59 protein-coding genes and 4 pseudogenes (2 of these 63 running past the window's edge) are annotated in these 56,180 nt (G+C 58.0%); 23 read left to right on the top strand and 40 right to left on the bottom strand.

Annotated elements, in window-relative coordinates:
- Both queA and tgt read left to right on the top strand, forming a co-directional pair.
- A protein-coding gene (gene queA / locus A0U92_RS15220) for a tRNA preQ1(34) S-adenosylmethionine ribosyltransferase-isomerase QueA (protein WP_187668788.1) crosses the window boundary here: on the top strand, positions 1-243 show its 3' end. Its footprint begins 816 nt before the window's first position; only the last 243 of its 1,059 coding nucleotides appear in the window; the start codon falls outside the window, past its left edge; the stop codon is at positions 241-243.
- A 205-nt stretch (positions 244-448) separates the two neighbouring features.
- A complete protein-coding gene (tgt, locus tag A0U92_RS15225) occupies positions 449-1,612 on the top strand; it encodes a tRNA guanosine(34) transglycosylase Tgt (protein WP_077813873.1) in 1,164 nt (387 codons plus the stop codon).
- A gap of 110 nt (positions 1,613-1,722) precedes the next feature.
- Here the strand turns inward: tgt and A0U92_RS15230 are convergent, their stop codons facing one another.
- The 12 genes from A0U92_RS15230 to A0U92_RS15285 form a co-directional block, all read right to left on the bottom strand.
- Positions 1,723-3,264, bottom strand: a complete 1,542-nt coding sequence (locus A0U92_RS15230; RefSeq protein WP_077813874.1) for a PepSY-associated TM helix domain-containing protein — start codon at positions 3,262-3,264, stop codon at positions 1,723-1,725.
- Complete coding sequence (locus A0U92_RS15235) at positions 3,261-3,548, bottom strand: hypothetical protein (protein ID WP_149026492.1); 288 nt, start codon at positions 3,546-3,548, stop codon at positions 3,261-3,263. The genes A0U92_RS15230 and A0U92_RS15235 overlap by 4 nt, the downstream gene beginning before the upstream one ends.
- Complete coding sequence (locus tag A0U92_RS18050; RefSeq protein WP_077813876.1) at positions 3,545-3,829, bottom strand: hypothetical protein; 285 nt, start codon at positions 3,827-3,829, stop codon at positions 3,545-3,547. The genes A0U92_RS15235 and A0U92_RS18050 overlap by 4 nt, the downstream gene beginning before the upstream one ends.
- Positions 3,826-6,093, bottom strand: a complete 2,268-nt coding sequence (locus A0U92_RS15245; protein ID WP_077813877.1) for a TonB-dependent siderophore receptor — start codon at positions 6,091-6,093, stop codon at positions 3,826-3,828. Before A0U92_RS15245 ends, A0U92_RS18050 begins: the two co-directional genes overlap by 4 nt.
- Before the next feature lie 394 nt (positions 6,094-6,487).
- Entirely contained in the window at positions 6,488-7,030 is a 543-nt protein-coding gene (locus tag A0U92_RS15250; protein WP_077814501.1) for a Dabb family protein, read from the bottom strand.
- A gap of 96 nt (positions 7,031-7,126) precedes the next feature.
- Complete coding sequence (locus A0U92_RS17880) at positions 7,127-7,282, bottom strand: hypothetical protein (RefSeq protein WP_187668789.1); 156 nt, start codon at positions 7,280-7,282, stop codon at positions 7,127-7,129.
- Positions 7,283-7,339: 57 nt separating this feature from the next.
- Positions 7,340-7,954 (bottom strand): nitroreductase family protein, encoded by a 615-nt coding sequence (locus tag A0U92_RS15260; RefSeq protein ID WP_077813879.1) that lies wholly within the window; start codon positions 7,952-7,954, stop codon positions 7,340-7,342.
- Positions 7,955-7,983: 29 nt separating this feature from the next.
- Positions 7,984-8,814, bottom strand: coding sequence for a phosphoenolpyruvate hydrolase family protein (locus A0U92_RS15265; RefSeq protein ID WP_077813880.1), 831 nt, complete (start codon positions 8,812-8,814; stop codon positions 7,984-7,986).
- A complete protein-coding gene (locus tag A0U92_RS15270) occupies positions 8,801-10,021 on the bottom strand; it encodes a Tm-1-like ATP-binding domain-containing protein (RefSeq protein WP_077813881.1) in 1,221 nt (406 codons plus the stop codon). The genes A0U92_RS15265 and A0U92_RS15270 overlap by 14 nt, the downstream gene beginning before the upstream one ends.
- Before the next feature lie 17 nt (positions 10,022-10,038).
- Positions 10,039-10,356 carry a putative quinol monooxygenase gene (locus A0U92_RS15275; protein ID WP_077813882.1) on the bottom strand — a complete coding sequence of 106 codons (318 nt, stop codon included), beginning with the start codon at positions 10,354-10,356 and terminating at the stop codon, positions 10,039-10,041.
- Positions 10,357-10,592: 236 nt separating this feature from the next.
- The gene (locus tag A0U92_RS15280; RefSeq protein ID WP_077813883.1) at positions 10,593-11,153 is read right to left on the bottom strand and encodes a GlcG/HbpS family heme-binding protein; all 561 of its coding nucleotides are present in this window, start codon (positions 11,151-11,153) and stop codon (positions 10,593-10,595) included.
- 60 nt (positions 11,154-11,213) lie between these two features.
- Positions 11,214-12,593 (bottom strand): aminotransferase-like domain-containing protein, encoded by a 1,380-nt coding sequence (locus A0U92_RS15285; RefSeq protein ID WP_077813884.1) that lies wholly within the window; start codon positions 12,591-12,593, stop codon positions 11,214-11,216.
- A gap of 263 nt (positions 12,594-12,856) precedes the next feature.
- Between A0U92_RS15285 and A0U92_RS15290 the strand changes: the two are divergent.
- Positions 12,857-13,201 (top strand): annotated as a pseudogene (locus tag A0U92_RS15290) (IS5/IS1182 family transposase); the annotation flags it as partial.
- Positions 13,202-13,524: 323 nt separating this feature from the next.
- Here A0U92_RS15290 and A0U92_RS15300 read toward each other — a convergent pair.
- From A0U92_RS15300 to A0U92_RS15330, 7 genes are all read right to left on the bottom strand, one after another.
- The gene (locus A0U92_RS15300; RefSeq protein WP_077813886.1) at positions 13,525-14,388 is read right to left on the bottom strand and encodes a fumarylacetoacetate hydrolase family protein; all 864 of its coding nucleotides are present in this window, start codon (positions 14,386-14,388) and stop codon (positions 13,525-13,527) included.
- Between the two features lie 29 nt (positions 14,389-14,417).
- Positions 14,418-15,179, bottom strand: a complete 762-nt coding sequence (locus tag A0U92_RS15305) for a hypothetical protein (protein ID WP_077813887.1) — start codon at positions 15,177-15,179, stop codon at positions 14,418-14,420.
- The gene (locus tag A0U92_RS15310) at positions 15,176-16,558 is read right to left on the bottom strand and encodes a cytochrome c (protein ID WP_077813888.1); all 1,383 of its coding nucleotides are present in this window, start codon (positions 16,556-16,558) and stop codon (positions 15,176-15,178) included. The genes A0U92_RS15305 and A0U92_RS15310 overlap by 4 nt, the downstream gene beginning before the upstream one ends.
- Positions 16,555-18,333 (bottom strand): GMC family oxidoreductase, encoded by a 1,779-nt coding sequence (locus tag A0U92_RS15315; RefSeq protein ID WP_077813889.1) that lies wholly within the window; start codon positions 18,331-18,333, stop codon positions 16,555-16,557. Before A0U92_RS15315 ends, A0U92_RS15310 begins: the two co-directional genes overlap by 4 nt.
- On the bottom strand, positions 18,330-18,950 hold the full coding sequence (locus A0U92_RS15320; RefSeq protein WP_187668790.1) for a gluconate 2-dehydrogenase subunit 3 family protein: 621 nt from the start codon (positions 18,948-18,950) through the stop codon (positions 18,330-18,332). The genes A0U92_RS15315 and A0U92_RS15320 overlap by 4 nt, the downstream gene beginning before the upstream one ends.
- A 91-nt stretch (positions 18,951-19,041) precedes the next feature.
- A complete protein-coding gene (locus A0U92_RS15325) occupies positions 19,042-20,184 on the bottom strand; it encodes a toxic anion resistance protein (protein WP_187668791.1) in 1,143 nt (380 codons plus the stop codon).
- A gap of 7 nt (positions 20,185-20,191) precedes the next feature.
- Positions 20,192-21,037 carry an enoyl-CoA hydratase/isomerase family protein gene (locus A0U92_RS15330; RefSeq protein WP_222927830.1) on the bottom strand — a complete coding sequence of 282 codons (846 nt, stop codon included), beginning with the start codon at positions 21,035-21,037 and terminating at the stop codon, positions 20,192-20,194.
- A 677-nt stretch (positions 21,038-21,714) separates the two neighbouring features.
- On the opposite strand from A0U92_RS15330, the gene poxB reads away from it, so the two are divergent.
- The 3 genes and pseudogenes from poxB to A0U92_RS18675 all read left to right on the top strand — a co-directional run.
- Positions 21,715-23,439, top strand: a complete 1,725-nt coding sequence (gene poxB / locus A0U92_RS15335) for a ubiquinone-dependent pyruvate dehydrogenase (protein WP_077814502.1) — start codon at positions 21,715-21,717, stop codon at positions 23,437-23,439.
- Between the two features lie 181 nt (positions 23,440-23,620).
- Positions 23,621-23,875, top strand: a complete 255-nt coding sequence (locus A0U92_RS15340; protein WP_077813893.1) for a hypothetical protein — start codon at positions 23,621-23,623, stop codon at positions 23,873-23,875.
- A gap of 138 nt (positions 23,876-24,013) precedes the next feature.
- A pseudogene (locus A0U92_RS18675) lies at positions 24,014-24,210 on the top strand (helix-turn-helix domain-containing protein); the annotation flags it as partial.
- A 65-nt stretch (positions 24,211-24,275) separates the two neighbouring features.
- On the opposite strand, the pseudogene A0U92_RS15345 reads toward A0U92_RS18675, so the two are convergent.
- A pseudogene (locus tag A0U92_RS15345) lies at positions 24,276-24,469 on the bottom strand (type IV secretory system conjugative DNA transfer family protein); the annotation flags it as partial.
- A gap of 163 nt (positions 24,470-24,632) precedes the next feature.
- On the opposite strand from A0U92_RS15345, the gene A0U92_RS15350 reads away from it, so the two are divergent.
- The 4 genes from A0U92_RS15350 to A0U92_RS17885 all read left to right on the top strand — a co-directional run bounded on the left by A0U92_RS15350 (position 24,633) and on the right by A0U92_RS17885 (position 26,829).
- Positions 24,633-24,902 carry a type II toxin-antitoxin system CcdA family antitoxin gene (locus tag A0U92_RS15350; protein WP_077814503.1) on the top strand — a complete coding sequence of 90 codons (270 nt, stop codon included), beginning with the start codon at positions 24,633-24,635 and terminating at the stop codon, positions 24,900-24,902.
- 4 nt (positions 24,903-24,906) lie between these two features.
- Positions 24,907-25,218, top strand: a complete 312-nt coding sequence (locus A0U92_RS15355; RefSeq protein WP_077813894.1) for a CcdB family protein — start codon at positions 24,907-24,909, stop codon at positions 25,216-25,218.
- 190 nt (positions 25,219-25,408) lie between these two features.
- Positions 25,409-26,659, top strand: a complete 1,251-nt coding sequence (locus A0U92_RS15360; protein ID WP_077813895.1) for an AAA family ATPase — start codon at positions 25,409-25,411, stop codon at positions 26,657-26,659.
- Positions 26,656-26,829, top strand: a complete 174-nt coding sequence (locus A0U92_RS17885; RefSeq protein WP_187668792.1) for a hypothetical protein — start codon at positions 26,656-26,658, stop codon at positions 26,827-26,829. Before A0U92_RS15360 ends, A0U92_RS17885 begins: the two co-directional genes overlap by 4 nt.
- A gap of 211 nt (positions 26,830-27,040) precedes the next feature.
- Here the strand turns inward: A0U92_RS17885 and A0U92_RS18540 are convergent, their stop codons facing one another.
- The 6 genes from A0U92_RS18540 to A0U92_RS15385 form a co-directional block, all read right to left on the bottom strand.
- Positions 27,041-27,295 (bottom strand): DUF3363 domain-containing protein, encoded by a 255-nt coding sequence (locus A0U92_RS18540; RefSeq protein WP_236748382.1) that lies wholly within the window; start codon positions 27,293-27,295, stop codon positions 27,041-27,043.
- Positions 27,208-27,417, bottom strand: coding sequence for a hypothetical protein (locus A0U92_RS18680; protein ID WP_236748181.1), 210 nt, complete (start codon positions 27,415-27,417; stop codon positions 27,208-27,210). The genes A0U92_RS18540 and A0U92_RS18680 overlap by 88 nt, the downstream gene beginning before the upstream one ends.
- 219 nt (positions 27,418-27,636) lie before the next feature.
- Positions 27,637-28,863, bottom strand: a complete 1,227-nt coding sequence (locus A0U92_RS15370) for an MFS transporter (protein WP_077813896.1) — start codon at positions 28,861-28,863, stop codon at positions 27,637-27,639.
- Complete coding sequence (locus A0U92_RS15375) at positions 28,860-29,189, bottom strand: hypothetical protein (RefSeq protein ID WP_077813897.1); 330 nt, start codon at positions 29,187-29,189, stop codon at positions 28,860-28,862. The genes A0U92_RS15370 and A0U92_RS15375 overlap by 4 nt, the downstream gene beginning before the upstream one ends.
- 1 nt (position 29,190) lies before the next feature.
- Positions 29,191-29,823, bottom strand: a complete 633-nt coding sequence (locus A0U92_RS15380; RefSeq protein WP_236748182.1) for an isochorismatase family protein — start codon at positions 29,821-29,823, stop codon at positions 29,191-29,193.
- Positions 29,820-30,272 carry a MarR family winged helix-turn-helix transcriptional regulator gene (locus A0U92_RS15385; RefSeq protein ID WP_077814505.1) on the bottom strand — a complete coding sequence of 151 codons (453 nt, stop codon included), beginning with the start codon at positions 30,270-30,272 and terminating at the stop codon, positions 29,820-29,822. The genes A0U92_RS15380 and A0U92_RS15385 overlap by 4 nt, the downstream gene beginning before the upstream one ends.
- Before the next feature lie 475 nt (positions 30,273-30,747).
- Here A0U92_RS15385 and A0U92_RS15390 point away from each other — a divergent pair, with 475 nt between their 5' ends.
- A complete protein-coding gene (locus tag A0U92_RS15390; RefSeq protein ID WP_236748183.1) occupies positions 30,748-31,104 on the top strand; it encodes an SDR family oxidoreductase in 357 nt (118 codons plus the stop codon).
- 266 nt (positions 31,105-31,370) lie between these two features.
- The gene (yghU, locus tag A0U92_RS15395) at positions 31,371-32,246 is read left to right on the top strand and encodes a glutathione-dependent disulfide-bond oxidoreductase (RefSeq protein WP_077813898.1); all 876 of its coding nucleotides are present in this window, start codon (positions 31,371-31,373) and stop codon (positions 32,244-32,246) included.
- Positions 32,247-32,316: 70 nt separating this feature from the next.
- Here yghU and A0U92_RS15400 read toward each other — a convergent pair whose 3' ends face one another.
- The 4 genes from A0U92_RS15400 to msrB are packed head-to-tail and all read right to left on the bottom strand — an operon-like array spanning position 32,317 to position 34,702.
- Complete coding sequence (locus tag A0U92_RS15400) at positions 32,317-32,958, bottom strand: NrsF family protein (protein ID WP_077813899.1); 642 nt, start codon at positions 32,956-32,958, stop codon at positions 32,317-32,319.
- The gene (locus A0U92_RS15405) at positions 32,948-33,478 is read right to left on the bottom strand and encodes a sigma-70 family RNA polymerase sigma factor (RefSeq protein ID WP_077813900.1); all 531 of its coding nucleotides are present in this window, start codon (positions 33,476-33,478) and stop codon (positions 32,948-32,950) included. The genes A0U92_RS15400 and A0U92_RS15405 overlap by 11 nt, the downstream gene beginning before the upstream one ends.
- Positions 33,479-33,507: 29 nt before the next feature.
- On the bottom strand, positions 33,508-34,215 hold the full coding sequence (gene msrA, locus A0U92_RS15410; protein ID WP_077813901.1) for a peptide-methionine (S)-S-oxide reductase MsrA: 708 nt from the start codon (positions 34,213-34,215) through the stop codon (positions 33,508-33,510).
- A gap of 13 nt (positions 34,216-34,228) precedes the next feature.
- Positions 34,229-34,702, bottom strand: a complete 474-nt coding sequence (gene msrB, locus A0U92_RS15415) for a peptide-methionine (R)-S-oxide reductase MsrB (RefSeq protein ID WP_077813902.1) — start codon at positions 34,700-34,702, stop codon at positions 34,229-34,231.
- A gap of 178 nt (positions 34,703-34,880) precedes the next feature.
- Here msrB and A0U92_RS15420 point away from each other — a divergent pair, with 178 nt between their 5' ends.
- The 3 genes from A0U92_RS15420 (at position 34,881) to A0U92_RS15430 (ending at position 36,691) form a co-directional block, all read left to right on the top strand.
- A complete protein-coding gene (locus tag A0U92_RS15420) occupies positions 34,881-35,519 on the top strand; it encodes a cytochrome b/b6 domain-containing protein (protein WP_077813903.1) in 639 nt (212 codons plus the stop codon).
- Positions 35,516-36,265: a molybdopterin-dependent oxidoreductase gene (locus A0U92_RS15425; RefSeq protein WP_077813904.1), complete on the top strand. Its 750-nt coding sequence runs from the start codon at positions 35,516-35,518 to the stop codon at positions 36,263-36,265. Before A0U92_RS15420 ends, A0U92_RS15425 begins: the two co-directional genes overlap by 4 nt.
- A gap of 105 nt (positions 36,266-36,370) precedes the next feature.
- Complete coding sequence (locus A0U92_RS15430; RefSeq protein WP_077814506.1) at positions 36,371-36,691, top strand: pentapeptide MXKDX repeat protein; 321 nt, start codon at positions 36,371-36,373, stop codon at positions 36,689-36,691.
- A 13-nt stretch (positions 36,692-36,704) separates the two neighbouring features.
- Here A0U92_RS15430 and A0U92_RS15435 read toward each other — a convergent pair.
- Positions 36,705-37,456 (bottom strand): IS5 family transposase gene (locus tag A0U92_RS15435; protein WP_149026388.1). Its coding sequence is split into 2 segments (ribosomal slippage): positions 36,705-37,126 and positions 37,126-37,456, totalling 753 coding nucleotides; the frame shifts between segments, so codons are not numbered across the junction.
- A 404-nt stretch (positions 37,457-37,860) separates the two neighbouring features.
- Here A0U92_RS15435 and A0U92_RS15440 point away from each other — a divergent pair.
- Positions 37,861-38,616, top strand: a pseudogene (locus tag A0U92_RS15440) (IS5 family transposase).
- Positions 38,617-38,666: 50 nt separating this feature from the next.
- Here A0U92_RS15440 and A0U92_RS15445 read toward each other — a convergent pair.
- From A0U92_RS15445 to A0U92_RS15475, 7 genes are all read right to left on the bottom strand, one after another.
- Entirely contained in the window at positions 38,667-39,503 is an 837-nt protein-coding gene (locus tag A0U92_RS15445; RefSeq protein ID WP_077813905.1) for a phytanoyl-CoA dioxygenase family protein, read from the bottom strand.
- 219 nt (positions 39,504-39,722) lie between these two features.
- On the bottom strand, positions 39,723-40,991 hold the full coding sequence (locus A0U92_RS15450; RefSeq protein WP_077813906.1) for a M20 family metallo-hydrolase: 1,269 nt from the start codon (positions 40,989-40,991) through the stop codon (positions 39,723-39,725).
- 82 nt (positions 40,992-41,073) lie between these two features.
- Entirely contained in the window at positions 41,074-41,865 is a 792-nt protein-coding gene (locus A0U92_RS15455; protein WP_187668793.1) for a transporter substrate-binding domain-containing protein, read from the bottom strand.
- Positions 41,866-41,897: 32 nt separating this feature from the next.
- Positions 41,898-42,815 (bottom strand): polysaccharide deacetylase family protein, encoded by a 918-nt coding sequence (locus A0U92_RS15460; protein ID WP_149026493.1) that lies wholly within the window; start codon positions 42,813-42,815, stop codon positions 41,898-41,900.
- 41 nt (positions 42,816-42,856) lie between these two features.
- Entirely contained in the window at positions 42,857-43,621 is a 765-nt protein-coding gene (locus tag A0U92_RS15465) for a class II aldolase/adducin family protein (RefSeq protein WP_149026560.1), read from the bottom strand.
- A gap of 39 nt (positions 43,622-43,660) precedes the next feature.
- Positions 43,661-45,262 (bottom strand): zinc-binding metallopeptidase family protein, encoded by a 1,602-nt coding sequence (locus A0U92_RS15470; RefSeq protein ID WP_077813909.1) that lies wholly within the window; start codon positions 45,260-45,262, stop codon positions 43,661-43,663.
- 13 nt (positions 45,263-45,275) lie between these two features.
- Positions 45,276-46,280, bottom strand: a complete 1,005-nt coding sequence (locus tag A0U92_RS15475; protein WP_077814508.1) for a dimethylarginine dimethylaminohydrolase family protein — start codon at positions 46,278-46,280, stop codon at positions 45,276-45,278.
- Positions 46,281-47,032: 752 nt separating this feature from the next.
- Here A0U92_RS15475 and A0U92_RS15480 point away from each other — a divergent pair.
- The 7 genes from A0U92_RS15480 to A0U92_RS15510 are packed head-to-tail and all read left to right on the top strand — an operon-like array spanning position 47,033 to position 54,159.
- Complete coding sequence (locus A0U92_RS15480; protein WP_077813910.1) at positions 47,033-49,264, top strand: TonB-dependent receptor; 2,232 nt, start codon at positions 47,033-47,035, stop codon at positions 49,262-49,264.
- A 13-nt stretch (positions 49,265-49,277) separates the two neighbouring features.
- Positions 49,278-50,099 carry a transporter substrate-binding domain-containing protein gene (locus A0U92_RS15485; RefSeq protein WP_077813911.1) on the top strand — a complete coding sequence of 274 codons (822 nt, stop codon included), beginning with the start codon at positions 49,278-49,280 and terminating at the stop codon, positions 50,097-50,099.
- A gap of 16 nt (positions 50,100-50,115) precedes the next feature.
- Positions 50,116-50,946, top strand: a complete 831-nt coding sequence (locus A0U92_RS15490) for an amino acid ABC transporter permease (RefSeq protein WP_077813912.1) — start codon at positions 50,116-50,118, stop codon at positions 50,944-50,946.
- On the top strand, positions 50,943-51,758 hold the full coding sequence (locus A0U92_RS15495; protein WP_077813913.1) for an amino acid ABC transporter ATP-binding protein: 816 nt from the start codon (positions 50,943-50,945) through the stop codon (positions 51,756-51,758). The genes A0U92_RS15490 and A0U92_RS15495 overlap by 4 nt, the downstream gene beginning before the upstream one ends.
- 21 nt (positions 51,759-51,779) lie before the next feature.
- Positions 51,780-52,673, top strand: a complete 894-nt coding sequence (locus A0U92_RS15500) for a polysaccharide deacetylase family protein (protein ID WP_077813914.1) — start codon at positions 51,780-51,782, stop codon at positions 52,671-52,673.
- Positions 52,660-53,484 carry a transporter substrate-binding domain-containing protein gene (locus A0U92_RS15505; RefSeq protein ID WP_077813915.1) on the top strand — a complete coding sequence of 275 codons (825 nt, stop codon included), beginning with the start codon at positions 52,660-52,662 and terminating at the stop codon, positions 53,482-53,484. Before A0U92_RS15500 ends, A0U92_RS15505 begins: the two co-directional genes overlap by 14 nt.
- Before the next feature lie 42 nt (positions 53,485-53,526).
- Positions 53,527-54,159, top strand: coding sequence for a TetR/AcrR family transcriptional regulator (locus tag A0U92_RS15510; protein WP_077813916.1), 633 nt, complete (start codon positions 53,527-53,529; stop codon positions 54,157-54,159).
- Between the two features lie 767 nt (positions 54,160-54,926).
- Here A0U92_RS15510 and A0U92_RS15525 read toward each other — a convergent pair.
- Both A0U92_RS15525 and A0U92_RS15530 read right to left on the bottom strand, forming a co-directional pair.
- Complete coding sequence (locus A0U92_RS15525; protein WP_077813918.1) at positions 54,927-55,595, bottom strand: hypothetical protein; 669 nt, start codon at positions 55,593-55,595, stop codon at positions 54,927-54,929.
- A 358-nt stretch (positions 55,596-55,953) separates the two neighbouring features.
- Positions 55,954-56,180 carry the 3' end of a hemolysin-type calcium-binding protein gene (locus A0U92_RS15530; RefSeq protein ID WP_149026495.1) on the bottom strand. Its footprint extends 901 nt past the window's final position, so the window shows 227 of its 1,128 coding nt (coding positions 902-1,128); the start codon falls outside the window, past its right edge — the gene reads right to left on this strand; the stop codon is at positions 55,954-55,956.

Here is a 56,180-nt window from a genome sequence, read left to right on the forward strand (position 1 = left end):
GATGGTCGCGTGATGCCCTTCGACGGCGACACGTCGATCTTCATCCATCCCGGCTTCAAGTTCCGTGCCGTGGATATGCTGATGACCAACTTCCATCTGCCGCGCTCGACACTCTTCATGCTGGTCTGCGCCTTTGCAGGCACGGAGCGGATGAAAGCAGCGTATGAACATGCAGTCCGCGACGGCTACCGCTTTTATTCCTATGGTGACGCCTGCCTGCTGCGTCGGGCGGAAACTCCATGATATTGCAGACGGTTTCCAAAGGCACAGCCTTTGGCGGGTCAAGGGCAGCAGCGCCCGTGACAACTTATAGGGGCTTTGCCCCTCACCCCACCAAAGGCGCGCCTTTGGAAACCACTTCTAACAGATCGAGGTGCAGGAAGCCGCGCTTCCTGCCGGGGCATGGGGCAGCGTCCCATAACTCTTCCACAGCAAAGGGCCTTCCTTCATGAGCAGCACTTTCCGCTGGATCTGCGAGTCCACAGACGGCCAGGCCCGCGCCGGCACGCTGCACACGGCGCACGGCCCGGTCCAGACGCCGACCTTCATGCCCGTCGGTACGGCTGGCACGGTGAAGGCCATGACCATGGACGCCGTACGTTCGACAGGAGCCGGGATCGTGCTGGGCAACACCTATCACCTGATGCTGCGTCCCGGTGCGGAGCGGGTGAAGCGGCTCGGTGGCCTGCACAAGTTCATGGACTGGTCCGGCCCGATCCTGACGGACTCTGGCGGATTTCAGGTCATGTCACTTGGGGCTCTGCGTAAACTGGATCAGGACGGCGTGACGTTCCAGTCGCATATCGACGGCTCGAAACATCGCCTCGACCCGCAGCGTTCGACCGACATCCAGCACGCTCTGGATGCGACCATCACCATGTGCTTCGACGAGTGCCCGGCCCTTCCCGCCGCACCCGAAGCCATCGCGGCCTCCATGCGGATGTCGATGCGCTGGGCCGCCCGTTCCCGCGAGGCGTTCATCCAGCGTGAAGGCTACGGTCAGTTCGGTATCGTGCAGGGCGGTACCGAGCCGGAGCTGCGCGCCGAGAGTGTGAAGGCGCTGACGGATATCGGTTTCGAAGGCTACGCCATCGGCGGTCTCGCGGTGGGCGAGGGGCAGGAGCTGATGTTCTCCACGCTCGACGTGACGACGCCGCTCATGCCCAATGACAAACCGCGCTATCTGATGGGCGTCGGCACACCGGACGACCTGCTCGGCAGTGTGATGCGTGGCGTGGATATGTTCGACTGCGTGATGCCGACCCGCGCCGGGAGGACGGCCCGCGCCTATACCGAGCGTGGCCACATCAACCTGCGCAACGCCCGGTTCGCGCTCGACGCACGCCCACTGTCACCGCACTGCGACTGTCTGGCCTGCACGCGCCACTCCCGCGCCTATCTGCATCATCTGTTCCGTGCTGACGAAATTCTCGGACCGATGCTGCTGACGTGGCATAACCTTGCCTATTACCAGCGACTGATGCGCGGCATCCGTGCAGCCATTGTCGATGGCACGCTTGAGGCCCATGCGGCGCATCTCCGCGCTGAATGGCAGGCAGGCGACTGGAGCGAGGATGAAGTGCCGCAGCCGCTCATTCCGCCGGTTGCGTGAAGTAACAGCACGATCAGAAATTCGATATTGCCTTTTTCAGGAAAGCGATTTCCTCTGAAGCTTTTTGAAAAAAGCTTCACCAAAAGTTTTTGTAATTTTACGGGGTTGCTTCAGTGGGTCAGCCCTGAATATCCCCTTTTCTTCGCCACCATGAAGAAAAGGAGAGCCAGAGTGAGAGCTAAAGCCGCAACGATGAATGAGGTGTCATCGTCAGGGCTCCCGCCTCGCGTCAGTGCAGCTACGGCCAGGATAATGTGACTGAGAGCCGTAATACAGAAAAGAGCCCGTGCTTTGGTCTGTACAGGCAGAATAAAAGCCAGCACTGTGCAGAGCAGGAAGGTCGCGTAATAGATCAGGGCGACCGGCATGTACGTCATCGGATTTGGGACGGCGGCGGCAAAAGTAATGATGGCGGCGATACCGGTCATGCAACCAGTCGTGCATCCGATGGTCAGAGAGGAGAGAACACGCGAGCCACGTGTCGCGGTGACAAGGCCGGTAGCGCGTTCACGTCGCTGTCGCGCCATGATCCAGAGCTGATTGCCGGTATAAAACAGAAAAGCTCCTCCAAATCCGAGCACAAGATAGGCCCAGCGAACCGGGTACCCGCCATAGCTGCCAAAATGCAGACTGAAGAAAGAGGTGATCGTCGCAAATCCGCCTGACTGGTGGCCCGGCAGATAGTCAGTCGAAAGAATATGACCGGTTACCGGGTCCATGACTGCAAACCCGGCATTGGGACCGCGCATCACAAAACGCGGGTCATGCCCGGCGACACGAAGAGTGAGCGTTCCGCCACCGGGGCCAGGTCGGGTAGTATAATTCAGCGTATCCGGTTCAAAGCCCGGCGCCTGTCGGGCAAGGGACGCGACGAGAGCGGCTGGCGTCAGGAGTGGGGCAGTCTCTCGTGCGGGTGACGCATGCTGTCGGGCATGGGCCGGATGAGCATCGTTATGAAAAAGTATGTTCTGCACGGCGTAAATCGGCTCATGAAATGCAAACAGCACGGATGTGATCGCCATGACGACATGAAAGGGCAGTGAGAAAAAACCGAAGACATTATGCAGATCTAGCCATGCCCGACGTTTGCCACCCTCAAGCCGGACAGCAAAGAGAGTGCGTTTCAGGGCGGGAAGAAAGGCGATCACACCAGACACCAGCGCAATGGCGTAGGCCAGAGCGACCACGCCCATGAAAGGCATCGCCACATCTTCCGGTAAAGGCAGCCCCACACGCTGGTGCAGGACGTCAATGAAATGTGCCGTTTCCGAAGGGGGCTGCTTTTCCGTAATCAGTCCACCCTCTGGATCGAGAGCCGCAGCGACAAGAAGGATTGGTCCATGCTCACGGCTTTTCGGATTCTGAGGCCAGACAAGACGGGCGGGCTGGGTCTTATCCGGTGTCAGCACGATGGTGTAATTCTGGCGGGCGTCCGGAAAGGCGGTAAAGGCTTTTTCCATCAGTTCGGGCGTGCGGTCGAGAGACACCGGTGCCGGCAAATGACTTTCCGGTGTCAGCCAGTTTTGCAAGGTCTGTTCAAACATGCTGACTGAGCCGGCATAGAATGCAATAAAAAGAAAAAGAGCCGCCAGTATGCCGACCCAGGTGTGAACTTCGCGATAGACAGCGACAATATCTTCACGAAGTTTCATCGGATCACGTTCTTCAGAATGAGAAAAAGCAGCCAGACAAGAGCGCAACAGCCACCCAGCCCTATCCACGCCTTACGTCCGGAGGAAAACAGGAAACAGGTACAGACAGACACGATCCATACGAAGACAGCCATCCACAGCAGGGCCTGTGCTGAAAGCGTCATGGGACTGCCTGTGGTGTGACAGAGCAGGCCAGCCACACCCATGCCTCCCAATGCCATACCGGCTCCCGGAATAATCCCGGCGGAGAGTTTTCCTCTCCATGCGCTGTTATCGAGTATCATCTTTGCGTACCTCGTGGTTTCACGAGAGCGATGCTGACCGGCAGCAAGCAAAGCCATAACATCAGCAGAACCACAGTCACGAACAGAGCCGTTGTCAGGCTCATGATGTGTGAAAAACAGCCTGCCATGCACAGGGTGAGGCCGATCCCCCCTCCCACACCTGCGCTTCCCGACAGGCTCCGTGTCAAAAGTCTCTGCTGGCCGGATGTACAGTAGAACATGATACTTGCGAGCAGGCCGGCCACGCTTCCGATCGCAAGGAAAAAATCAGGCTGTATCACCAGCGATATTCCAGACGCATCGTCAGGCTTCTGCCCTGACCGTAATAGCAGGCGGATACGGCGGTGCAGGTCGCCACGAACCGCTTGTTGGCGATGTTGCGGACGTTCGTCGAGAAAGACAAACCATCATACCGAGGATGGGCCTGTCCGAAATCATAACGCAGAAACACGTCAAAGACGGTATAACCGGGAATGGACAGTGTATTGTTGGTATCGCCGTAGCTGTGTCCTGTGTAACGCACTCCGCCGCCAACGCCCGCGCCCCGGAACGTGCCGCGACGAATACGCTGATCGACAAACAGGGAGGCCATCCATTTGGGAGCCTGTGGCAGATAGTTGCCGATCTGGTAAGCCGTGTTCGACTTCGTGACTCTGGGGTCGCTGCGGGTGCCTGTGAAAATAACCGACATATCCCACGGGAGATTGGCGCGACCTTCCAGTTCCAGGCCTCTGACACGCCCTTCACCGGTCTGCACGTAACAGGTGGCTGGGCCACACATCTCGCCGTTGGGTGCGGGGGTGTTCATGTTCTTCTGTTTGATCTGATAAGCGCCGAAAGTGACGTAAATACTTTTCTTGTACTGATAACGTAGACCAGCCTCATACTGATCGCCTGTGGTCGGCTTGAATGGCTTGTCATCCAGTGAGGTCGCAGGGTCCAGCACCTGAGGCTGGAAAGACGTGGCATAGCTGAAATAGGGAGCCAGCCCGAAATCGAGCAGATAGACGGCGCCGGCACGCCAGGTGAATTTGTTGGAAGATGTGACATAGCGTTGACGTGTCAGGATGTTGAGTGTGTCATCTGTCGCCCAGTCCTGCCGTCCGCCGACCGTGACGCGCAGGCGTTCGAACTTCATCTGATCCTGAAAATAGACGCCGTTCTGGTAGGATTTTGTGGCGTTGTAGACCTGCGGAGTGAGGCCGCCTGAATAGCCTCCCACTCCACGGGCTGATGGATCAAAGATATCCAGCATCGGCAGCACGAGCGCGGACTTGACCAGATCACGGGAGCTTTCCCAGCTTGTGTAGAAATAGTCAGTTCCGACAAGAAGTGTGTGCTGTACCGGCCCTGTTTTTACATGCCCTTCAATCTGCGTGTCCATCGCCACACCCTGAGAGCGGCCTCGTCCTTCCACGGCACGACGATTGACGGTTTCACCCGCGACACATCCCCGCACCGATCCGGGGCAGGCTGTAAGTGTGTCACCACTCAGAACTGTCGCACGGTACAGATTATCGAGGTAGGTGTAACGGGTGTTGTTCCGGACCGTCAGGAAGCGATTGAATCTGTGCTCCAGAAACGATCCTGCCAGCGCCTGCGTGCGATCGAATTTGTCCCAGTCGGGTTCACCGATATTGGCGTCATTGGCGATATGCCGGCCCTTCGACAACACCAGCGTGCCTGTCTTGGGGAGGAACTGAAAGGTGGAACCACCTGCATCGCGTTGATACTGCGCGAGAAGAGTCCATGACGAGCCGGGAGCGTATTTCCAGGTCAGACTGGGAGAGACGTAATAGCGTCCGTTCATGACGCTGTTGACCTGCGTGCCGCCGTACCGTGCGAGGGCGACCACGCGTCCCAGAACGGTTCCCTGCTTGTTGAGTTTACCCGAAACATCACCGGCCGCCTGTCCCTGCCAGTTGGCGAGATCCGTATAACCTGCTGTCTGGGTAAAGAACTCTCCATGACTGGTTTCGGTAGGCTTCTTGGTGGTCAGGTTGACAATGCCGCCGGGTGCTGTCTGCCCATACAGGGCACCAGAGGGGCCCTTGAGGACTTCGATCTGCTGAAGGGCGAACGGATCGAAGGAGGTGCGTGTCCATTGGCCACCTGCAGGCAGGCGCAGACCATCGACAAAGTTGTTGTTGGAGGAAAATCCCCCCGCACCGAATCCTCGGACAGAAACCTCGTCAACACGGCTGTCGATACCGCTGGGTTCGGCCTGCACGCCAGCGGTATAGGCCAGGGCGTCTGCAACGGTCGGGGAAGCTCGCAGTTCGATTTCTTCGCGACTGACAATGGAGATTGTCTGAGGCGATTCAATAATTGGCGTGCGGGTTTTTGTACTGGCGGCGGCATGCGACAGACCCGTGGCGGTCACGACAATGACTTCATGGCCCGATGGCGCTTTGCTGACTTTTCCGCCCGTGGATTTTTTGTCGTCCACGGCTGCGTCAGATTGGGCTGCCCAGGCTGTCGATCCGAGAGACGCCATAATGACGACGGGCACGGCGCTGCGTGTCAGATATCGCGATTGCCGCATGAAACTCTTTCCGCATTCACATTTTAGAGAAAACGCCTTCTAAGCAAATGCGAATCATTGTCAATATTAATATGCGACAGACATCATATGACACACAGCGAACGGGGAGTAGTATTCTGCTAAATTCGCAGGGAATACTTTTGATATAGGGTTTCTATATCAATCTATATCAATAAGAGTCGCAGCTTTATGGTGATGAGTTTCTTTTATCTGTCTTGGATCTGCCGTGAGAAAACAGGCAGATGAGGGACTGAGAAGTTCCTGACGCTGTGACGCCTTGTGCACTCCTTTGGTCCACAAACAGGCGGGAGAATGAGGCGTTACAGCAGCTCATTTCTCTGGTCTTCTTAAGGCATGATCCGGCCTGATGTCGTTTGAGAGTCTGGGTAACCTGTTATGGCCTGCTCACAGCGCTGACAGGGAAGTCGAAGACTACGACTTTTTCGAGATAAGGCCCGGCAAATATCTTGAAGGCCTCATGTGCGGCGTCGAAATAGCGCGCATCCGTGACAATGGGACGACCGACATAGAAATTCCGGTCACCTCCAGATTTGAAAGTCACCAGATAGCCTTCCTGCAGGCCAAGATCATTGTTTTCACCGCTGTTCTGTGCGCCGGCCTCAATGGACACCACGACAGGCTTGCCGTCCGGGCGACGGGACAGGCTGGCAAGGGCGAGAAACCGTTTTGTCACTTCACCGCGCAAGGCTGGCGTCACTTCGGGGCGAAAGCGGAACATTACCATGTGACGGAGTGTGCCCGGCTGGAAATCCGCCGCCGTAAAGCGGGCGGCGCCAACCTTTGCGAGAACCGACTGGGCGCTGAGAGCCGCTTCATCAAGGAGAGGTGTCGGAGCTGCTTGCGCAACGCCCGGCACTGAGCCCCAGAAAGAGGCTGCGATGAGGGAAAAGATGAGGGAACGTGAAAATATCAACATGATGGGAAAGACTACAGCATCCTGGCAGCAGAAGGAATTATCTTGTCGAAACTGAAGAAGTTTTGAAGAAGACATGCGCGCCATCCTTTTCATACGTCATGATCGCGGCCAGAACGCCATAGCTGCCCCTGACACTTTGGCCCGCATGGGGAAACCGCCCGCCTCCGCATGGGCGCGGGAAGCGCGCATGGGAGAACGGCCGCCCAGAGGCCGGGAACGGAAGAACGCCAGTGTCCCAGCATCTTGTTCCATTCCGGAATGTGATTCTGGACGGCGACGTCGCGCCATGGTCCTGATGGTCGCCCCTCGTCACTCCCCGAATCTGTCTGTCACAATGATCTCTGACGACGGCAGAATCCCGCCAGTGGGGTACGGGGCCTCGGCAGGCTTGCCGATGGCCACGAACATGACGATCTCATGGTCCTCGGGCAGACGGATCAGCTTTCCGACCGCGTCGAAATCGAACCCGTCCATCGGGCAGGTGCCATAGCCCATGCTTTCTGCCAGAAGCATGATCGCCCCGGCCGCCATGCCGCAGGAACGCATGCCCTCGTCGCGCTGAACCTGCTCGCGTCCGCGATAATACTGGTCGATTGCCCCGACCATGATGTCGCGGGTGGCGGGTGCGGCGTTCGCCCAGTACCGTTCGGGAGATTTTTCCCACGCCTTGATATCGGCGCACAGGATCAGCAGGACGGAGGCATCCGTCACCTGCGGCTGGTCCCAGGCGACCTTGCGGATCTCGCGGCGCAGGTCGGGGTCCGTGACGGCGACGAAACGCCAGTTCTGGATATTGAACGCCGTGGGCATCCTGCGGGCAAGCCCGAGGATGGTCTCCAGATCCTGCGCCGACATGGGATGTCTGGCATCGAATTGCTTCGTCGCGCGGCGTTTGAGAATGGCGCTGGCAACATCGAGTGTCATGGATGTCTCCTTATCTTGTGGTTCCGAGATCAGCGGGTCATGGCCTTGAAGGTCCGGGTCTGCTCGACCAGCGCCGTTTCGGCCGGCAGACGCTCCATGCTGGAAGCTCCGTAGAAGCCATGACAGCCCGGGCAGGCGTCCAGAACCTGCTGCGCATCGGCGGGCATCGCAATCGGTCCGCCGTGGCACAGCAGGATGACATCGTCACGCACACTGCGCGCAGCCTCGGAAATCTCGTTGATGAGCGCGATGGAATCCTCGAGCGTGAACGCTGTCCCGGCGCCTATGCTCCCGCCTGTGGTCAGGCCCATATGTGCAACGAGAATATCGGCTCCGGCACGGGCCATGTCCTTCGCCTGCTCGGTGTCGAAGACATAGGGCGTCGTCAGCAGGTCTTTCTTCCGCGCACGGGCGACCACATCGACCTCGAGACTGTAGCTCATGCCGGTTTCTTCGAGATTCTTGCGGAAATTGCCGTCAATCAGCCCCACGGTTGGAAAATTCTGGATGCCGGAAAACCCGACCCGGCGGATGTCGTCGAGGAACACGTCGAAATCCACGAAAGGATCGGTGCCGTTGACGCCTGCCAGCACGGGCGTGTTCGGGACGACCGGCAGAACCTCGCGCGCCATCTCCATGACGATCTGGTTCGCGTTGCCATAGGCCAGAACACCGGCAAGCGAACCACGCCCTGCCATGCGATAGCGTCCGGAATTGTAGATCACGATCAGGTCGATCCCACCCGCCGCCTCGCACTTGGCGGACAGACCGGTCCCGGCCCCGCCCCCTACGATCGGCTTGCGCTCGGCGATCAGGCCACGCAGGCGGGCAAGGATGGTGTCGCGTTCAATGCGGGGCATCGGTAGAAGTCTCCTTGAAAAGACGCGTGAATTCGTCCGCCATCGCACGGGCGAAGGCAGGATCGTTGAGGGCGAGCGGCAGACTGACGAACCGACGCCGCGCGGTCTGCCGCAAGGTCGCGAGAAGCGACGCGCGGAAGGCCTCATCGGCTTCGGGATCGTGAAAAGCCTCGCCGGGCCGGTCGAGCAGCGAAAAGCCGCCCTCCGGGTAGAAGAAGCGAACCAGGCCTTCGCACTGGTTGAGCCGCTCGCCGATCAGTTGCCCCATGCGACGGCATTCGTCCGCCGTCGTGCGCATGAGGGTGATGAACGGGTTGTGCCGCACGAAAACCCGGCCGCGATAACGTTCGGGAACCGTCTCCATCGCGCCGAAATTGACCATATCCAGCGCGCCGCAACTCCCCACATAGGGGACGCCGGTCCGCGCGACCGCCCCGAGGCGGGTCTCATCGCAGGCAAAGATCCCGCCCGCGACGAAATCGCAGAACTCCGTGGTCGTGACGTCCAGAACGCCCTGAATCATTCCCTGCTCGATGAGATGTTCCATCGAGCGTCCGCCGGTGCCTGTCGCATGGAAGACCAGACATTCGAAGTCGCTGTCCAGTTCCTGCACGGCCGCGGTCACACAGGGTGTCGTGACGCCGAACATGGTGACGCCAACGGCCGGACGCGCATCGCACACCTTCGGTCGCGGAGTCCGGGTCATGCCTGCCATGGCGTTCGCCGCATTGGAGAGAATCACCCTGGAAACCCGGTTCAACCCTTGCAGATCCACGACCGAATAAAGCATGGCGATATCAGACCCGCCGACGTAAGGCGCGACATTGCCCGACGCGACGGTGGAAACCACAATTTTCGGCACGCCGGTCGGCAGGGCCTGCAGGGCAGGCGCCACGATGGCCGTGCCACCGGAACCACCGATGGCCACGACGCCAGCCAGATCGGCGCAACCCGGCAGAAAGCCACGCAGGGCTTCTGCCATAGCCGCGATCGCACGCCCCCGTTCGCCGCAGAACACAGCCTCCGCGCCGCCGGGATGACAGGCGGCCACCACCCGCGCGGCGATATCGGCGCGGCGGGGCTCGTCCGTCGTGCTGACGTCCACGATCCGGCTTTCGACGCCGCACGCGGCAAGGATCGAGGACAGATAGCGCAGTTCGTCGGATTTCGTATCGACGGTGCCGATCAGATAGACGTATGACGTCATGATCCGCGCTCCGGCCGTCAGGCCAGCCGATCGTCGTCTTCGAGCAGGGTCACGGCCAGCGTACCGTCCGCGCCCGCTTCCAGCGCGGATTTCAGAGCGAGAAAATGCGGCTGTTCCTCATGCTGACGAATGGCGTCCACGCTGCGCCATTGCTCGACAAACACGAAATGCAATGGATCGTCGCGATCACGACGACACGTATAGGACAGATTGGTCGCTTCCTTCCGCGAGGCCGTCACGCAGGCCGCCACCACGGGCAGAACCTCCGCGACGCGGTCGGGCAGGAGACGGAAGGACGCAACCACGGTCACCGGGGATATGGCTTTTGCAGACATCAATCGGCTCCGAACAAGGGCAATGCCGGATTCCTAACCATCCGGAACACTTTCCGTATATCTCTATTGTGTCACGCGACACTTTTTCTCTGTCCCGGCTTCTCTGTCCCGGCCCTGTGACGACAGATCCCGGGGCAAGCGATCCCGGGGCGCCTACGGCTGATCGAAAAGAGAAAGCGTGCAGATCGCGAATACACACACTGTCCGATGCGGGGACGGACGGATCTTCCGTCGCCTTAGTGAAGTAAACCCTTCAAGCCCGCGATCGCATCCACGGCGCAAGCTTCGTCCTTGTCGCCGCCCGGCGCTCCTGAAACACCGAGGCCGCCGATGACGCCACCATCATGCGCGCGCAGGGTGACGCCCCCCGCGATGAAGATGATTTCCGGTTCGGTGGCGAGAACGCCGCCATCCAGCGGGCCAGTGACTTTCGCCTTGATCAGTTCGCTGGTGGTATTTTTGTTGAACGTTTTTCCGTAGGAAAAGGCAGTGTAAGCTTTGCGATAGGACACCGATAGCGTCTGGAGCGCCGCATCATCGCCCTTGACGACAGCCTGCTGATGCCCGGAAGGGTCCACAACGGAAGCCGTCACCGAATAGCCGCGCTGTTCGCAGATGCTTACAGCTTCCGACGCGAGCTTTTCCGCAGTCCTCCAGTTGAGTTTGCGAACGGTTACAAGTGTTCCCGCATCAGGCTCCGGACTCGCGCTGTCTGCCGCGCCGGACGAAAGGGCGACGGCAAGCAGAATGGCAAGGCCACCGGCGCGTGTTGCAGGTTTTGAAAGGTTCCTCATCATTCCTGTCCTTCGCTTGAGGAGAGAACAAACATGTGGCTCCGCCATCTTTCATGGCAATTTTCAGTAGAGCGGCAGCGTTTCGCACGGAGCCTTCTCCTCAACCAGCATCCGCGCCTGACGGACACGCGCCAGCGCCTCAGGCAGCGCGCGATACGTGACATTGCCCAGCGCCAGACGAACGCCGGTGCGCCGAACGACCTCACCACTTTGAAAGGCGCGGGCCGACGGAAGGGACACCCCAAGAGTGCGCGCGCACTCCACAAGCTGCGCCGCCCGGTCGGTCGACATCGGCAGCCACGCATGGAACGCCGGGTCGGATGCCGCCGACGCCGGCACGCCCAGGTGAGTTGTGACGAGATCCTGCCGGCGGATTGCTTCGGCACGGAGGGATCGGCGCACGCTGTCCGCCGTGCCATCCTGCATCCATAACGCCATCATCGCGTAAGAGAGCGGCGCGATCATCAGTGACGAGGTCAGGAGCGCGGACAAAGCAGCCTCCATATGACACTGTGGGGGCACCAGCGCGCCGACCCGCAGCCCCGGGCTCAGAATCTTCGACAGGCTGCTGACGAGAAATGTGCGCTCGGGCGCCAGTTCCATGAGCGAGGGCTGTTCGCCCTCGACTCCGGCGACATAGACCGCATCCTCGACGATCAGGGCCTCGTACCCGCGGCACACCGACACGATGTCTCGTCGGCGCGACCGCCCCATTGTCGCGGTGGTCGGATTCTGCATCGTAGGCGTCAGATAGACGACCGGTCGTCCGCCCCGGTGCCGATGCAGAACCTCTTCGAGACTGGCTGGCTCCATCCCCTCCTCATCCATGCGCACGCTATGAACCGGCAGCCCGACCTGCCGCATGGCCCCCAGCATCCCCGGATAGGTCTGCTCCTCGGTCGCGGCATAGGCCACATGAGGCCGCACCACCGTCAACGCCACATTCAGCGCCTGCTGGGCGCCCGCCGTCAGCAGCAGGCGCTCCGGCGCGACGCTGATGCCCAGGGTCTCGAGCCAGTGCGCCATGATCCGGCGGTGCTCGGGATGGCCGGCGACCGGCGGATAGACGTTGAACAATGTGGCATCGACCTGTCTCGCCAGCCTGCCGAGCGTGCGGCTCAGCGCCCTGTCGCTGAACATCGGCGGCGGCATGTTGGTCGCGAGATCGAACCGCGCGCCAGAAACTTCCGGCTTACCCGCGACGAACATACCGCGCCCATGGCTGCTGCGCACGAGCCCCCGGCGTTCGAGCATGGCGTAAGCGCGCGTGACGGAGCCCACGCCGACACCGAGCCGCCAGGCCAGATCCCGGTGGGCGGGCAGGCGTTCGTCGACGTCGAGACGGCCCGACAGGATGTCACGGCCCAGCGCCTCTGCCAGACGCTCCGCCGAGCTTCCGGTTCCGTCTGCGAGCCGCGGTGCCCAGGTCGACTGACGGCGCATGAACTCTCCTTTCGCCATTACAGGCTCGAACACATGAGCTTAACGCCTTGTGACGCCGCCCCGGTCCACAATAGTGTCGCGTGACACTCTTGGGTTTCTATCGAAACGTGTCTTTCCCTTACCCTGACTATGTTGCGATTTTCGCTATTTTCCATTGATGCAGAGAATTGGTTTCATTCCATATCGGGACTCCAAGCCTTCTCCAAAAAGACTCTTAGCCGCCGAACCCAACCGGAGGCCCGATCTATGCCTGATCCCAAGACGAAGGTTTGCTTGATAAAGCCAGGACGGCCTCAACGGTTTGAGCGGACATAGCCTACCGCTCAAAAGCCAATGAAGACTTCATGAATACGCAGGGCTTTGTCTCGAAGGTCCACAGAAAAAAGCCACATCTCAAGCCTGTGCCCCGGCATATCCAGAAATCCAACGCCGGGAAGTCCGTTATCCGGTCGCGTGTTGCGCACGTCTTTGCTGATCAGACGTCACAGACCGGGCTCGTGGTTCGAACAGTCGGCATCGCTCGAACCATTATGAAGATCGACCGGGCCAATAGCGTCTATACCCTGCGCCGCTTCCTTTTTCTCGAGAGGATTAACGCCGCCGCGTAGCAATCCAGTGGATGATAGACCCCGGTCTGCGAAGGACGCAGATCGAAAGCCACCATGGCGACTATCAATCAGCACGCCCAAAAACCGAAATCAGCACACAAGAACTTCAATTAACGGTTCTTCGGTCCCTCCAGATGGAGTGCTGGGCCAGCGGCGGACGGCACGGCATTTCGACCGCCAGATCACGGCAGTTCACGTCCGCATTGCCATCCGCATTATCGCGCTCGGAATCCTCCTCACTCACGCCGTCCAAATAAATAATGGATTTCAAAGGGAGTATCACGTCCACATATCACATTCCGCAACAGAGCCATCGAGACGGGTCAATCCTCTACGATAGTGTTGGCAAGCGTTCCAATTGACTCGATCTCCACCTCAAAACGGTCGCCGGGAGACATATAGACTTTAGGATTTCGGCCGAGACCGACCCCTCCCGGAGTTCCCGTGATGAAGATGTCGCCCGCTTCGAGCGTCATAATTGCACTGACAAGTTCGATCAATTTTGCGACGTCGAAAATCAGCATGCCAGTGTTTGAACTCTGCATGACCTCCCCGTTCAGACGCCCGGTAATGGCCAGTCCGCTCGCCCCGGGAGGAAGATCCTCAGGTGTTACCATCCAGGGACCGCAAGCACCCGTTGAGTCGAAATTCTTGCCGACTGTCCATTGCGGCGTACGGAACTGAAAATCGCGTAAGGTCGCATCATTGAAAATCGAATAGCCCGCAACATGGTCAAGCGCGTTGGCATGCGCGATCCGCCGGCCCCGTCGCCCGATCACGAATGCCAGTTCCGACTCGAAATCGAGTTGTGTCGACTCCCTCGGACGCAGGATCGGCGCCTCGTGTCCGGTGAGACTGGTCGAGAACCGCGCAAAAAGCTCCGGGTAGTCCGGCGCCCTGAGGTTTGTTTCCCGGACATGATCCGCATAGTTCAGGCCAACACAGACAATTTTCGAAGGTCGCAGGATCGGTGGCAGAAACACAATATTTCCGAGATCGATCGTACGACCGCCGCGCAGTATCCGCTGGACTTCGTGAAGATCCGCCTCTGCCCTGAGAAGATCGTCGAGGAAGCCAGGGAAATGCTGATCCTCGGTGGTGAACCCACGGAATCCCGCCCCGGCATCCGCCGGATCGTTCACGGCTATTCCCCGAATACCGTTTTGTATAAAATGCAGAAAACGCATGGTCGCCTCCCGGGCTTTGCTTTCCGAGGTCAGTCTACCGGAGATTTCGGTACTGATCGCTCGGTGAGATGATTCAGCCTTAACGTCAGCGCCGCCTCACTGGCGTTACGCCGCGCGTGCACACGGTTCTCCGCCTCGGCTCCAATATCGGCGAGAGCGCGCTCCAGACCTACAATCAATACAGAACGCGATACATCATCGTCGTGCGTACCAATATGCTCGGAGTAAGCTGACACGACGTCAGGAATCTGTTTCCGGATAAATGCAACCCATTCGAGAACCGGAAGATCAAGCGGCGCCTGCTTGTGCGCACGCAAAAGCGCTGAACAATGTTTCCGCGCGCGCGCAATCGTTTCAGGAGAAACGCCATGATCCTGCGCTGTACGCCACGCATTCCTCAACGCGGCATTTTCGTCGTCACGGATGAATTGTTCCACCGGAGTTGTCCCGGCCGCCTGAATGTCCCCGCCGGAATAGCGCTGTAAGAACAGGAAACAACGCCAGATGACGAACGACGGCATGAACAATGGAAACGGGGCGAACGGATGGCCAGCAGCCCAGCCCACCATCGCGACTGCCACAGACCACATCAGCCAGCCTCGAAGGCAGGGGCGCCATTCTGTCTTCCAGCCGCCAGTCTTCCAGCCGCCAGACAGTTCCCACGCCTGTCGTCCGGCACCGTACAGGATACGGAAGACCGGACCTACTGCGCGGGCCGCAATCCAGACCCCGCCCAGCATCGGCAACACCAGCATCATCACGAGGATCGCGCACACCCCGATGCTCGTCACGGAACCGCTCGCGGATCAACGAGAGGAGGCGTTTCCGGTAGATGAGGCATTTTGGCGATATCTCGCCGGGCACGCGCAACATCTTTCGCGTCGATTGGCGCAGCCCGATTGCCCCAGGCGGAGCGAATGAAGCTGACAACGTCCGCCACTTGCCTGTCATCGAGACGCCAAGCAAAAGGCGGCATCGTGAATTTTGCCGGTGTTGAACCCGTTCGGGGGGTGGTGGATCCTTTGAGGACCACCGAGATCAGGGAGAGCGCATTGCTCGATTCCACGGCAGAATTGCCGGCAAGAAGGGGGAACACGCCCGCATAGCCTTTGCCGTCGGGGCGGTGACATGCAGCGCAATTGTCCAGATATACGAGAGCTCCACGCTCGACCGCATTACCTGCCGCCAGGGCGTTAGCAGTCGCGGGATCGTATTGGAACGATGCGCCCACGGGCGTCCCGATTGTCTTGAGGTATTTTCCAACCGCCAGAAGATCATCGTCCGTCATGTGTTGCGTACTATGCTCGATCACGTCCGTCATTGATCCAAAAGCCGTAGAATGGTGGTTAACTCCGGTTTTTAGAAATATCGCGATGTCTTCCGCGCTCCACTCCTCGAGCGTGCCCGGCCCCTCGCTGCGCAGACTTGGGGCATACCAGGCCTCCACTTTCGCCCCCGACAGATAAAGCGGCCCATCAGCATGCGTGCTGGCCTTGAGCTGGAGCCCTACGCCGCGTGGTGTATGACATTCTCCACAATGTCCGGGACCATCGACGAAATACGCCCCACGGGCGATCGTCGCGTCCCCATAGCCTGTCGCATCGAACGGTTCGGCAGATGGTCCGAATGCCCAACGCCATAACGTCAATGGAAAACGCATGGAAAGGGGCCACATGATGTCGGATTTCCGGTTCGGAACGGCGGCCGGCTGCACGCCGAAGCGGAAATAAGCCCACAAAGCCCTGATATCTTCTGCCGGCATGCTGGCATAGGAGGTATAAGGCATCGCCGGATACACACTATAGGCGGGCTTCATCCCGTGTCCCCGGGCGATTCCCGTGCGCATCACGCGGTCGAAATCCCGAAGGGTCCATTCGCCAATTCCGTATTCAGGATCTGGCGTGATGTTGGGAGTGTAAAGGGTTCCGATAGGAAGAGCCATCGGCAGGCCGCCTGCAAATGGCGGCTTTCCGGGAACGGAGTGGCAGGCGCTGCAATCGGCAAGATGCGCTATATAGGCTCCTCTGGAAATCAGGGAGGCATCCGCGCCGGGTTCGGCGAGGCTGTGACGACCGGACCATGAATCGGAGATCTGCGTCACGCCAAGCACCGCCGCCAGGCCACCAACGCCAGCAACGGCGAACCAGTCAGCAAGACGTAACCAACTCATGCGTCGACAAGGCGTGAAGGTGACGCCAAGTAATTGTCACGTAATCTGGCTGCCGAGAAATAGGTCAGCGCGCCGATGAGGCCAGTCGGATTGTAGCCGAGGTTCTGAGGAAAAGATGAACTTCCATAAACAAAAACATTCGGTACGTCCCAGCATTGGGAATATCTGTTCACAACGCTGTTCGTCGGATCGCTTCCCATAATGGCTCCCCCCGTGAGGTGTGTCGTCTGATATTTGCGGGTGTCATAAGTCGTTCCGGCCTTGATTGACGAAACGCCATAGCTTTCGGGGTTCATGGCCCTTGCAATTTCATCAAGCTTGTCGGCGCAGAAGGCCGCCATGCGATACTCATTCTCGTGCCAGTCGAACGTCATGCGAAGAAGTGGCTGCCCAAATGCGTCCTTGTATGTGGGGTCGAGATCGAGATAACGATCTCGATATCCCATGACCGAGCCGATCGCCGTTGCCGTGGTTGTGTGACGATAACTGCGTCTAACCGCTTCCTTCCATTTTTCTCCCCACCGCGGCGTACCTGGTGGGAGAGGCATCTGTTTGATGGGGCGACCACCGGTCGCCCCACCGAAAATTGCTGACCCTCCGACAAAACCATGCTCGGCATGATCAAAATGGTCGGAATTGAAATCATCAATCACAATCTGACCAGCACCGCCCGCACCGATGAACGGGTTGATGTGAACGTCTTCGTTGAACGTCATCGTTGCCCCGCTACAGATCTGATAGGCAAAATTCTTGCCTACAGTCCCTCGCCCCGTCGTGGGATCATAGGGGACGCCAATGCCGGACAGCAGAAGCAACCGGACGTTGTGCAACTGAAATGCACATAGCATCACAAGTTCGGCTGGCTGCACGCACTCCTGTCCGTCCTTGTCGATATAGACCACGCCCGTAGCCCGCTGCCCGTCACTGTCCAGCAGGACACGCGTCACCATACTGTCTGTGCGAACCTCCAGATTGCTCCGTCCCGTTAGGACCGGAAGAATTGTCGTCTGCGGAGACGCTTTGGAGTAGAGAAAACAGCCAAAAAGGTCACAGAAACCGCATAGATTGCACGGGCCGAGGCGCACGCCGTACGGATTGGTATAAGGGACAGGAGTATTCGCATTCGGCATCGGGAACGGATGATATCCAAGTCCTTTCGCCGCCTCCGCGACGCGTCGTGCTCCCTCGATGGCGGGCATGGCGGGTGTCGGATAAGCGTTCGAGCGTATTCCCTCGAACGGGTTGCCCCCGGCATGAAGGGTACCCCGCAAATTTCCTGCGCTGCCTGAAGCAGCGCAAACCTTTTCAAAATGGTCGAAATAAGGTTCGAGTTCGGCGTAGGAAACGGGATAGTCCTGAATGGTCATGTCGTCAGGAATAAACGAGCGTCCGTAGCGACCGCTATAATGCGACCGAATCTGCATATCGACCGGGTCCGCCCGGAACAACTGGCCGTTCCAGTGAACGCCTGCGCCACCGACACCATTTCCAAGGATGAACGAGCCGTATTGCCTGTAAGGTACGGCGACATGGTCCATCCTGTGACGGATGGTAACGGTTTCAGTCGCGAGACGCTGCCAGAGATCCCCCCGGACACCATGACGCAGTTCATCGATGATGCGCGGATATTCGAAATCCGGCGACGTATCGCGTGCGGGGCCGCGCTCGAGAGCAACGACGTTGAGGCCAGCATCCGACAGAGTTTTCGCCATGATGGCCCCAGTCCAGCCGTAACCAACGATGACTGCATCAACAGGTTTGAGACGGCGCGTCATGCGGAACGTCCCTCCAGAGAGACGGGGTCATAGGGGTAAGGCGTTCCGGGTCGATCAATCCAGTCCGTAAAATCTGCACGCGCTCCTGGAAATCCGATCATCTTCCACGCCGCCATGTCACGATTTCCACCGTACATGGGATCCGAAAAATACCCTTCGTGAACATTTTGCAGCAACATGTCGAAAAAGGCTGATGTCGACCACTCCGCTACAGCAGGATCATCGCTTTCGAATTGACAGAGAATGGCATCCTGAGCGGGACCGTCGAGTTTCGCAAAAATCCGCCCGGACTGCTTTACCGCCACCTTGTCCACGCCGGCGAGGCCGAGGCGATAGAACTGCCGGGGTGAGTAAGCTTGCTGATAGCCGAAATTCGCTTCGGCCTCGGGGTGAAACGGACCCTCCATATAATACCAGGCCCCGTATCCATAAGGCAGTTCCATCTGCCGATCGAGAAACTCGGGCACGCCTGCCTCAGTCGCACTGGGGCCATGCTCATCCGCCGGAATCAACCGGTCTACGATCGCGCACAGGGTTTCCCACTCTTCAGCAGAAAAGAAAGTGGGGTCAAACGCCGCAGAAGTGGAACTCCTGATCTTGCTATGGAATTTAGACAAGATATTTTCTCCAACGCCATTCCGGTTTACATATTCTGGAAGTAAAACTATCGATATAGTACAACTTATTATTCATAACCATAATACTATATTATGTTTCATTGATATGCTGACGCGCACGCGCAATCTCTACATCAAGTGCGTCGATAGCGTTTTTCATCGTTTCCAGAGCAACGGCTTTCGATTTGTTGACGTCATCCAGAACCTCATAGACATTCAGGAAAGCTCTTCGTATCGTCTCGACAGGGATCGTCGTGCTGGCGGCCTGACGGTGTATTTCCGCAGACTGGGCACGCAACGTTGTACCGGTCCACTCGATGACATTCGTTGTCGCCGTATTGAATGCTCCGACCTGCCGCGCGACCCGCCCCTGACTGGACAGCGCGTGAGCAACTGTTGTCGCTGTGCGCAAAGCCGCAACCGTGGTGGTCGAGGCGCGGTCGACACCTTTCGCCAATTCGATATTCCCCTTGCGGATAATATCGAGAGCGAAATAACCCTGAGCCGTTACCGCCATCTGGGTCAGTAAGTCCTGTCGGCGCTGACGCGCGTAAAACAGCGCCGTCTCCCGAATAGTCCTGCCCTTTTCGGCACTGCCACCATCAAGGCCGGCAAGACGCCGTTCAAGCCGTTCGTCGAGAGCCTGTGTGATATGAATGAGTTTTTCGAGCTGTTCCATCGTCGCCCACAAAGTATGTCGCTCGGCGTCGATGACGGCGTTGTCCCGCAAAATTTCTTCCTTACCGCTCGCCAGACGCTTCAGTATCGAGGAAATATGGACTTCCGCAGAACGCCAGCCCGATACGTAGCGTCCCAATCCGGAACTAAACGGCACCCTGCGCAAAAGCCTCTTCAGAACAAAAAATTTTCCCGCACTCGCCGGGTCGAGATCCTCAACCGCACGACGCAAGGCGGCCAGTTGCTCGCCTATCGCGTTCTCACCATCAATCGAACGCGCGGATCGTCCCAGCAATCGATTGGAATGTCCGGCCGCCTCGGCAATCTCCCTCTGACCGATTCCGGAAATGCGCTCGGCTTCGGCGACATAATCGGGCGCACGCGGGTCAATCTCGAAAATTCGCTCGACAACATGATCCGCCTTGGCGTCAAGCCGTGTCCTGTCCGCCTCGTCGAGGCGAAAGAATTGTGCCCGTCCCCCCGCCGACAATGCTGCATGACGATCTTCGTCGCGCTCTGGAACTGACATTGGCGAAGTGAAAGCGCTATCCATCATCACGCCCTCAATCCGGTTTCGCGAGGGTAGCGCTGGCCAGCCGCGCGCTAATATCCATTTCCCCCTCTTTGGTCTCCCATCCATCGGCGAGAGCGTTCCGGACACGCGCCTGCGTCACTTCACTGCGCACACACAGATCAGACTGATATGCCTCGGTCAGCAACCCTTCGGACAATGAGTGGAACGCTCCCTGATCGACAGCAGTCTTGACATGGGCGATCGCGTGAATCGGAAACGTCGCGATCCTTCGGGCCAGATTGTCCACGAACGGCCCAAGCTCATCAGGCGGAAACGCACGGTTGACGAGGCCATATCGCTCAGCCAGTTCGGCTGAAAAATCGTCACATCCCGTCAGAATTTCCAGTGCACGCCCACGCCCCAGCAGACGCGGCAAACGTTGCGTCGAACCGCCACCCGGCACCAGCCCAATCGCCACTTCCGGATGGGCGAAAATGGCCCTTCCCAAGGCCGCAAAACACATATCGGTCGCCATCGAGATCTCGTTGCCACCACCACGCGCACGCCCTTCGACCTTTGAGATCGTTACTTTCGGCATATTCCGAAAACGTTCTCCAATCACCTGAGTGAGTCGAAAATTTCTAGTGCCCGACACCTTGCCGGTTCCGGACTCTGCGACACGGCGCAAACCGGAATGGGCGATAAAGAAGTCGGGATTCGCGCTTTGCAGAATAACGACGCGCACAGCATCGTCAGCCTCCAGTTGCCGACCCAGACTGTCAAACTCTCTCGACATCTTTTCATCAAGCAAATTGATCGGTGGATAATCCATTGTCACCCGGGCAATGCCATCATCCAGTTCCACCCGGAAACATTCATAATCAGCGTAGCTCATGGGCTGTCCTCTGCATGACGGAAACAGTTTATTCGTCATATTTCGGTTTCTCGTCAGTATTTTTCGATTTTCCGCAGTTCCGACATATAATCCGGTCGCGCAAAAAATCAGACGATAAGGACTGTTATCCGAAATATTTCTGACAGAAATTTATAGACATACTCAGATGGCGATAAGAGCATTTTTGGAAATTGCCTTTCATCTTCAAGCACAAGCTTTCCGCAAGGTGCTTAACCGCCGGACTGGATGTTTCCAGCTGTTTTCATGTTTCATCTCTGCGCCATATGGAGAACCTTCCGATCTGAAGAAGCAATTTCCAAAAAGCTCCAAGATCTATTGGCATACGTACGCATGAAGTGACGCCCAACAAGAGCAAGAGACTAGCGGAAACAAATGTTACGTCGTACTGAAAATTCCTGTTGCTTGTGGAGAATATATCCACTCAACGCCTTCGCTCCTCGTTGGTTCTTGCTATCACATTATTGTTATTTTTTATGGTCGGGCGTATCTTAATCTGCTTAGGAAAATTATAGATTTATCCAGATTCACATTCACCGCACTGCGGTCTCCGCCCTGCAATACCCTTTCACCTGACGCGTTACAGGCATTACGGCCCGCCGAATGTGAACGTCATCAGAATTTGGATCGCGCGTCTCAAGTCGCCAGAAGGAGTCATCATGACTACAGTTGCTGACCAGATCGTCGATACCCTGAAGAATGCCGGTGTCCGCCGCATCTGGGGAATCGTGGGCGATAGTCTGAACGGACTTACTGACTCCATCCGTCGAAAGGGCGGCATCGACTGGCTTCATGTCCGTCATGAAGAGGTGGCCGCCTTTGCAGCAACGGGTGAAGCACAGGCGACGGGCACGCTGTCCGTCTGTGCGGGAAGCTGCGGGCCAGGAAATCTTCATCTCATAAACGGACTTTTCGACGCGCACCGGTCACATGTCCCGGTGGTGGCCATTGCGGCCCAGATTCCGACGGCTGAATTGGGATCAAGTTATTTTCAGGAAACCCGGCCCGAGGAGCTCTTTCGTGACTGCTCAAGCTATTGCGAACTGGTGTCCAGCCCAAGTCAGATGCCACGTGTACTGGAAATCGCCATCCGGAGGTCTGTCGCGGAGCGGTGTGTCTCGGTGATCGTCATTCCAGGCGATATCGCATTGCAGGAAATACCTTCGTTCTCCCCGCCAACGACACAATCTCTCCTGCCACAGATCCCGACGATCGTGCCCGCTGCCGAAGCTGTCGAAAAACTAGCCGATCTTCTCAACGCCTCAAAGCGCGTCACGCTGCTTTGCGGCGGAGGCGTTGCAGGCGCGCATGACGAAGTTATCGCGTTCGCTGAACTTCTTAAGGCTCCTATCGTGCATGCCCTCCGCGGCAAAGAACATATCGAGTGGGATAACCCATACGATGTCGGCATGACCGGCATGATCGGTTATTCGTCGGGTTACTACGCTATGGGTGCATGCGATGCGCTGCTGCTGCTGGGCACAGATTTTCCATATCGACAGTTCTACCCGACAGGCGTGCGTATTGCGCAGATCGATATTCGGCCACAGGTGCTTGGACGCCGGACACCGATAGAACTTGGGGTGATCGGGGATGCAAAGGAAACGGTAAAAGCATTAATGCCAAAAATAGCGGGTAACCGCGACAATGCGCATCTCAATGCATCGCGCAAACATTATGTCACCGCACGTACGAATCTCGACAATCTCGCAACCGGCAAGCCTGGTGGGCGCCTCCACCCGCAACAGGTCGTCAAGGTGATCAGCGACCTCGCAAGTGAAGACGCAGCCTTCACGGCTGATGTGGGATTGCCCACGGTCTGGAGCGCCCGTTATCTGCAGGTCAACGGGAAACGTTCTCTCACGGGGTCATTCTGGCATGGGTCCATGGCCAATGCGATGCCGCAGGCCATGGGAATACAGGCCGCCTATCCCAAACGTCAGGTTATCTCCCTGTCTGGAGACGGTGGTTTCACGATGCTGATGGGGGATCTGCTTTCCCTGAAGCAACTCAACCTTCCGGTGAAAGTCATCATTTTCAATAACGGTATTCTTGGCTTTGTTGAACTGGAGCAAAAAGCGACCGGCTTTGTGGATTTCGGAACATCCCTCGAAAATCCGGATTTCGCGGCTATGGCGGAAGCGGTAGGCATCAAGGGAATTCGTATCGACGACCCGGGGGAACTGGAGAAGGGCCTGGCGGAAGCGCTGTCACATGATGGACCGACCGTCGTTGACGTCGCTGTCGAGCGTATGGAGCTTGCGATGCCGCCCAAGATTACCGCGGCCATGGCAAAAGGGTTTACCCTTTATATGGTCAAGGCCGTTCTGAACGGACGCGGTGATGAACTGGTCGAACTGGCGCAGGCCAATCTTCTCCGATGATCTGACATGTACTGCGTGAGACGATAGAGGGGGCGACGCCCTGCGGGGCGCTTTGCTGCCGAGTTCGGTATCATATCGACCACTGGCGTCACGGGGCTGAACCAGATGATTGCACTGCGGTATGCAGAACAGAAAGCGCTGCTCAAGCCCGCGTGGAAACTGTTTCAGGAAATTATCGGGCATGCGGCCTCCTGAGCCACATATCGATGATATCAAGAAGCGGATCGTCGCCGAGCATCGGGCAAACGGTGTCAGCCGTCAGTTGGCTGGCATTCCCGGTATCGGCAATGGTTGCGAGAGACAGATCACCCTTGACCAGTATCGCCCCGTCAGAGCCACGCTCGCCCAGACGCTGACATCCTCAAGCGCCATAATTTCAAAATTATCCGACCTGCGGCTAAACTATTCCGAAGAGAACTCTCTGCCCGCCGCATGAAACCCGTCAAGCCAAAACACAATATCATCGGGATGATGCACGTTCATTTTCTGATATCTCCTTTTCCTATGCCTTTCTCGACGACGCAGCGAATTATGACGGAGACCGGGTGATGATATATCGAACAAGGGACGTATCATGGGTGACGACCGGCAGATCGTTCGGGACTGGGTTTTGCGCTTTAACGCGCAAGGACCTGCCGGTCTGATTGATCGTCATGGTGAGGGGCTGCCCGCCGCATCACGCCTTCCGTCATGGAGGCTCTGGCGCAGCGGATTGAAGAAGGCCCCGTTCCTTCTGCGCATGGTGTGGTATACTGGCGATTGCGTGATCTGTGCTCGTCGATCATCAGAGCCCGTGCACTTTCCTGACGAGACACCATGAGATGGCCCAGCCAGGGCACGGCGGCCACCACCGGATCGCGGTAGAGACCGAGAAACGACATGGCAGTGGACAGTACACCTGAGCGTTCATTGTCCGATTTGTTCAGCAGTTCCCGTGCCGCCGACGCCATGACGGGATGCGCCCCCTTCCCTCCAGATAGTTCGTGCGCATCATGGTGGACAGGGTTGCTTCGATCGACCGCTTCGAATCCCCTCGTCATGGGAGACAGCAAAGCACCAGCGTTTTTCAGGACGCAAGCATGATCCGGCATCCATCGTACCGGAGCGGGCTGGAGCGAAAAATACTTGCGCGTTACGGTCTGGCGTCGGCATCCTCATTGCATGCGCACGATATGCGCATAAAGAGTCGGATCATGCCCAGTCGAACCAGTCTCGGCGTTTCCTATGACCGGAACGCGCCTCGCCGCCCGGTCAACCTGTCGCTCAACACCGATCTGCTGGCGCAGGTCCGGGAAGTGACGCCCAATCTTTCGGCGACGGTCGAGACCCTGCTGGGCGACTATCTGCACTCCGTGCGACAGCAGTGCGAGGAGGAACAGCGCAGGCTCGATGGCGTAATCGACGCGGTGAACGATCTGCACGCGCGGCACGGCTTCCTGAGCGACGAATTCTCGACGCTCTGATCCGATGCCGCAATTCGCGATCTACCGGAACCCCGGCCGTAACCGGGGCATTCCTTTCGTCGTCCAGATCCAGAGCAATCGCTTGGAGCGCAGCGTGGGCCGCGTCGTCATGCCGCTCGTCAGACGATCGGGCAGCGCGCTACCGGACCATCCACTGACGCCGCATCTGCATGTCGAGGAAGAGGACGTCTTCGCCAACCCGCTTGATCTGGCGACTGTCCCCGCCACGCGGCTTGGAGCAGCCTTCGGCATCCTCGGCAAACACGATCAGGGCAAGATCATCAGGGCTCTGGGCGAACTGGTCAGCAAGGCGTAAAAGGCGTGGACCTTCCGTTGTCGTCGTCATTTTCAGCACGCGAACCGCTTCACCCGCAAACTAATCGCTGACATACTCCGCTAGCCGTTTGTAGAAATACAACGATATCACTGCCACCTTATTCAAAATTTTCTGAGATAGAATCGAAAAGAATCATGCCTCTCCGATCCGGAACAGACAAGTTAACGCCATGACCGCCAACCTGATTCGTGTTTCGGCTGCTGTTATCCTTATCCTCATCGCTCTATCGTGGATCTCGTCGATCTTTCAGAGCTTTGCCTGGATTATCGGCCCCGCCTTGCTTGCTTTTGCGGCCTATCGCCTGTGGCAGGTGATGGAGAACGGGCCACCAGAAGCGACCCGCTACACAGAACGTGCTATGACTTTCGGTCGGAACAAGGCGAAGGAAATGGTTGACCGTTATCGGCAGGAAAGCGAGGCGCGTTTCGAACGGGAGAGATTGCTTCGCGAACAAAATGCTCAGGCATTCAAGTCGTCGCCACCGGATGATCAGCCGCCAATCGATCAGGGAACGGATAATCCTTCTTTACTTCATCCGGACGTTGCACCGCGACCAACCCCACCACCGCGAAAGGCCGCCGCATTTCGAAAAGGCCCGACCGCGATCGAGAAACTTGACAATATGATCGGCCTGAAAGCCGTCAAGGATGAGGTGCATCGCTTGATGCGCCGGCTCGAACTCGAAAAAGAAAGGGAGAAATCCGGCTTCAAGGCGTCTGTCCCTTCTCTTCATTGTGTATTTCTGGGTAATCCGGGCACCGGCAAGACGACTGTGGCACGCCTTATGGGCGAAATTCTGCATGATTACGGCTATCTGCGTCGGGGCCACATGGTCGAGGCGGACCGTTCTCAACTTGTCGGTCAATATATTGGTCACACGGCTCCCATGGTTCAGGAGATCGTCACACGAGCAACGGATGGCGTGCTTTTTATCGACGAAGCCTATACGCTGGCACCGAAGAATGCCGGGAATGATTTCGGCGCTGAGGCGATCGACACGTTGCTCAAGCTGATGGAAGACCGACGTGATCGCATATGCGTCATCGTGGCAGGCTACACGACCGAAATGGAGCGATTTCTCTCTGCTAATCCGGGCCTCAAGTCGCGCTTTACGCGCACCATCGAATTTCCAGACTATGCTGTCGACGAATTGGCCCAGATTTATGTGGGTCATGCCACGAAGGAAGGCTTCCTTCTGAATGAAAGCGCCGCTTCCGCCGTCTTTCCCGCCTGCCAGGAACTCATTCGTCAGGGAGGCGCCCATTTCGGTAACGGGCGAGAAGTGAGAACATTGTGGGAAAGAACAAGAGAGTCGCATGCTGAACGCGTCATGGCACTACAAACTCGCAATCAGGAAGCCCTGCATACGATCGACGCCGTCGACATCGAAGATGCTGTCAAAAGAGGATATCACGGATGAGCGAAGACGATCATCCCTCTTTGAAAGCCCGATCATTTGCTGAACGGCTTAAAGAGGCGTTTCCTGTCGCGTTCAAGCAGGATGAGGCGTTTCGCTACGCGCTCATTCTGGGAATTCTCGCGCTTGCGATCGCCATACATGGTCATCATGCGACAAACATCGTCCGATGAGATACCGGTCGATATTTTTTGTCGATCCTGCTGCGCATGTCGCGATCAGCTTACCTGACTGAGCATTGTCTTTTTCCTGCCTTCCAACTTTACCGAACGAAGAAGGACGGAGCGGGCAGTCCACCCAACGCTCGTGGCAAAGGCAACCCGGCAGAGGATGAGAACCTGGTCACTGGTCGTGTTGGCGGGACGAACGATTGTTATTCGGATTTCAAGCAACGAATTGGCAGGGGATTTGCTCACAATCCAGGCTCCCGTTTCCGAGCGAGTGATCAGTCGATCCCTCCATCGCCACACATGATGCCCGACACCTCCCGCCCCACTGTTTTTCCAGCGAGGGCGACCATGGCGCCAGTTCGAAGCCCAGCCCTTCGTCGATCATGGCGAACCGACCGGACGCCAGGTTGAAACGCTGGCGGCAGGTGCCGGTAACGGGATCACCCTCACCGCTTTGCCGGAACGGTATCCCTGACTTCCCGGTGAGGTTCCGGCCTCCCGCTCCTCCAGCACCTGATCGGTGATGTAGTTCAACCGCCGCATCATGACCGCGAGTTCACCGGAGAGTGAAATTACCGAATGGCCGGTCATCCAGCACCCCGGATTGACGACCGCCATGACTGGGTGAACGAACTATCAGCTTTCGAGCGAAACATCTTGGTAACCGACATCCTCACGGTGAGGGGCGGTGACAGTGTGATACGCCAGCGTAAGGCGCGCTTGATGTTGCTTCACCTTCGGGTTGCTTTCGAAGGCATGAAGACCGGCTTCCCAGAAGGTACGCAAGGTGGGATCGCGGCCCCAAAAGCTTCAGGGCGGAGCGTCTGGTTCATGGCGGGGGATCGCAACAAAAGCCACTGCCGCTGCGGTCAGACCGGCGACCGCGGCGACGCCGAGCGCCCAGCGTGGACCGAACGTGTCGGCAACCCAACCGACGATCGGTGCCCCAATCGGTGTGCCACCGAGGGCCACGCCCACGCGCAGCGCCATCACGCGCCCGCGCATCTCAGGCGCTGTCGAAAGCTGCATCAGGCTGTTCGTCGTATTGGTGAAGGTCAACGCCGCCACGCCAATCACGACGAGAGCCGCGGTGAAGAGCCAATAGTCGGGCGCGATGGCCGCCAGCGCGCAGCCGACGCCGAACACGGCCGCGCCGGTCAGCAGCAGATCAAAGCGGGGCTCCTTTCGGCCGGCACCGAGGAACGCGCCCGCCATCGTGCCGATCGCCATGATGGAGGATAACAGGCCGTAGCCCTGAGCATTCGTGTGGAAGACACCGACGGCCATGGTCGAGATGAAGATCGGAAAATTCAGCCCGAACGTGCCGATCAGACAGAGCATGATTAGAATCGCCCTCAGATCGCCACGGCCCCAGGCATAGCGGAACCCTTCGGTGAAACTTCCTTTGGTCCGATGCGCACGGATATTCGGCTGAAGATTACCGACGCGCAGCGCGCTGAGGGACAGCAGCACACCGACGAACGAAACGCCATTGATCAGGAACGCCCAGCCCGTGCCGATGGCGGCGATCACGATCCCCGCAATGGCCGGGCCGATCATGCGCGCGGCATTGAACGAGGTGGAGTTGAGCGCCACCGCGTTATGCAGATCATCGTCGCCCACGAGTTCGGCCACGAAAGTCTGTCGTACCGGCGCGTCGAAAGCGGCGGCGCTGCCGAACAAGAAGGCGAAGACATAGACATGCCAGAGCTGTACCAGGCCGAACACCGTCAGTATTCCCAGCCCCAGCGCCAGGATACCCATCGTCGCCTGCGTGACCATCAGGAGCTTGCGCTGGTTGAAATGGTCGGCGGCGAACCCCGTCCAGGGCAGCAGGAGCATCTGTGGTCCGAACTGTAACGCCATGACCAGCCCGACGGCGGAGGCGTCATGATGCGTCAACCGGGTCAGCACCAACCAGTCCTGGGCCGTCCGCTGTACCCAGGTGCCGATATTGGATACGAACGCGCCACCAGCCCAGATCCGGTAATTGACATTGCTCAGCGAACGGAAAAAACCGGAGGCCGGCGCCCTCACTGGCGTTCCGACATAGTGCCGCCGTGGAAACGTCCGAAGTGCCGGGCGGAAAACAGGGCAATCAGCAAAGCTCCGGCACCGAGCGCGGCGGCGTCGCTCACTTCCGCAAACGTAAATGCACCCACATGCCAAATCAGTCCGTAGCCAATGACGATGTTGGCGCTCCCCCAGACCACGTTGACGGTCGATGAGGAAAGCCCTTTCCCCGGTGGCCTGGCGAACGGACTTTGGAAAGGTCGGCCCATCATGCCGCTGACGACGTGAGGCACCGCATTGGCCAGGCAAGCGCCCCCGAAGAACCAGGCCACCAGATCGAGCCATAGCATGTCAGGAGCCCTCTATGGCCGGCAACAGGGCCATGATATCCGCGCTTGTACCTGTCTCGCCAAGCCGGGGGAAAATAGACCTGATGCTGTAATCATGTGCTTCGACGCGACCGTCCGTCATGGCGTCGATGGCGAGGGTGACGTTGAAGCCGGACTCATAGGCCTGACGCGCGGTGGCCTCGACGCCGGTGCCTGTCGCCACACCCGCGATCACCACCTGGGTCACGCCGCGCGCCCTCAACTGCGATTCCAGGTCGGTGCTGGCAAAGGCCCCCCATGTCCGTTTCGTAACGACAATGTCGTCAGGCTGCTGATCGAGTTCCGGCACGAGGTCTGTCCATCCTTCCGGACGCGGGCTGGCCGGACGTCGTTGTTCCGTCCGGCCGGGAGCAGCGCCCGCGACATTAACGAGAACGACCGGCAGGGCGCGGGCGCGAAACGCATCGGCCAGGGTCCGGACATGCCCGATTACCGGTTCGATCGGATGCGCGAGCGGCAAACCGACGATGCCTTTCTGTAAATCGACGACGACCAGGGCAGTTCGGGGGTCCAGTGTTGTCAGCGTCATGGGGCGCTCTTCTCCAAAATAACTATCGGGATCGAATTGAGCGGCGGCTCTGCCGCGTGTCATCATTCGTCGACGAGCCGCCTCAGAAGCGTGACGGAGCGTGTGAGTTCGGCCTGTTCCTGCACCGAAAAACATGACTGCAGCGCGCGTGTCAGCCAGTCCTGTCGTGCGGCGCGCCCTTCAAGGATTTGTCTGCGGCAGGTGTCCGTCAGCGATAAAAGGGTCTGGCGTCCGTCCGAAGGGTCGGGCTGGCTGCGGATAAAACCGGCATCCGTCAGCGCCGCGATGATCGGCGCCATCGATTGCGGGCGGATACCCTGCGAGCGGGCGAGATGCGATGTCGTTGCGGGGCCATGCGATTCCAGGTGCAGCAGCACCGAGGTCTGGGAAGGTGTCAGTTCTCCGACATGAGCCTGTTCCCGCAGACGCCGTTTCAGTTTGCTCAGAAGAGCGCGCAGATCCTGCGCCAGGGCCGACGCCTCATGAAGAGGTGGTTCATTCAGGGGATTAGTCATTCCGTCACGATACATTTATACAGCTAAACTGTAAAGTCTGACTGCTCAGGTAGACTACATAAAATCATGGGCTGCCTGGCCTGCTCGCAGTTGCCCTCAACCGACAGGCCCCGCCTTCATGCTCGCCTATTTCAGTCAGAATCGCAGACGATCAGGGTGGATGGCTCGATCGCATTCACAATCACCGTTTCGCATCCGGTAATATACCGGCCAACGGAGCAGCCTGACCCACAGGGTGCCAAGCTGCGGCTGGGACCTGCCATTGAACCCCTATGACCGCTCGACCTTTTACGGTGGCGGCGCGCATGGCTACACCGGTTATCCGGCGCTTGAATCCGTCGGCTGAAACTCCATTCCGGCCCGGAATGACCGATAGTCGTCCGAGCCGTCATCCCCTACGAAGCGCATCGCTCTATCTCAAGCATGTCACGATGAGCCACAAAGGAAACGGCCATATCACTTCAGGCAAAACTCGATGTCTTCGAAGCCGGCAAGGCAGTCTGACAGCCCTTTGGCCGTGCAACGGACCGCCTATGCCGCAGCGAAATCGGCACTGATCAGCTTTTCGCGGGGGTGGGCTCTCGAACTTGCCACGACCGGGATTACGGTCAACATCGTCGCTCCTGGCCCAGCAGAGACCGAATTGTTTCGCGCCAACAACATGCCCGGCAGCAATGGTGAAAAACGCTATCTATCGGGCGTCCCCATGAAGCGGTTCGGAAGACCGGAAGATGTGGCGACGGCGGTTGCGTTTGTTCTGCCGGAAGACGCATCGTTCATGACGAGGCAGACCCTGCATATCGACGGCGGAGCCTCGATCGGAAAAGCCTGAGGCGCCGCTGATACTCGATCCGGTCTCTGACGGATCCCCGCCCGTCCTGCGAGAACGACCTCGACGGCTGCATGAAACTCCGGCCGCGCACCGCTCGTCTCCACAACAGTCGTCATTTTCCTCACCACCAGCATCCCGGCCAACACATCGAAAGGATGTCCGCGCCGTCATTGACCACCCACACTTTCAAGACCGAGATGGATGTGCAAGCGTTGCGCACGCTCTATCCCTCGAACTTCCCGGCATAATCGCGAAAGGTCCGTTACATGTCTTCATCGAACACCTATACCCCGCCGCCGGTCTGGGCATGGAACGCCCAGAACGGTGGCGCATTCGCCAGCATCAACCGCCCGGTCGCAGGCCCCACGCATGAGAAGGCGCTTCCTGTCGGCCGCCATCCGCTTCAGCTCTATTCGCTGGGAACGCCGAATGGCGTGAAGGTCACGATCATGCTGGAAGAGCTGCTGGCGGCGGGTCATGCGGGCGCCGAGTATGATGCGTGGCTGATCAAGATCGGGGAGGGCGATCAATTCGGTTCCGGTTTTACCGACGTGAACCCGAATTCCAAGATCCCGGCGCTGGTGGATCATAGTCTGGACAGGCCGCTGAACGTATTCGAATCCGGCTCCATCCTGCTGTATCTTGCCGAGAAATTCGATGCGTTCCTGCCAAAGGATATTGCGGGTCGAACGGAATGTCTCAACTGGCTGTTCTGGCAGGTCGGCAGCGGTCCCTACATCGGTGGCGGCTTCGGGCACTTCTATGCCTATGCGCCGGAAAAAATAGAATACGCGATCAACCGCTTCACCATGGAGGCCAAGCGCCAGCTTGACGTGCTCGACCGTCAACTCGCCAGGAGCCCGTTCATCGCGGGAGACGACTACACGATCGCCGATATGGCGATCTTCCCCTGGTATGGCGGTCTCGTGGAAGGCTGGATGTACAACGACGCCGCCACGTTCCTGAACGTACAGGACTATCCGCATGTCCGGGCCTGGGCGGACCGGCTGCTCGAACGTCCGGCCGTCCGGCGTGGTCGAATGGTCAACCGTGTGATGGGCGAGCCGTCAAGCCAACTGCACGAACGCCATGACGCGTCCGACTTCGAGACGAAAACGCAGGACCGGCTTGCCCAGAGCTGATGTTCCGTGGACCGATCCCGCTGAAAACCGGTCCCCGGCCGCCGTCCGGATCCGGACGGCGGCGTTCACCCTACCAGCGGGTCAGCGGCGGCAGGATCAGACGCGTCACGAGTGTCACGACGCCGCAGGCCGCCGAATACCAGACGGCGACATAGAGCGGGTCGTCGAACGGACAGGCCAGCGTGAAGGCCAGCGCGCCAAAGGCCGCGGCGGCGATTCCCGCTGCCCAGGCCGTGCCGCGCGCATCCACCGGTGCGCCGCGCCGCGCGAACAGGCCGAGCGCCAGCACCGCCGGCAGGGACAGTTCCACGATTTTCCGCGCGCAGACGATGCCGTGCGCCGGATCGAGCCGCTGCCAGAGCACGGCGGGACCCGCCTGAAATACGTCCACCAGCCAGCCGAGCGCGAGTGCCGCGAGGGCGAGCATGCCCACGATGCGCAGACCGCGTCGCGGTGAGCGTGTGGGATCGAGCGACAGCAGCGCCGTGGCCCCGCCGACGGCGGCAATCACGGCCAGGCTTGCGGCCTTCCACCAGAAGCTCGGCATTCCCATGGCGTGCGGCATGTCCGGACGCATCAGGCCCAGCTTCAGCACGAGGACTATCTCGATCACGCCCAGCGCCAACAGGATCGTCGCGTCCCGCCACGGCGTCCGCCGTCTGACGGGACGCAGGCCGGTCGCGAGCCGATCGATCAGGGGATCAGTCGACATCACTACCTCGCATTACTAAAGCATTCATGCGGTTCAGACCGCGATGAATGTTGACCTTGACCAGCGTGGCGGACTGTCCCGTGCGGCGTGCCGCCTCCTCGATACTCAATCCATGCAGCTTGACGAGGCGGATGGCTTCCGCCTGCGCTGGCTTCAACTGCCCGAGCAGGCGTTCCAGCGCATAGGCCGTCGTCACCTGCTCCTCATGATCCTGCACCGGCAGGTCGTCGTCGAGCGGCGCATCATTCGCCCGGCCGGCGGCCCGCAACCGGTCGATCCACTTGTATCGAGCGATCGCCGCGATCCAGGGACCGAACTTCTGGGACGGATTGAAGGTATGCCGTTTCTCGTGAACGGCCAGCAGCGTGTCCTGCACGGCATCGTCAACCATGGATGGCGGCAAGCGCCGGAGAAAGAAGCGTCTCAGCCATGCCTGCGCCTCGACGAGCACGCGGCGATAGGCATCGGCATCGCCGGCCTGAGCCGCCGCCATCCAGCGGCTCCAATCCGCTTCCGTCACGAACCCTCCATCCCTGGTTACTGCGAGAGTCAGCTCCCGCCATCGTCGGCCAGCGTCAGCACAGGCTGCGCGCGCCAGGACGATGCGAACAACGCGTGCAGCGCCTCGATCCGTGGTGCGTCATATGTAGCGATATACGGATGATCCGGATAGCGGGCCGCGAAATTTTGGTGATCTGCCTCGGCCGGGTAGAATCCACGATCTGACATCACCTGCGTTGCGATGGGGCGCGTGAAGACATGCGCCGCGTCGAGCTGCGCGATATAGTCATGCGCTTGCCGTGCCTGTTCGGTGGACCGCGTGTAGAGCACGGAGCGATATTGCGTGCCGTCATCCGGGAACTGGCGGTTCACCTGTGTCGGGTCGAGCGCAACAGAAAAGAAGATGCGCATCAACGTGCCGTAGCTGACCTGCGTCGGATCAAAGTCGACTTCAACCGACTCTGCGTGTCCCGTATCGCCGCTGCTGACGGTCTCATAATCCGCCGTGTCGCGCGCACCGCCGTCGAAACCCGCGCGGGTCGCGGTCACGCCACGGATATGTTCGAACACGCTCTGCACGCCCCAGAAGCAGCCACCCGCGAAGACGGCGCTTGCATGGTGCGTCGCGGGCGCCGGTTCCGCCAGAACGGGTGCCGGAAGAACACGGGGGCCGGGCTCTCCCATCGCCGTGTGGCAGGCGACACCGAGGGTAGCCAGCGCCACCAGAGAAATGCCAAAAAATCCTGATCGTGTCATGATTTCAGCTCCTTCAGGCCGTATGGAATGAAAGCGCCACGCCGTTCATGCAGTAGCGCAGGCCCGTTGGCTGAGGCCCGTCATCGAACACGTGGCCGAGATGACTACCGCAGGTCGCGCACCGCACCTCCGTGCGCTCCATGCCCAGGCTGTCATCGCTCCGTTCCTGCACGGCGTGCGGCAGTGCGCTGTCGAAACTCGGCCAGCCGGTGCCGCTTTCGAACTTCGCGCGCGCGTCGAACGCTGCCGTGTCGCATCCGGCGCAGGCGAAGCGACCGGGGCGATGCTCGGTCAGCAATGGGCTCGAATACGGCGTTTCGGTGCCTGCCTCGCGCAGCACATCGTATTGCGCGGGCGTCAGCAGGCGGTGCCATTCGGCGTCAGTGTGCGTGACGGGATAAAGCCCGGCGGCCCGTGCACGGCCAAACGTTGGCATGGCAGTGGCCATGGCAACGGCGGCAAGAAAGAATTGGCGGCGGGATGTCATGCCGTGTTCCCCTCTGTTTTGGGTTATCACAGCGTTCTTCGCGAAAACTCCCTGTCCGGTTACGCGGATAAGCAGAGTTTTTATTTCCGTCAGGAGACGGCGGACGCTGTAACCTTTCGCGCCTGACTGACGAACGCATCCGCATCACCGTTCCATCATTCAATCGGAAAAACCGGACATGCCCTCATCGCGCCGCACGCCATCGCCCGTCATTCGCATCACCCACTGGATCGGCGCATTGGCGATGCTCGCCCTGATCGGCAGTGGCTGGCAGATCTATAACGCCTCGCCCATTCTGCCTTTCGAATTCCCGGCCTGGGCTACATTGGGTGGCTGGCTGGGCGGCGGGATCGCCTGGCATTTCGCGGCAATGTGGGTGCTGATGGCGGCCGGCATCGTCTACTTGGCGTATGGCGTGCTGTCAGGGCATTTCCTCCGCGATCTGCGGCCCACCGGCCCACGCGCCGTTGGTCGTGATCTGGCTCTCGCGCTGCGCTTCAGACTGTCGCATGCCGCCGGTCATTACAACGCCGTCCAGAGACTGCTTTATACCGGCGTGCTGACTGTCGCTCTCCTGACCGTTGCAAGCGGACTGTCCATCTGGAAACCGGTGCAGCTTGGATGGCTGACATGGCTGTTCGGCGGTTACGATGTTGCCCGCCGCATTCATTTCGCAATGATGACGCTGATCGTCGCCTTTCTCGCCCTTCACATCGCGCTCGCCCTGCTCGTGCCGTCGACCCTGTTCGGCATGGTGTTTGGCCGCCGCGCGAGCGCGTCGCCGAAAACGGATGTTCAGGAAGGGACCGCCCGATGAATCGCAACCGCCTCGATCGCTCGGCGATTGCTCCCGAACTGCGACGGGTCGAGCGCCGTCTGATGCTCAAAAGCGCCCTGTCGCTCGGCGGACTGTCGATGCTGTCCGGCTGTGCGCTGGACGACGAGCCCTCCGTGGAGCGCGCGCTCAGCGCAATGTCGCGTTTCACCGACTGGATGCAGGCCCTGCTGTTCAGTCGCCAGCGTCTCGCAAGGGAGTTCGACGCTTCGCAGATTACGCGGCCCTTCCCGTTCAACGCCTATTACGATGAGAGCGAAATCCGCACCGTCGATCCCGCAGGCTGGCGTCTGGAAGTCGGTGGTCTGGTCTCGGACAAGCGCGCATGGTCGCTGGCGCAGTTCCGCGCCTTGCCGCAAAAGCGGCAAATTACACGCCATATCTGTGTCGAGGGATGGAGTGCGATCGGTGACTGGTCCGGCGTGCCGCTTTCTATATTTCTGCAAAAGGTCGGCGCGGACCTTCGTGCGAAATATGTCAATTTTCGCTGCTTTGACGATTATTCAACCAGCATCGACATGGCGACCGCGCTGCATCCTCAGACCATTCTGGCGCTGGACTATGGAGATCATGCTCTTCCGCCTGCCTATGGCGCGCCGATGAAGGTCAGGATTCCAACAAAGCTGGGCTACAAGAATCCGAAATATCTTGCGTCCATCGAAGTCACCAATCGCTTTCCCGGCGGCTACTGGGAGGATCAGGGCTACGACTGGTTCGGCGGGTCATAAAAAAAGACGCGCCGTCCTGTAACCCGACGACGCGCCTCACCGAAGAATGGAACAGAGAGGCGGAATGCTTCCCCCTCCACATCATCAACAGATCAGGAAATGACCATGTTCATTCGCAATATCGCCATTGCAGCCGCTTTCTCATCCGCCGTCGCTCTGGGTGGCGTCGCTCACGCACAGGACGCCATGTCGCACGATGCCATGGCCCCGAACCAGATGGCGCCAAATTCGATGGCACATGACAGCATGTCGAAGAATGGCATGACGCACGACACGATGGCTCCAAATGCGATGGCCCATAACGGCATGTCCCACGACGGTATGAAGAAGCATGGCGGCATGAAGAAGAACACGATGTCCCGCGACAACATGCGCCATGACAACGCGATGGCCGCTCCGCAGGATGGCATGGCGAAGCCGAACTAAGGTTTGTGGGGATTCATCGTGAATGAATGATAGCTGCGACGAGATAGATCATGGCGCTGAAGCTTTTGTCTGTTTTGTCGGCCCGCATCGCGATACGTTTAAATTCCTTGAGTTTACAGAAGAAGTTCTCGATCAGATGACGCCATTTGTATATTTCGCGATCCAGCGGCAGTGGCTTTGAGCGCCTCGGATGCTGGGAAATGACAACCGTGGCGCCCCTTTCATCAAGATCGGCAATGATGCTGTTGCTGTCGAATGCCTTGTCTGCGATGAAAGCGTCGAATTCGAGACCGTCAATCAACGGTGGCACGTCCACGCTGTCAAAGCGTTGGCCGGGCATCAGGCGAAAGCGCACCAGATTGCCCAGAGCATCCGTCAGCGCGAGAATCTTCGTCGTCATGCCGCCTTTCGAGCGCCCTATGGCCTGGCTCTGAGTCCCCCTTTTGCGCCCTGACCATGACGGTGAACTTTCACGATCGTTGCATCGACCATGACATACTCCATGTCCGGATCGCCAGACAGGGCATCGAAAATCCTTTTGAAGACATCAGTGTTCCGCCAGTCGCTGAAGCGACGGAAGGCCGTGCTCCAATTGCCAAATACGGCAGGAAGGTCACGCCAGGGACTACCTGTTCGTACAATCCACAGCACTGCTTCCATAAAAAGGCGGTTGTTTCGACCACTCCGTCCTGGATCTGTCAATTTGCCAAGACAGTGAGGTTCAATCTGCGCCCATTGGGCGTCCGTCAGCACAAAACGTTCCATCCAGAGCTTGAATCATATCTCAAGCTCTTTGTGAATCCCCACAGACCTTAGAGCATATCCAGTTTGAATGAACACATTCGAACTGGTGAATATGCTCGATAAACAATGAATTAGAGCAATTCCACTTGGCCAGAGTTCAGTGGAATTGCTCTAAGTATTTAGTCCCGTGTTTTGCTGGCGCATTATCCGGTCAGGGGTGGAGGGATGCGCTATGGGACAGATTTTACACGGAAGCGCCCGCACGACAGCGGCAGTCCGTCGAGCGATACAACGACAGTCAAGAGAGCCTGGGGGTTCTACGGCGTGTCGTCAGTTAACCGCTGCTCTTGACGGCTGAGAGTTGTACTTTGTGTCTGCGTGTGCTGACTGTTTTCCCGTTTTTTTTTGGGGGGGGAGACAGACAGATGTGGTGCTACGGTTTACGCGATGATCAGTGGGAGCGGATAAAGGCTCTTCTTCCCGGTCGTGAAGGTCATGTCGGCGGCACGGCTGCGGACAATCGTCTGTTTGTGGAGGCCGTGCTGTATCGCTATCGTGCAGGCATCCCCTGGCGTGACCTTCCTGCCCGCTTTGGCGACTGGAAAAACAAACATCGCCGTCTGCGCCGCTGGCGCGAAAGTGGTGTGATTGAAAGGATCTTTCGTTATCTGGCGGCAGATCACGACAACGAATACATGATGATCGACAGCACGATTGTCCGGGCACATCAGCACAGTGCCGGAGCCCTGAAAAAGGGGGTGCGGATCAGGCCATCGGACAATCACGAGGTGGACTGACGACGAAGATCCATCCCATCTGCGATGCGCTCGGTAATCCGGTGGAACTCGCCCTCACACCGGGGCAGGATGCTGATATCACCCAGGCGGAACCGCTCATGGAAAACATCGACCCGGACGCCTTCTTTGCCGACAGGGCGTATGACGCGAACAGGCTGATCGACCATTTGACAGAGCGCGGGATTACCCCGGTCATTCCATCCAGACGCAACAGAACGACACAACGGGACACAGACTTCGCTCTTTACAGGAAACGAAAACCTCATCGAACGGTTCTTCAATAAACTCAAACAGTGCCGCGCCATTGCAACCCGCTACGACACATTGAAATCGACCTTCCTCGCAGCCGTTCAGTTCGTTTCAATCATCATCCTGCTTAACTGACGACACGACGTAGCATATCCCCCACCGCAGCGGGGTAACAACACAACACCTCAAGCCGTGGTGGGCACCGGAAGGATCTGCGGGAAAGTGGCACAGGTAAGCGGCTGTCCTACAACCAGATTGTCACCTTTGACAGGCGGCGCAAGATCGCTCTTGATTTCCATGTAACGCGCATCATCGCCTGCCCAGCAAGTGGACAGCACACGGCGCGATCGATTGGGATTGATATTGCCCGGTGCAGCGTGCAGCGTACGGCAGTGGAACACAAGACAGTCACCGGGTTTCAAAGCCCATTTCAGAATCTCATGATCTGCCCGTGCCGCATCAATATCCGGAACTGGAGGACGGTTATCGCGACTACCATTGAAGCGACTGGCGCTGTCAAAAGGCACGGCTTCATAAAGTGTGTTCCAAAGATGTGACCCACGCACAAATTCCAGAGACGTTTCAAGCGGAATCTCATCCAACGGCATCCATACCGTAAGCGCCTGGGAACCATCCACACACCAGTAAGATTGATCCTGATGCCATGGCGTTCGTTTCGAAGTGCCACCTTCCTTGATCAGCAGAAAATCATGATAAAACGTGACGGTACGAGAATGCATCAAGGCACCCGCAACATGTGATAACGGACCGGTCCAAACAAAATCACGGAAAGCAGGAACACGCTGCCACACCAGAACATCTCCGAAAAAACCACCTTTTTCTTCCGGGTTCCCAAACTTGAAATGATGCGGACCAGCGGCGGCAATGGCTTGTGGCAACGCCTCTGTAAGTGATTGTAGTGTTTCAGCCGGTATCACGTTACGCAGGCAAAGCGCTCCATCCCGTTGAAACTGAGTGAATTGCGCTTCAGATATGAATGGAGAGGTAATAAAAGGAGACATCACGAATCACGTCCTTCTTGCTGCGTCCAATTCCCGATTTGTGCAACAAAGCCGGTCAGGGGGATAACCTCATGCCCGGTCAGTCGCTTGCCTGTCCCACTTTCCCCCGGATCCTGCCGGTTTCCTGCCCGTCGCTCGAGACGGTCTGAGCACGTGCTGATGGCGGCAGAGTCTGACTGCCGGGCAATCCACCCGCGGGAAAGCATGAGGTTACCTGATTTATGCGGGGTCAAAATGTGCATCGGCCGCCATGATGGCGTGCAGCAGCACATTGGCCCCGGCCACGATGTCGCCTGCTTCCGCGTGTTCCGCTTCATTATGGCTCAGCCCGTCGCGGCAGGGGATAAAGATCATGGCGGTGGGACAGATATGCCCCATATAGGCGGCGTCATGGCCCGCGCCAGATACGATGTCACGGCAGCTCTGCCCCATCAGGCTGGCGGCCCTGCGCACCATTTCCACGCAGTCGGGATCAAAATGCACGGCCGGGGAATCCCAGATCCGTTTCATTGACAGCGTAACGCCCTGCTGTTCCGCCTGTCGTGTGGCTTCCATGCGTATGCGCTCTTCCACGGCGGCAAGCACGTCATCATCGGGGTGGCGCAGGTCCAGCGACATCTCGACTTCGCCGGGCACCACATTGGTACTGCCGGGCTGCACCTGTATGACACCCACGGTCGCCCGTGTGTCTGCACCATAAGATTGCGCGATTTCGTCGATCATGATCATGACATGGGCTGCGGCAAGCAGCGCATCGCGACGCATGGCGCGTGGTGTCGTGCCGGCATGCGCTTCCTGACCACTCAACCGCAGGTCAAACCAGCGTATGGCCTGCACGCCGGTGACCGCGCCAATGGTTATGCCTTCCTTTTCAAGGATAGGTCCCTGTTCGATATGCAGTTCAAAATAGGCCCGGACCGGGTGCTGGCCACAGGGTTCAGCGCCCCTGTAGCCGATTTCTTCCAGTGCCTGTCCGAAGGTTGTTCCCCGTGCATCCTGCGTTCCGTAAGCCTGTGCCTGAGTGAAGGCGCCGGTAAATACGCCGGATGACATCATGGCGGGCGCGAAACGGGACCCTTCCTCGTTCGTCCAGTTGACCAGTTCGACTGGGTGCCGCATCCGGTAGCCGCTGCGCTGTAGCGCGCGCAGGGCCGACAGGCCGGCCAGCACACCATAAATGCCATCATATTTTCCGCCGGTCGGCTGCGTATCAAGATGGCTGCCCATGACCAGCGGGGGCAGGGCAGGATCGGAACCAGACAGGTGGATGAACTGGTTGCCCATGGAATCAACCGTAAGCACGCCGCCCAGTGCAGCCGCCTGCGTTCCCAGCCAGTCGCGGACCTGGCGGTCTTCCGCGCCAAGGGTCAGACGGCAGATGCCACCCTTTGCCGTGCCGCCAAAGGCTGCGGTTTCGGCAATGTCAGCCAGCAGCGACGGGCCATCAATACCAAGGTTTACGCCCGTGGGTATCATGTCCTGATTCATGTATTTTCCTTTTGTTGTCTGTATTTCCGGATGCTGCGGGACCGGGTGGCATGACAGGCGTCATATGTTCCATTTTTTCGTATTATTGCTTTATATTATTTGAAAGGTTCCATTTTTTAGCGATGTTTATGAAATCATTACTTTGCCGTATTCGTGTTAGTGCTTCTGAAAACAGGGTTTCGTTCTGTATGTCCCCCTTCCTGAAGGCTGCTACAATATTCGTCTGGTTGATGGGGGCGGCAATGGGACGGAAATGGCCGCCTCTCAGTCCGACAATAAACGCGACGACTTCCTGCCCATGCAGGGCTGCGCTTGAACGCCCTTCGCGCAGGTTGCTCAGCTGCTGGCCAAGATCTGAATCCCACATGACCTTTATGGCGGGTTTTCCATGGGCTTCGCAGTTTCTGGCGCTCCAGCGTGCAGCCTGTTCGGCAAAACTGGTGCCCTGAATGGTCGTGACAGTCTTACCACACAGGTCGGTCAGCGTATGGATGTCATCATGTTCGGCGGAAGTATAAAACTGTGATCCGGTGGTAAGGTAGGGAATGAAGTCAAACAGGACATGCCGGGCGGGAATGTCGTAGAAGCCGCTGATGATCATGTTGGCCCGCCCCGACAGCAGGGTCGGGATCAGTTGTTCAAAAGTACTGTCAACCCATGTGACCGGTCGTGCCGAAACCCGGCCAATCGCGGCGGCCAGATCAATATCGAATCCCTGCATCTGCGTTGTTTCCGGGTCACGGAATTCCATTGGCGGATTTCCCGTGTTGACGGCCACGACAATCGGGTTTTCCCCCGTAATGGCTACCGGACCGTTTCTGTAATAATGGATGAACAGAACATACGCGATCATGATCGCCGCGATAATGGTCATGATCCATGTTCTTTTCATGCCAGCCCCTTTCTCTAACGCACGGGAGTGGAAAGGGGGGGGACGCCCCCGATCCAGCGCGGGATCTGCTCTTCATGCGGTATCCATGTGCCGCTGGCCACCAGCGTGGAGATATGGGCTGCGATATCTTCCATCGGCGCAAACCAGACATCGCCTTTTTCGTGCATGTAATCCAGCAGTTTTACAATTTCCGCCGCGCGCGACAGCCGGCCCGATACAAACGGATGCCATATTGCCGACCACAGGCCGCCATACTGCCAGGCTGCATCGAATTCCGCACGGAATACGGCCATGGCTTCCGCGGGCGCGCGGATTGTCTGGGCCATCCTGAAGGCCTTGGTGTGTACATATTGTGGCCAGTCATCCAGCGCATGGGTGGAAGGCAGTTCGATCAGTGAACCTGCCTTGCCCTTCAGCATGTATGGCACATCATCCCCATACAGCGACGCATCGTAGCTGAAGCCATGTTCAACAAGAAGGTCGAGCGTGTATTCGGAAAACGCGCCTGATGGATTGCGGTAACCCGCTGGCGCCCGGCCTGTTGCCTTCTCGATCGCGCGCATGCCCTTTTCAAGGATCCGGCGCTCGTCATCAGGGGAATGCTGGTTGACGCGTTCATGCAGCCAGCCATGATGACCGATCTCATGCCCGTTTTCGACCAGCAGGGATATGGCATGCGGGTATTCTTCCACACACCAGCCCGGCACGTACATTGTCTGCCGGATGCCGAAATGCTTCCAGATATTGACAATGCGCGGCACCCCAACCGTTGCGCCAAAACGCAGTTCGGACGCGGCGCTGACATGGCGGCCCGCATCCGCCCCATAAAACAGGTGCAGCAGGCTTTCGGCGTCAAAATCAAAGCACATGCACACCGCGCAGCGTGCGCCACCCGGCCACGGGGGCGGCTGATTGATCAACTGAAGCGACATAAGGTTTTTCTCCGCCAGCAGGCTTCACCACGGTGTGAGGATCAGGTCATATAATCCGGCTGTTCTCTCTGCATCTTGCGGCGCAGGGCGTTCCACAGCATCTCGCCCTTGTCCGCCCCCGTGGAGAACTGGCTGCGCACATGCGCAAGCATCTGAGGCGAAGGAATGGAAAGCGGTTGGCCGCCAGATTGCGCGGCAAGCTGGATACGGCATGCCTGTTCCAGATAATACATGTAGTAGAATGCTTCCGCGATGGTCGCCCCGACACTGAGCAGACCATGATTTTTCAGGATCATGACCTTGTGGTCACCCAGGTCGCGGACAAGACGTTCCCGCTCGCTCAGGTTGCGGTCTTCCGCAATCCCTTCATATTCATGCACTGCCACCGCATTGTAGAATTCCATGCTGATCTGGTTGATCGGCAGCAGCCCTCCCTGCTGGGCGGCAATCGCCATCCCGGCAAGGGTATGGGTGTGCATGACGCAGGCGGCATCGGGTCGCCTGCCATGTACTGCCGAATGGATGACGAAGCCTGCGGGATTGACAGGCATGGTGGTAGGCTGCGCAGGCTGGCCCCGGGCATCCACCTCGACAAGCGAACTGGCCGTGATCTCCTCAAACAGATAGCCATATGGATTGACCAGAAAGCGGTGTCCCGACCCGGGCAGACGCACGGACAGGTGCGTATAGACCGTATCGGTCATGTCCAGATGGGCGAACAGGCGATAGGCAAGCGCCAGGTCCTCCCTCAGGCGCTGCGTTGTGGTGGCGATATCCTGTGGCGTCGGGACCGCAGGGGAGAACATGTCAACCGGGGTCATGATCCTGAACTCCTTTGCGTCCGATCAATCGCGCACATTGCCCATGGACCATTCACGGCCGCGGGGCGTTTCCACGTATTCAGGCCAGTGGTAATCAACCGGCGCCCTGAAATCTTTGGGCAGCAGCGGCGCAATCCAGCGTGATCCGCCTACTCCGCCGCCGGTCCGTTCACGGAATTCGGCCTGTGCCGCTTCCAGCACCGCGGGTTTTGTCAGCAGGTCGAGCAGCGTGGTGGTGATGACCTGGGAGGCGCGGCTCCACATCGGGTCGATGCACGCGGTATAACCGGCCATAGCGTGGCGCGCCCATGCAGGATAGCGGTAGCCGGGGGCTTCGGGGTGATGCAGGGTCGGGCGGGCGACATACAGGCGGACCGTCGGCGCGTGCCATGTATAATCCACGTAGTCATCCGCCGCGTAATGCTTCTGCCATGGCGGCAACTGTTCACGGAAGGCTGCCTCGGCTTCCTGTGGTGGAGTCAGCTTCATCATGTTGGGCAGCAGGGGTTCTGTGGTCTCGGGCAGGCCGAGGGTCTTGTGAACGTCCTGGGCAAACCGCACCGCGTCCTCACCCCATTGTGGCGCGCCCAGTCTTTTGAAATTCGCGAAAGTGGTTTCCGCCATGACATGGTTGGGCAGACCGGGACGGGTCTTGGTGATCCATTCCTTTTTGACGGTGCAATGCGTCATCGCCGCGATACTGTCGGCATTGCGGTCAAGGATTTCAAAGGCCGACTGGCACATATCCAGCGAAGGCGCGCGCATTGAGTACTGGATCTGCCCGATTCCGGGAGCAAAATTGTCCGCCGTGGCCTGACCGGCAATCGGGATGAATTCGTTGATGGTCCAGCTGCCGGTATGCGGCAGGATGGATTCCTTCATCATCTTGGAATTGGTGTACATCAGACAGACCGCATCGATCGCACCGGGTGCACGTGCAATGGCATGGATATGCGTGATTTCACCCGATGAAATATCCGCCTGCCATGTTTCGGGATCGGGGCATTCGAATGTGTAGATGCGGCTCCAGTAAGGTGCGCTTGTCGTTTCCCAGAAGCATCCATTCGTCAGCGCGGGAAAGGAATGGGGATGGAAGCTGATGGCGGCATCCAGCCCGTCATAATAGCCGTGCGCGGCATGCACCGGCTTTGAACCGCACATCTTTTCTGCCGGTTCGCCAAAGAAGACGAGCGTGCCAGGAATGGAATGCGCTTCCATGGCCCGTTTCGTGGCAAGGAAACCGGCCAGAGCGCCGATACCCAGTGCGGAATGCGGGTCGGTATGACCCGCCGCCAGCTTGCTTGTCCCCTTCCGAGGCTGCCGATAGGGAACGGCTTCCTGCGACTGTCCGGGCACCGCGTCGTATTCAGCGTAGCCCGCCAGCACCGGACCGTCTCCGTTACGCCATTCCGCACGGAAGGCGGTCGGCATTCCGGCCGTAGCTTCCTCCACTGTGAACCCTTCGCTGCGCAGGCGTTCGACATACCAGCGGCTGGAGCGGTATTCGCGCCATGACGGTTCCTGAAAATCCCATATTGTCTTGTGATCTTTGGAAAATGCCGCCTGCCGTTCATTCAGCCAGTCGAGCGCGCAACGCTGCGCATCGGAAAATTCGTCATTCCACATTATCCCGCTCTCCTCAGATATCATCGCGGATCAGGGGACCGGTCGAGCAGTGCAGGCCGCCACCACCCGATATCATCTTGTCATACTTGACCGTAACGATATCGACCCCGGCGCCAACCAGCGCCTTGCGTGTTTTTTCGGACACGCCTTCGGGCATCACGACGCGGCCGGGGGCGATTGCCAGACAGTTGATGACAGATACATCATCTTCATAACCGACTTCGATGACGTGAATTCCCAGTTCACCAAGCTTTTCAAGGAACCAGTAAGGCAGCAGGGCAATATTGGCGATGGCAAGGTCCGGGGCGAGCATGACAAACACGCCATCGATATGAAGCCGATAACCGGTCAGTTGAATGCGCAGTAGTTCTACACCCTGCGTACGCAGGACTTCCTCGATCTGGTCGGCTCCGGATTCCGTGGTGCGCGAGGAAATCCCGATGACTGCGGTCGTGGGGTTCAGCCATGCGAAGCTGCCGCCTTCGGCAACACCACTGCCTGAAATCGTCCGCAGGATCGGGCACCCCATACGGGCCAGAGTCTGGGTAACGGGCCGTTCTTCGCCACGGCGGATTCTTGGGCCCATGCGAGTGACAATGGCCCCTCCTTTTACCGCAATGAGCGAATCACGGGTAAAGCAGGATTTCATACGGCCCGGCGCGATGGAGTCGAGATAGACAACCTCCACGCCCTCCCCACGCAGGGTGGCGACGTAACTGTCGTGCTGCGCCTGCATTGCCGCAAGATCCGGGCCTGTATCGCCACGCCAGTACCAGCCTGCTTCGACATCGCCGAAAGCATTGTTTTCCATACGTTTCGACGTATCAACAATGTTCACTTCGTCACCGGGGCGGTGCATCATGACCATGCGCAGACGCCCAACGTCGTTGTTACATCCCCATTTCTGGCCCCATACGGTTTCCTGCTGTGTTGTATCCTCGAATGCGGGTTCCGCTTCCGAGGGGAACAGCTTGATCAGCTGGTTATAACGCCATTCGCCTTCTGTGATCGCATTCATATCACGCATGACCCATTTATATTATTGAATATAAGTAATTAATCCCGGATGCAGCAAAAACATGACGGCTGCTTCGGTCATGATCTCATCTTATAGTGCCTTGGCGTCGACGCAAGAAAAATTTGGAGTTGACACCAAAAAGTCTGGACAGGGCCGATTCATTCCGTTTACGTTACTAATTATCCGGTATGTCAGAGATATCCCGGAAGCAGGGATCTTAAAAATTCTCTGTTATTTCAGGCAGGGATTCCAACCTGTGATTCAGCATCAATTTTCCTGCTGCAGGGTGGGCCGACATGAGAGTTACGTTCCACAGGGTCGGACGGCAGGGTGAAATAATGTTACTACAAGGAAATAGAGCGCGCGTGAGTATCATAACTGCCGAGATGAAGCGCCGCTCATATCGTTTCGATATCATTCCAATTATGGGAGTGAGTGCCGGGAACATGAAAAAATCAGGTTGCAGACTGATTTTTCCAGATCAGTTCATGGCGCAGGTCTCTGCCCGTGGTGTTTCGCGTGGCCGCCTGCCCGGTGCGGTCCGTCATGTTCCGGTGTCTAAAACAGTCAGGTGCAGGAATAAAAAGTAACCAATCTCAAAAACCCTACAATCATCCATCAGGAGGCATGTAATGAGACGTAGCCGATGTCTCGGGATTTTCATTGTATGTTGTGTTCCATACATTGATTCTGCAAAGGGAGCGACCGTATCTTCCGGGGCCGCTCCCGCTCCAGGGCAGCGTCATGGTGTTATGGCGGCGCCGCGGGCAGGCGCCCACACGGTGCGGCACGGTGCGGGCGCCGCACCGCGACAGGTGTCGGAGCAGTTGCGTGTCGTGTCCACCGCCCGCACCCAGTCACACGGTACGCGTGAAGTGGTCAGCCGCGCCATGATGGACAACTTCGTGCCGGGCACAAGTGCAGTCAAGATGCTTGCCCAGTTGCCAGGCGTTCAGTTCACGTCGTCTGATGCGCTGGGGGTGGATACGTGGTCTTCCACGCTGTACGCCCGTGGCTTCGTGCAGGACCAGATGGGCTTTACCCTTGATGGGGTTCCGTTGGGTGATCAGGGATATTTTACTTATAACGGCCTGAAATCTCAGGCTGCGATCGCGCCTGAAAATATTGCCAGCATGGATATCTCGCAGGGTGCGGGTGCTGTGGACGCGCCAGGGACCACCAACCTGGGTGGCCAGATCTCCATGGTTTCATCCGATCCCCTGCAGAAGGCCGGGGCACGTGTTTCGCAGTCCTTCGGCAGCTGGAATGCGTACCATACGTTTGTCCGGCTTGACAGTGGCAACCTGAATAGGACGGGCACCCGGTTTTACGTATCCTATGTCCGTAATGACACGGACAAGTGGAAGGGCGCGGGATACCAGTTTGAACAGAACGTCAATGCCAAGCTTGTCCAGCCGCTGAAGAATAAAAGTGAACTGTCGTTCTTCTTTGACTGGAACAACCTTGTGCAGCCGGTTGATTATCAGGATCTCAGTTTCAATTTCCTGAAGGTGTATGGTACCCGGCTTGATCAATACTATCCCAATTATACCAACGCCTATAACGCGGCGGAGGGGAAATACACGCTGGGCCAGGACAAGACGAACGATCCCAAGGACGTTGCATATTATGACGTGGGGCGTGTCTGGAATGACTACCTTGCGTACACGAAACTCAAGCTGAACATGACAAACAACCTGTCATGGGACACGACTTTGTATGGTCATGGCCAGAAGGCGATGGGGGTGTTCACCAACCCCTTCCATGCCTCGCCCAACGGGGCGCCATTGTCCGAACAGATCAAGCGTCCCTGGCTCATGCGTTACGGGTTTACGTCCGGTATGAACTGGCGCATGGGACACAATGTCCTCAAGGCCGGGATCTGGTACGAATACTACCGCAACGCCATAAGCCAGACATTGTACGAAGCCCCGCTGTTGGGGCAGGGTGTACCGGATCCAAACCATTTGGGCGCTGCGTTTGATCGCATGTGGGCCTTCGATTTCAACACCAATACTTTCATGGGCTATGTGGAAGACCGGTATTACATCATGCCCAACCTGGTAGCGTCTGCCGGGTTCAAGGCCATGACGTCCACCACCCGTGGATCACAGGTGGCGAACAATACGGGCGAGGCGGCACTGGCGCAGGGCAGCCTGAATGCATCAGACGGGTTCCTGCCGCATTTCAACGTTGATTACAATCTCGACCGGCATAACGAATTCTATTTCGATATTGCCAAGAACCTGCGTACTTATGCTGATGGTGGCTATGGCCTGGGCAGTGTCTGGGGTGTAACCAACCTGCAGACGTTCAATGAAATGAAGAAGGTGATCAAACCGGAAACCGACTGGACCTATATGGTCGGCTACCGTTATCAGGCGAAGAAACTGTCTGCATCTGTCAGCTTCTACCATACTGATTTCTTCAACCGCCTGCAGACGGTCGCATCAGGTAATATTGTCAACCCGACGGATTCAGTCGCCAACGTAGGCAGTGTCCACATGAACGGCGTGGACGTGGGGGCGACGCTCCGCCCGTTCAAGGGGCTGAGTTTCTACAACAGCTTCAGTTATAATCATGGATGGTACGGATCGGATGTGTCCGATGGCGGCACGGCCTATCAAACCAAGGGGAAGAGGATCGTCAACTATCCTTCCTTCATGTATAAAACGCAGCTTGCTTATACCTACCGCAGTGCGCAAGTGCATTTTGACGCATCCTACATGTCCAGCCGCCCGTTTGACTACGTGAATACGCTGCATGTTCCGTCCTACTGGCTGGCGTCTGTGGGAGCGCGTTACAACTTCGATCGTGTCGGCCCGCTCAGCACGCTGTCCGTCGGTTTCAACGTCTATAACCTTTTCAATTCCACCTATATCGGAACGATGGGGGACAACGGAAATCCGATGCAGGGTGATTATCAGTCCTTCAGCATCGGCGCGCCGCGTTCCTTCTTCGGTACCATCTCCGCTTCCTATTAGGACAGGAGCATAAATGCGCTTACGTCGCCTGCCCCTATTCGCATGGACTGCCTTCATGTCCGTTCTTGCCGCAGGGAGCATCATGCTGTCCCTGTCGGCCATGACCGCCGGATACGGGGCGCCGCCGGCGCCTCTGGTCGTGGGGATCAACCCCGTTTACCCACCCATGGAATTCCATGCGCCGGAAACGGGTGAGCTTCAGGGCTTCGATGTCGATTTCGCCTATGCGCTGGGAAGGCAGATGGGGCGTCCGGTGGAAATACGCGAAGCGTCCTTTCCCCAGTTGATGATTGATGTCGGTTCAGGGCGGATTGATATCATCATCAGTGGTCTGAACGACACGCCTGGTCGGCGGGGTGTTCTCCGCTTCATTGATTACCTGCAGTCCGGCGCCCAGTTGCTGGTGTCGGGCAGCAGTCCGTTCACACGGGACATCGACCTGTGCGGTGGGACGGTATCCGCCGCTCGTGGCACCGATTTCGCCCGTATCCTGCAGGTATGGAGCGCACGTGTCTGCACGGCCGGGCATCTGCCTGACATCACAGTGGTGGGGACTGAGAATTCCGCCATGGCCCGTCTGGAACTGCGTGAGGGCAGGGTGCAGGCCGCCGTACAGGGACAGGAAACGGTTGGATATTTTCTTGATAATGCCCATTCGCTGTTCCGCCGGTTTCTGCCCCCTATCAGCCAAGCCTGTCTTGCGATCGCCATGCGACATGACAGCGCGCTGTTTGAGAATATCAGAGCCAGTTTCGAACAGATGAAAAAGGATGGGAAGTATCAGAGCCTTCTTCGAAAATGGCACCTGGAAGCCAATACAGTCATTCCCTCATAGTCTGCACAGGTGAGACATGTCTGCTGAAATACAACTCGACGATCACAGCACGATCATAGAACGGGGCCGTTACCATATGGCCGTGTCGCTTGTGGGCGTACTGGCATTCGTGGCGTGGCTGATCCATGCCTTTGCCGTTTCCGATATCGAGTGGAGGTATGTAAGCCATTTCCTGATGGTCCGCACCATAATGCAGGGTGTGGCCGCAACGTTGCTCATGGCCATATCCGCCATGATGCTGGGTACCGTGATCGGCCTGACCTTTGCCATCGTGCAGCAGTCAGGCAATCCGGTCTGGAAAACGGTGGTGGCCGGTTATGTCTGGCTGTTCCGGGGGACGCCGGTCATCCTGCAACTGCTTTTGTGGTTCAATCTGGCGCTGGTGTTCCCGCATATATGGATACCCGGTTACGGTTCGGTCCAGACAGTGCAGCTTATGACGCCGTTCCTCTCCGCGCTGCTTGGTCTGGGGCTGAATCAGGGGGCCTACATCACCGAAATCATGCGTTCCGGTCTGACCAGTGTGGACAAGGGACAATATGAAGCCTGCTGCATGATCGGCATGACACGTCTGCTGGCGCTGCGCCGGGTCATCCTGCCACAGGCCCTGCGGGTGGTCATTCCACCACTGGGGAACGAGTTCATCAGCATGATCAAGCTTACATCGCTTTCAAGCATGATCCAGTATCCGGAAATACTGCATAACGCACAGAACATCTATTATGCCAATGCCCGGGTGATCGAACTGCTCCTTGTGACCGGGTTCTGGTATCTGACGATTGTGACCGTTCTCATGCCTGTGCAGTATTTTCTTGAAAAACGTATCAACAGGGGATGGTCGGGATGACTGCCACAGATATTGCAGCAATACCTGCGTCACCCATCCTTGAGGTCAGGAACCTGAGCAAGTCGTACGGCAGCACATCCATTCTGAAAGGGGTGTCGTGTACCCTGAACCAGGGGGATGTGATGTGCGTGCTGGGCGGATCGGGATCGGGCAAGACCACACTCCTGCGCTGTATCGCCCAGCTTGAGCGTTATCAGGGCGGCAGTGTGGTCGTGGATGGCGAACTGATGGGGATTGCTGCAGCAAAGAGCGGACGTTTTTACCGCCTGTCGGAGCGCCAGATCGCGCGCCAGCGTCTCGAGACCGGTATGGTCTTTCAGAAATTCAATCTGTTTTCACACATGACAGCGGTGCAGAATGTGATGGAGGGCCCTCTCCATGTCCTGTCTGTCCCGCCGGCGGAAGCTCGCAGGGAGGCCTGTCGCCTGCTGGAATGGGTAGGACTGGGGGAACGGATGGAGCATTATCCGGCCCAGTTGTCCGGTGGCCAGCAGCAGCGTGTCGCCATCGCCCGGGCCTTGGCCATGAAGCCCAAGGTCATGCTGTTTGACGAACCGACCAGTGCGCTTGACCCGGAATCCGTAGGCCGCGTGCTGGCGGTCATGAAACAGGTTGCCGCAACCGGCATGAGCATGATCGTCGTGACCCATGAAATGGGTTTTGCGCGTGAGGTCGCAAGCCAGGTCGTGTTCATGGATCAAGGGGCCATCGTGGAAAATGCCCCGTCCGCACAGTTCTTTTCCGCGCCATCGCACCCACGAGCGGCTGATTTCCTAGCCTCCACGCTGGGCGCGCGCGCACAGACCAACTGAAATTACAGGAATACATACAAGATGTCTGCAACCTATGAACGCTATCGCAACGTCCCGCTGACGCCCCCCAACCAGGCACCGCCCGCCCTGCGCTACCCCTGGCCCGAAGGGAACCGGGCCGCCATGTTCCTGTCTTTCGATATTGATGCGGAAAGCGCATGGACCGGCAAGGATCCGTCCCATGCCGACCGTCTTGTCACCATGTCCTTCGGCGGGTTCGAGGCACGGGTGGGCACACCCGTCATCCTCAGGCTTTTACGGGAAATGGAGCTGAAGGCCACGTTTTTCATTACCGGCTGGGCGGTGGAAGCCCACCCCGCCATGGCCGAGGCGGTACTGGCTGATGGTCATGAAATCGGGCATCACGGCTATCATCATCTCATTCCCGAACCCGGCGCCGATCATATGCAGGAGGAACTGGATTACGGGCTGGAAGTGCTTAAAAGGCGGCTGGGCGTGGTGCCTGTGGGTTATCGTGCGCCCATCGGGGAAGCATCAGCCGAACTGTGCCAGAGCCTGAAGGAGCATAATTTTCTCTATACCAGTTCCTGGTTTGATGATGTGCGCCCTTACCGGCAGTTGATGAAGGACGGATCGCCCGGCCTGATTGAACTGCCCCAGACCACCAGTTACGATGACTGGATGCACGGGCTTGCGAACCGTTTCAGCCCGCGCTCGATCTTTCCCAAGGAGCATGTGCTGTCGATGTGGCGCGATGACCTGGACGAAACCCGCGCATGGGGTGACCTTGTGACAACCGTGTTCCATCCGCAGGTAAGCGGTCGGCCGATGCGCTTCCGGCTGTTGCGTGAATTTTTGCAATATACTGTCAGTTGCAACGACGTATGGATTACAACAGGAGAGGAGATCGCACGGTATTACGAACAGCAGGAAAAAGCCCTTGCGGTATCGTGATCGTGCATTCGGGATGATCCGCGCCCTTCTGCCCGTGCTGCTGTGGCCGGTTATGGCCACAGCAGCACCCCGGCAGGTGGTGATCGGTGTTTATCCCAGCTATCCGCCGCTCGACATGCGAGACCCGGAGACGGGGCAGCTGGAAGGCTTTGATATTGATCTTGCCACCGCCCTTGCCCGGCAGAATGGCTGGGCGCTGACATTTCGTGAAATCAGTTTTGAAGAACTGCTGCCTGCCGTCCAGACCGGGCGTGTGGACCTGTTCTTCAATGGCATGATCGACAATGCGGTGCGGCGGGAATCCGTGGACTTCGTGGATTATCTGCGTGAAGGATCGCGTTTTCTTGTGCCGACGCGCGATGCGGCGATTTTCCGTACCCAGCGTGACCTGTGCGGCAAATACGTCGCGGCCAACAGGACCACCAGCCAGCCGGCTCAGATCCAGCAATGGAGCGCGGAAAACTGCAGTGGGAACGAAATCAGGTTCTATCCCGCGGAAAATGACTCCGACGCCATGATCCAGCTTTATGAAGGGCGGGTGCAGGCGATGATGGTTGACAGCATTGTCACCCAATATGTGATCCGACGTGAAAAGGGACGAATTACGGCAATGGAAGGGCTGATTTTCCCACAGAAATTCGGAATTGGGTTTCATAAGGGCAACACGGAACTGGCGGAACAGATCCGCAGCGGCCTGCGTGAACTTGTCCTGAATGGAAATTATAAAGAACTTCTTGATAAATGGGGTTTGCCGCAGGAAAATGGCCTTGACGAAGAATTGCGGCAGTCGTCCGTACCTGTCAGTCAGTGATGGATACGTGCGCACAGCCTGCTATCAGATGGACCAGCCGGTTTGACAACGCCACCCCGCTCCTCAAGAAATCATAAAGAGTCCGATGTTCTGGATGCAGGTGAACTGCTGTTCCAGACACAGGGCTATGAATCAACCAAGATCGAAGCCATTGCCGTGGAAGCGTCTGTTGCTTCGGCTACGGTCTATAACTATTTTGAAACAAAGAATAATATTCTCCTCAGTATTATTCTTCGGCATCTGGAAGCCGCTCTTCCCGAACGCCGCCGGTTCATGCGTGCGCTGCCGGACGATCCGGTGGCGGGTATCATCGCGTTTGAAAACATGCTGGCCGAGCAGGCGCTACGCTTCCTTGACCGGGATTCATGGAAAGTCATCCTGACCGCCAAACTGCTCGATGACCAGTCTGCCGCTTACCGCACGGCATGCAGGCTGGATACCCTGATCTACAAGCAGTACATCCGCATACTGACCCGGTATCGCAATATGGGGCGTATCGGGGACGACGTGGATATTGCCCTGCTGGCTTCCCTGCTGATTGATGTTGGCAATGCCGTGCTGGCGCGGATCGTGGGTTCGGCTCATACGGTGGCGGAAGGCATGAAGCTGTGGGGTGACCCGAGTGTGCGCATGGTCTTGCGTGGCCTGATCGTTGAGCCGGGGAAACCTGTCTAGCAACTGTGTTTAAGCTACGTGGCTGATACGCCACGGCAGGCCTGTTTTGATTACAGCATTTGCGATTGTGATGAGACGCCGTGCGATCGCAATGAGGGTCAGTTTATGTGGTGCCCTCGATCCGTCATATCTTTGGCAACAACTTTCAGAACCGGATTGTGACATGAGGCTGCCAATCCTGCCTGAAACAGGACGTGGCGGAGAGATCTTCTTCTCGCTGAGATGACACGTTTCCGGCCTCTGATCCCACACTGAGAAGCGTGGTCACATGGCCGCCTTGAAGAGCTGACCCCAATGGTTATTGACCTCATCGGACAGACCGGAACCGTGTGCGTCTGAAGTGTTGTTCTTTAAGCATGAAGCCTGACCCATCAGAGTTGAGGGGTAACCACGGTCGCGCTTACGATCACGTGTTCGGCGACCATGCATTCTACGGATGACGGATCCACGTCCCCCGGATCAGGCGTTTCAGCGGGATCTTGCGCCGCCGGAAAATAGATTAGGGCTCCAGTCTCTGATGTGGCGCAGCATTGACCAGCGCGCGTCGTCCCTCCGGAGACAGACGCCCCATACGGGCCATGCCAGTCCCGGGCGTTGACCGGATAGATTTCAGGTGTGCGTAAGAGAACCTTTCCGTCGCGACAGTAACAGGTCTCCACAACGTACTTTCCAATGGTATCACGAACGACAGGCGCGAGCGTGTTCATCGACGATCTCCAGAAACAGACAAACGATTTCAGGGCTTCCTGCGGATAATGGATCGCCCGTCATTCGAGCGCGGGCGACCATTCTTCTTGTTCAAGCACCTCACGCACGACGTCTTCAGGTGGTTCCTGTGCTTCATAGGAATCCCACCAGTCCTGATCGAGAAGATCAAAGATGTCGACACCGGCGGCACGGATGCAGATCCGGTTGGCTACGCGCAGATAACCGTAATGCTGCTTGCGGATCCGGAAGCGGGTCTTCGGCCAGCGCTTTTTCAGCAGCACGCGCAGATTGGCGGCCGCCAGCGTGCCGCTTCCCTCATCACCCTGTTTGAGATGTGCGACATCCGGATCGGCGCGCAGCCGCTCGACTTCGGCGTCGAACGAAGCCTTTGCTTCAGCTTCCTTCCGACACTTTTCCGCAGCCAGCTCGTCGGCCTGCGTTTTCAGTCGTTCCAGCTGGTCCGCATCGGCGAACCCGTCCTCACGCGCATACACGGTCCACTGCACGCCGCGCAGGATCGCTTCGGGAAGACGCTGACTGCGCTGTCCCGTGAGAAACACGATGTCAAAACTGGCTGAGCCACCCGTCATGATGCTACGCCCTGCCAGCGACCGGACGGGGGTTTTCCCGACTTCGCCATACACGGCGGTCACGTAACCGCGTCCCCGGTTATAGAGGATCATGGAAACCATGGTGCCCACGATCAAGGGATTTTCGGAAATCGACATTCTCTGCTCCTCTCAACATCTTTCCTGATGTCTCTGGAGCGGGCACAGTCCGGTGGACGGAACAGACGCGGCGCGCAGCGCCGGGATCGGAGCCACGCACAGGCCGCGCAGGGGGCGAGCATGGCGAGAACCCACCGTTTGTGGAGGACGCCGGACTGTGGCGCCCCCTTCCCTTATCTTGCTTTCCTTATCCTTCTATTTCTTCTATTGTATTGCAATCTCCGGAGAAATACGTCTGAATATTTATATATAAATTCGGTTTATCCACTGAGATAGATTTCCTCACCGTAAGTTCATGCGAAGAATATGCAGTGAGGATAAGGAGCAAGACATTCAGGGTTTAATCTATGTACAAAGATTAGGTCGAGAAGATAGTCGTCGAGTCAGCCGAAGGAAACGCTACCAGCGCCGTATGGTTCTGGATGCCTGAGAGAACACTCGCTGCTGAAGCAGAACTGTAATCTTCATTGGTGGCTGCCTGCGAGCTACCGATGGATGCGACCGATGCACTTCCTTGAAGAGATTTGAGGGTGAAATCCGCCAATACAGAAGCGTGAATTTCTTTGAGGTCTGCGCCCGATAGCA

Origin of the sequence: Acetobacter aceti, assembly GCF_002005445.1 — a bacterium.
Classification (GTDB): Bacteria; Pseudomonadota; Alphaproteobacteria; order Acetobacterales; family Acetobacteraceae; genus Acetobacter; species Acetobacter aceti_B.

Bases quoted from the DNA above. Each gene is read 5' to 3' on its own strand.
- tgt (WP_077813873.1), top strand. From the start codon at position 449: ATGAGCAGCACTTTCCGCTGGATCTGCGAGTCCACAGACGGCCAGGCC.
- A0U92_RS15230 (WP_077813874.1), bottom strand. From the start codon at position 3,264: ATGAAACTTCGTGAAGATATTGTCGCTGTCTATCGCGAAGTTCACACC.
- A0U92_RS15235 (WP_149026492.1), bottom strand. From the start codon at position 3,548: ATGATACTCGATAACAGCGCATGGAGAGGAAAACTCTCCGCCGGGATT.
- A0U92_RS15245 (WP_077813877.1), bottom strand. From the start codon at position 6,093: ATGCGGCAATCGCGATATCTGACACGCAGCGCCGTGCCCGTCGTCATT.
- A0U92_RS15250 (WP_077814501.1), bottom strand. From the start codon at position 7,030: ATGTTGATATTTTCACGTTCCCTCATCTTTTCCCTCATCGCAGCCTCT.
- A0U92_RS17880 (WP_187668789.1), bottom strand. From the start codon at position 7,282: ATGGAACAAGATGCTGGGACACTGGCGTTCTTCCGTTCCCGGCCTCTG.
- A0U92_RS15260 (WP_077813879.1), bottom strand. From the start codon at position 7,954: ATGACACTCGATGTTGCCAGCGCCATTCTCAAACGCCGCGCGACGAAG.
- A0U92_RS15265 (WP_077813880.1), bottom strand. From the start codon at position 8,814: ATGCCCCGCATTGAACGCGACACCATCCTTGCCCGCCTGCGTGGCCTG.
- A0U92_RS15270 (WP_077813881.1), bottom strand. From the start codon at position 10,021: ATGACGTCATACGTCTATCTGATCGGCACCGTCGATACGAAATCCGAC.
- A0U92_RS15275 (WP_077813882.1), bottom strand. From the start codon at position 10,356: ATGTCTGCAAAAGCCATATCCCCGGTGACCGTGGTTGCGTCCTTCCGT.
- A0U92_RS15280 (WP_077813883.1), bottom strand. From the start codon at position 11,153: ATGATGAGGAACCTTTCAAAACCTGCAACACGCGCCGGTGGCCTTGCC.
- A0U92_RS15285 (WP_077813884.1), bottom strand. From the start codon at position 12,593: ATGCGCCGTCAGTCGACCTGGGCACCGCGGCTCGCAGACGGAACCGGA.
- A0U92_RS15300 (WP_077813886.1), bottom strand. From the start codon at position 14,388: ATGCGTTTTCTGCATTTTATACAAAACGGTATTCGGGGAATAGCCGTG.
- A0U92_RS15310 (WP_077813888.1), bottom strand. From the start codon at position 16,558: ATGAGTTGGTTACGTCTTGCTGACTGGTTCGCCGTTGCTGGCGTTGGT.
- A0U92_RS15315 (WP_077813889.1), bottom strand. From the start codon at position 18,333: ATGACGCGCCGTCTCAAACCTGTTGATGCAGTCATCGTTGGTTACGGC.
- A0U92_RS15325 (WP_187668791.1), bottom strand. From the start codon at position 20,184: ATGATGGATAGCGCTTTCACTTCGCCAATGTCAGTTCCAGAGCGCGAC.
- A0U92_RS15330 (WP_222927830.1), bottom strand. From the start codon at position 21,037: ATGAGCTACGCTGATTATGAATGTTTCCGGGTGGAACTGGATGATGGC.
- poxB (WP_077814502.1), top strand. From the start codon at position 21,715: ATGACTACAGTTGCTGACCAGATCGTCGATACCCTGAAGAATGCCGGT.
- A0U92_RS15340 (WP_077813893.1), top strand. From the start codon at position 23,621: ATGCGGCCTCCTGAGCCACATATCGATGATATCAAGAAGCGGATCGTC.
- A0U92_RS15350 (WP_077814503.1), top strand. From the start codon at position 24,633: ATGCCCAGTCGAACCAGTCTCGGCGTTTCCTATGACCGGAACGCGCCT.
- A0U92_RS15355 (WP_077813894.1), top strand. From the start codon at position 24,907: ATGCCGCAATTCGCGATCTACCGGAACCCCGGCCGTAACCGGGGCATT.
- A0U92_RS15360 (WP_077813895.1), top strand. From the start codon at position 25,409: ATGACCGCCAACCTGATTCGTGTTTCGGCTGCTGTTATCCTTATCCTC.
- A0U92_RS17885 (WP_187668792.1), top strand. From the start codon at position 26,656: ATGAGCGAAGACGATCATCCCTCTTTGAAAGCCCGATCATTTGCTGAA.
- A0U92_RS18680 (WP_236748181.1), bottom strand. From the start codon at position 27,417: ATGACCGGCCATTCGGTAATTTCACTCTCCGGTGAACTCGCGGTCATG.
- A0U92_RS15375 (WP_077813897.1), bottom strand. From the start codon at position 29,189: ATGCTATGGCTCGATCTGGTGGCCTGGTTCTTCGGGGGCGCTTGCCTG.
- A0U92_RS15380 (WP_236748182.1), bottom strand. From the start codon at position 29,823: ATGATGACACGCGGCAGAGCCGCCGCTCAATTCGATCCCGATAGTTAT.
- A0U92_RS15385 (WP_077814505.1), bottom strand. From the start codon at position 30,272: ATGACTAATCCCCTGAATGAACCACCTCTTCATGAGGCGTCGGCCCTG.
- A0U92_RS15390 (WP_236748183.1), top strand. From the start codon at position 30,748: ATGTCTTCGAAGCCGGCAAGGCAGTCTGACAGCCCTTTGGCCGTGCAA.
- yghU (WP_077813898.1), top strand. From the start codon at position 31,371: ATGTCTTCATCGAACACCTATACCCCGCCGCCGGTCTGGGCATGGAAC.
- A0U92_RS15400 (WP_077813899.1), bottom strand. From the start codon at position 32,958: ATGTCGACTGATCCCCTGATCGATCGGCTCGCGACCGGCCTGCGTCCC.
- msrA (WP_077813901.1), bottom strand. From the start codon at position 34,215: ATGACACGATCAGGATTTTTTGGCATTTCTCTGGTGGCGCTGGCTACC.
- msrB (WP_077813902.1), bottom strand. From the start codon at position 34,702: ATGACATCCCGCCGCCAATTCTTTCTTGCCGCCGTTGCCATGGCCACT.
- A0U92_RS15420 (WP_077813903.1), top strand. From the start codon at position 34,881: ATGCCCTCATCGCGCCGCACGCCATCGCCCGTCATTCGCATCACCCAC.
- A0U92_RS15425 (WP_077813904.1), top strand. From the start codon at position 35,516: ATGAATCGCAACCGCCTCGATCGCTCGGCGATTGCTCCCGAACTGCGA.
- A0U92_RS15430 (WP_077814506.1), top strand. From the start codon at position 36,371: ATGTTCATTCGCAATATCGCCATTGCAGCCGCTTTCTCATCCGCCGTC.
- A0U92_RS15445 (WP_077813905.1), bottom strand. From the start codon at position 39,503: ATGTCTCCTTTTATTACCTCTCCATTCATATCTGAAGCGCAATTCACT.
- A0U92_RS15450 (WP_077813906.1), bottom strand. From the start codon at position 40,991: ATGAATCAGGACATGATACCCACGGGCGTAAACCTTGGTATTGATGGC.
- A0U92_RS15455 (WP_187668793.1), bottom strand. From the start codon at position 41,865: ATGACCATTATCGCGGCGATCATGATCGCGTATGTTCTGTTCATCCAT.
- A0U92_RS15460 (WP_149026493.1), bottom strand. From the start codon at position 42,815: ATGTCGCTTCAGTTGATCAATCAGCCGCCCCCGTGGCCGGGTGGCGCA.
- A0U92_RS15465 (WP_149026560.1), bottom strand. From the start codon at position 43,621: ATGTTCTCCCCTGCGGTCCCGACGCCACAGGATATCGCCACCACAACG.
- A0U92_RS15470 (WP_077813909.1), bottom strand. From the start codon at position 45,262: ATGTGGAATGACGAATTTTCCGATGCGCAGCGTTGCGCGCTCGACTGG.
- A0U92_RS15475 (WP_077814508.1), bottom strand. From the start codon at position 46,280: ATGAATGCGATCACAGAAGGCGAATGGCGTTATAACCAGCTGATCAAG.
- A0U92_RS15480 (WP_077813910.1), top strand. From the start codon at position 47,033: ATGGCGGCGCCGCGGGCAGGCGCCCACACGGTGCGGCACGGTGCGGGC.
- A0U92_RS15485 (WP_077813911.1), top strand. From the start codon at position 49,278: ATGCGCTTACGTCGCCTGCCCCTATTCGCATGGACTGCCTTCATGTCC.
- A0U92_RS15490 (WP_077813912.1), top strand. From the start codon at position 50,116: ATGTCTGCTGAAATACAACTCGACGATCACAGCACGATCATAGAACGG.
- A0U92_RS15495 (WP_077813913.1), top strand. From the start codon at position 50,943: ATGACTGCCACAGATATTGCAGCAATACCTGCGTCACCCATCCTTGAG.
- A0U92_RS15500 (WP_077813914.1), top strand. From the start codon at position 51,780: ATGTCTGCAACCTATGAACGCTATCGCAACGTCCCGCTGACGCCCCCC.
- A0U92_RS15525 (WP_077813918.1), bottom strand. From the start codon at position 55,595: ATGTCGATTTCCGAAAATCCCTTGATCGTGGGCACCATGGTTTCCATG.